Source organism: Longirhabdus pacifica, assembly GCF_004115085.1.
GTDB lineage: Bacteria > Bacillota > Bacilli > Paenibacillales > DSM-105158 > Longirhabdus > Longirhabdus pacifica.
In genome coordinates, this window is record NZ_QXJP01000026.1 from 1 (window position 1) to 54888 (window position 54888).

Sequence of the window (54888 nt, forward strand, 5' to 3'; positions counted from 1 at the left end):
AGTTTCGAGCAATACATGAGGGATATTGGAAAGAATACACAAACCGACTTATTGAAAGAGTGGATGATACGCTGTATCGTGACTTTAAGATTAATTTCATCATCGAGGACTTTGTAGAGTGGCAAAGTGACGATCAGTCTTCAAGGGAAATTCTACAGGAACTTCGACGAGAGTGGAGTGATGGTACTTATGATCTTGTGATTGGATTTACGAATGATCCAAACTTTGAAATTCCTTCTGGGAGAGCTATTCCATGGTCGGTTGAAAGCATAGTGAAGCATAGACAAAGCACTTACCAATTATGGCGTCTCATTCTTCATGAAGTGGGTCACAATTATGGGTTACGTCATTGTGATGTTAATGTTCAAGGATATTGTATTTTAAATGGCTATTCCGATAAAGTAGATACTTTCTGTGATTATCATAAAGATATATTGAAGGAAAATATTCATCTTCACGGCACTCCGCAATAGTGGAACGGATCTTTATCTACAATAGTTGACAATATGGATGCATTTTTATATACTTCAATTAATTATGTATACAGTGCAGCGCTGATAAGGAGTAGTAGCTGAGGATGCTTTGCAGAGAGTCGGTGGTAGGTGTGAGCCGATAAGCAAGAATACAGTGAACTCGCCTTGGAGCTTTTACGATGTAAATCAAATTTGTTTTTACTATTTGAAAAATCGTAACGTATAACCAACGATACTGGTTCTAAAGTGGATGGTTCATTTTCTCTGTTTTTCAATATAACAGATGTAGATGTTATTGGAGAAATGATCTATTCAGTAGGGTGGTACCACGGGATCATAATCTAAGCTCTCGTCCCTAGCCATTGGCTGCGGATGAGGGCTTTTGTTGTGTCATGGGAAGTGATAATGATGCAACATGAAAATAAAGCAGTTTCTTTACAAATACATCATAGGATCATTTCCACATGTAACAAAGAGCAGTACATTATAAAAACATATTAGGAGGGGTAAAGTTATGTCACAAGCTTATAACCCAAGCAAGATTGAAAAAAAGTGGCAGCAATATTGGGAAGATCATGCCACATTCAAAGTGAAAGACGATGCAGCATCACCTAAATTTTATGCGCTAAGTATGTTTCCATACCCATCTGGATCTGGTCTGCATGTTGGTCATGCAGAAGGATACGCAGCAACGGATATTGTCTCTCGTTATAAGCGAATGAAAGGGTATGATGTGCTTCATCCAATGGGATGGGATGCATTCGGTCTTCCAGCAGAGCAGCATGCGCTGAATACAGGAGAACATCCAAAACATATTTCGAAACGCAACATCGATAATTACCGTCGTCAACTTAAATCACTCGGTCTTTCTTATGATTGGGACAAAGAGATTAACACGACGGATCCAAATTACTATAAATGGACACAATGGATTTTCTTGCAACTTTACAAAAGAGGGCTAGCGTATGTGGACGAAGTCCCTGTGAACTGGTGTCCAGAACTTGGTACAGTTCTTGCGAATGAAGAAGTGATTGACGGAAAAAGTGAACGTGGAGGATTTCCAGTTATCCGTAAACCGATGCGTCAATGGATGCTTAAAATTACGGCTTATGCAGAACGATTGTTAGAAGATTTGGACGATCTAGACTGGCCAGAAAGTTTAAAAGAAATGCAGCGTAATTGGATTGGTAAATCCGTTGGAGCGGAAGTGACGTTTTCTATAGAAGGTCACGGATCTTTTGATGTGTTTACGACAAGACCAGATACACTTTTCGGCGTCACTTACTGTGTACTAGCGCCTGAACATCCTTTAGTAGCGGAAATTACAACGGCGGAACAAGCCGATGCAGTAAAAGCATATCAAGAAAATGCTGCATTGAAGTCGGATCTAGAGCGCACGGATTTAGCAAAAGATAAAACAGGTGTATTCACTGGAGCATATGCTATCCATCCTGTAAGCGGCGCAAAAATACCGATTTGGATATCTGATTATGTGTTGATTAGTTATGGTACAGGGGCAATTATGGCGGTTCCAGGTCATGATCAACGTGATTTTGAGTTTGCGACAAAGTTTGAGATTCCTATCGTAGAAGTCATCAAAGGCGGAGACATTAGTCAAGAAGCGTATACAGGCAGCGGTGAACATGTGAACTCTGACTTTATGAATGGAATGGACAATGAGCAAGCGATCGACAGTATGAATCAATGGTTAGAAAGTAACGGTAAAGGCAAGAAGAAAGTCACTTATCGTCTTCGTGATTGGTTGTTCAGTCGTCAACGTTATTGGGGAGAGCCAATTCCGATCATTCATTTAGAAGACGGCACGATGAAACCTATTCCAGAAGATCAATTGCCGCTTTTGTTACCAGAAATGAAAGAAATTAAACCTTCTGGTACGGGAGAATCTCCGCTTGCCAATGAAACAGATTGGGTGAACACGGTAGATCCTGAAACAGGACAAAAGGCGCGTAGAGAAACGAATACAATGCCACAGTGGGCAGGAAGCAGCTGGTATTACTTACGTTATATTGATCCGCATAACAATGAAGAGATTTGCGATAAAGAAAAGCAAGAGCGCTGGCTTCCTATTGATCTCTACATTGGTGGTGTAGAGCACGCTGTACTTCACTTGTTATATGCACGCTTCTGGCATAAAGTGTTGTACGATATCGGTGTAGTGTCCACCAAAGAGCCGTTCCAAAAGTTATTTAACCAAGGGATGATTCTAGGTGACAACAATGAAAAAATGAGTAAATCTAGAGGCAACGTCGTCAATCCAGATGATATTGTAGCGCAATATGGAGCAGACACGCTTCGCGTGTATGAGATGTTTATGGGGCCACTTGATGCCGCTAAGCCTTGGAGTACAACGGGTGTGGATGGAACGTATCGTTTCTTGAATCGGGTATGGCGTTTGTTCATGAATGAAGATGGAAACGTACAGGACAAAATTCAACCTATAGAAGGTAGCGATGAGTTCAAACGTGTGTGGCATAAAACGATTAAAAAAGTAAGTGCAGATATGGAATTGCTACAGTTTAACACGGCAATTAGTCAGATGATGGTATTTGTCAATGAGGCCAATAAAGCAGAACAATTACCGAAAAAAGCGATGGAAGATTTCGTTCAGCTTCTTTCTCCATTTGCGCCTCATTTAGCAGAAGAGTTATGGGAGAAATTAGGGCATACAGATACGATTACGTACGCTGCGTGGCCGCAATTTGAAGAACAATGGACAGTAGATAATGAAATTGAGATTGTGGTGCAGATCAAAGGTAAGATCATTGATCGCATTCATATTCCGAGTGATATGGAACAAGAAGAAATGCAGGAAATGGCTTTGTCTTTAGATAAAGTGAAAGCAGCCATTGAAGGAAAAACGATTCGCAAGATCATTGCAGTAAAAGGCAAATTAGTCAACATTGTAGCTACGTAAATGAAAATAGATGCCTTTTCCTTGTAAGTAAATAGGGAAAGGCATCTTCCATATGAGCTAAGATGTCAACATAAACTGCCGATTTAAGGCCATTGTTTATCTAATTTAGATAAGTCATCTCTGTACTTGGCATGTGTGACTTTAATTAAGTCATGAAATACACCATCAAGCCTACTCTCTAACAATTTTAATCCTTCAGCAGTAATGCCACCAGGAACCGACACCTTTGCTTGTAAAGATTGTGGCGTGAAACTCGCTTCCGTCAATAACTTTCCAGTGCCTAACGTCATTTCACTTGCCAATGTTGTAGCTATTTCTTCAGGGATTTCTGTTTCTTCCACTGCCGCTTCAATAAATTTCTGAATGAAAAAAGAAAGGAAGGCAGGGCCGCAGCTAGAGATGTCTGAAATAATGCGTGTAAATTGCTCATCAATTCTTATTGGTGTACTAATATGGCTAAGTAATTTTTCTAGCATATCTTTTTCATTGTCATTTAATCGTTCGCTAAACATACATAGGGAAGCACCACTGCATATGGAATTCGTAACGCTAGGAATGACTTTCGCAATTTTACATGGAATTTGCTGTTCTAAATGACGAATCAACACAGGGCTTGTTATACTAACTACAAGCTGTGAATCTACGAGAAAAGGTTTGATTTCCGTTAATACTTCATGATACTCATGAGGTTTGACACATATAAACAAAATATCACTATGGACTGCGGCTTCGGCATTGTTGTCTGCAAGTTTGACACCATAATGAGTAGCTTGAATGTTTTCTAATTTTGATTTTGTGCGATTACTCGCAATGATTTGATTCGGCAGTATGGCACCTGAACGAATAAAAGCATCGATCAGTGTACTTCCCATACTTCCTGTTCCGATAAATCCAACAATCATGTAAGTTCCTCCTTCAATCCAGTGTAGGCAACCTGATCCAATGCGGTGCTATCATATCGATATGCTTGAGAATACCATTTCATGCTTGAAGAGAGATCATTACATGCAAAAGATTGAAGGGGAAGAGAGAAATGAATAGAAACAGATCTAAAATATTTTTTATATTTATTTTTTCGATGATGCTTGTTTTTATGATGGCAATGTATAGTATAGTGCTGTTCATGGAGGATAGCGGAAGTAGTGAAGACTGGGAACCGGTAAATGAACAAATGGAACAAACATTAGAACAATATGAACAGCAAGAAGAAAATGCTGATTCCGGTACTCAGGAGCAAGAGGACGACAAGTCTAACGCTTCCACATCACAAGAGCAAGAATCAACCTCAGGAGATGCTGCATCTACTGCAAGTAACAGTAATGAAGGTTCAAATGGAACCAGTAGTGGGAGCAGTGATAGCGATGAATCGGATACCTCTGACGGTTCTACTGATGAGGAAGAAGGACTCATTTCAATTAATACAGCAAGTGAAACGCAGTTGCAAACTCTACCTGGTATAGGACCTTCCAAAGCAACAGCCATTATACAATATAGAGAAGAGCATGGCTCATTTCAGAGTAAAGAAGACCTAAAAAAAGTGAAGGGCATTGGGGATAAAACATTCGATAAGTTGAAGGCACTCATTCAATTATAGTGTAGGAATGTGTTTCCTAGTTGGCTTTGAAGTGTTGCGTTTTTCATGAGGAGTTTATGATGAAAGTCATAATAATATTTTCAAACTCTTTTCAATATTCTTTAAATATGAGAAAATATGAGTTGACACGAAATGTGACAATTGGGAGGAGAACAAAATGTCTAAAAAAAATGATTTTGCTTTTGAAACATTAGCTGTTCATGGTGGGCAAGAGTTTGATCCAACAACGATGGCGAGAGCGGTACCTATTTATCAAACGACTTCTTATGGATTTAAAGATAGTGAACATGCAGCAGATTTGTTTGCTTTAAGGGAATCAGGAAATATTTATTCTCGTTTGATGAATCCGACTTCTGATGTGTTTGAAAAACGCGTTGCAGCGCTCGAAGGTGGTAAAGCTGCTTTAGCTACTTCTTCTGGTCAAGCGGCCATTACATGTGCCATTTTAAATATTGCTGGTGCAGGAGATGAAATTGTTTCCTCATCTACGCTGTACGGAGGTACATATAACTTATTTTCTACAACACTTTCAAGATTAGGAATTAAAGTTCGCTTTGTCGATGCGAGTAAGCCAGAGCAGTTCAGAGAAGCGATAACAGATAAAACAAAAGCTATTTATGCAGAGGCGATTGGTAATCCGAAATGTGATGTGCTAGATATCGAAACAGTAGCGGGCATTGCTCATGAACATCACATTCCTCTCATCGTGGACAACACATTCCCAAGTCCATATTTATTAAGACCGATTGAACATGGGGCGGATATCGTTGTACATTCTGCTACTAAATTTATAGGTGGACACGGTACGACCATTGGTGGCATTATTGTAGATAGTGGTAATTTTGATTGGGCGGGCAGCGGCAAGTTTTCCGTACTTACAGAGCCAGATGTAGGATATAACAATCTTGTGTATACGGAGGCTTTTGGTCCGTTAGCTTATATCGTAAAAGCGAGAACACAGGTGATGCGTGATACAGGTGGTTGTCTTTCCCCTTTCAATGCTTTCTTATTGCTGCAAGGGTTAGAAACGTTACATTTACGTATGGAACGAAATAGTGAAAATGCACTTCACGTTGCTAAATATTTAGAAGAGAGTGAGCATGTGGACTGGGTAAGTTATCCTGGATTAGCTTCACATAGCTCGTACAAACTTGCACAGAAGTATTTGCCAAATGGGCAAGGTGCGATTTTAAGTTTTGGCATTAAAGGCGGCGTGGAAGCAGGGAAAAAAGTCATTGAATCTGCTAAACTGTTTTCACACTTAGCGAACATTGGTGACTCTAAGTCACTTATTATTCATCCTGCAAGTACAACACATTCTCAGTTGCACGGAAAAGAACTAGAGGCAGCTGGTGTTACAGAAGGAATGATTCGATTATCCATTGGTACAGAAAATATACAGGATATTATAGCAGATTTAGATCAAGCTATCGCAGCTAGTCAATCGTCATCATAGAAAGGATAGTAGCACAAAATGAAAAATACAGGTCGAAGAAAAGATTGGGACACTTATTTTATGGATATTGCCTATATGGCATCGACGCGTTCAAGATGTCATCGCCGTAAAGTAGGAGCTGTTCTAGTACAAGGGAAAAAGCTGCTCGGCAGTGCATATAATGGGGCTCCGATGGGAATGCCTGATTGTTCAGAAGCTGGGTGTATGATAGTAGAACAATATGAAATGGAAACCTTCGAAGATCGGCAAGAAATGGTGAAGAAACAACGATGTGTTAGAACCATTCATGCAGAGCAAAATTTGTTGCTTTTTACAGATCGCAGAGACAGAGAAGGCTCATCCGTTTATGTTACCGATCAACCTTGTTGGACCTGTGCCAATATGTTAGCGAATAGTGGTATTAAAGAAGTGGTATATCATCGTGAGTACAACAAAGACAGGGAAAAAGTAGAGCACATCATGCATGAATGTAACATTGTGATGCGGCACTTATCTAACTATGTCATACCTGTTGGCATCGAAGCCGATGTGATGCATTAAATAAGGTATATTTAAATAGCATAAGTAGAAAATTTAAAGTATGGAGGAAGCACCTCTATCGTTTAACGACGATAGGGGTGCTTTTGCGTTTAAAGGAGAGATATGGTGAACAATACGGTATTCGTTATTAGTATCATGTGGGTTTTAGGTATCGTTTGCTCGTGGAGTAATGAAGTTCAGCAATGGATTTTAATTGTATTGATTGTGACAGGTTTATGGGTAGCTACTCGGTTTTATTCCCTATCATGGAAGCAGGGTATAGTATTTTTACTACTATTCATCATTTCTAGTCTTTTTCATACATATATTGAACAGGAGAACGATACGCAAATTCCATTGGAGTGGAACGAACAGCAAGTAGAACTCAACGGTGAATTAGCATCTGAAGTGGAAGTGGATGGTGATCGTGCACGATTCACGCTTCAACTACATCGTATTGCTAATGGAACAGAGGAGAAAGAGACGAAGGAGAACGTTACCCTGTCCATAAAGTTATTACAACAAGAAGAACAGAGTATTGCGAAAACATGGCAGCGAGGAGACGTAGTAGAAATACAAGGAACACTATTAATACCACAGGAAGCTGGTAACTTTGATAGTTTTGATTATCGAGATTATTTAGAGGAACAGTCTATGTTTTGGCTAGTCATTGGAGCAGGAAGTGATGCTGTGGTAGTAAAAGACAAAGCATCATGGTCTTGGAATGCACTAAGGGCCAACATAGATACATGGCGGTTTTTTTTGTTACGCAAAGTGGATGAAGTGTTTTCTCCTACATACAACGGTTTAATGAAAGGGATGCTTTTAGGTTATAGGGAAGAGTTAGACCCTGTACAATTTGATCTTTTTGCTAAACAAGGGCTAACGCATCTTTTAGCTATTTCTGGTCTACATGTTGGGGTCTTTATTACCATCTGTTTATATGTGTGTAAATGGTGCAGGTTAACAAAAGAAACGAGTATGTTGATAACGATGGGTATTATTCCGTTTTTTATTTTTTTAACTGGTTGTTCTCCTTCTGTGATTCGTGCCGGTATCATGGCTATTATCGGTTTGTTTACCGCATACAAAGGATGGCTTAAAAATGGTTTGACGGTGTATAGTTTAACCGCACTCTGCATGTTGATCGTAGAGCCGCAATTGCTCTTAAATATTAGTTTCCAACTTTCTTTTATCGTGACACTAGGTTTAATCGTTGCGGTTCCAAAATTGTATGGGCTTTTTCCTAGCAGCATACCTTCTTTTTTAAAAGGCCTGCTTGCTGTCACGATAACGGCACAGTGGTTTTCGTTTCCATTGTCCATTTACTATTTTAATCAATTTTCATTATTATCTATTGTTGCTAATTTCTTTGTCGTACCATTTTTTAGTCTCATTCTTCTACCGCTGGCTATCGCTACGCTGCTGACTAGTTTATTTTCCGTGACATTGGCAAAATTACTGGCTTTCATCGTGGAGCATTTAATGCAAGCGATGTTTTGGTGTATCGAGATCATGAACAACATGACTTCAATGCAGCTAATTATGGCGTCTCCTTCTGTGGTATGGATTTTACTGTATTTTGTCTTGACGTTTTGGTTGCTGTCATTGCTGCATGTGATGACGGCTAGCGAGATGCGGGAGCTTACACGTAAACGATTAGTATTACCGTTTACTTTACTGAGTGTTTGTTTTCTCCTTCTTATTACGCAGAGTGTACTGAACGGGAAAGTTTTAGACGGAGGAAGGGTGTCATTTTTAGATGTAGGTCAAGGGGATAGTATATTCATTCAGACTCCACAAGGTAAAACAATTCTTATTGATGGCGGTGGTACGAGTAGATTTTATATCAAGCCATGGATGATACGAAATGATCCATATGAAGTTGGAAAAGATACCCTTGTACCTTTGCTGAAAAAAAGAGGGATAAAGTCTATTGATTATGTTATTGCTACACACCATGATTTGGATCATATCGGTGGTTTGAAAGCCGTGTTGGAACACATTCCTGTGGAGCATCTCATATTCAATAGCACGATTAAAAATAATACGTTGACACGGTCTTTATATGAGACAGCACTGGAAAAAGGTGTAGATTTACACGTGGTGACAGAAGGGCTAAGCCTACAAATAGATAAATATACTGTATTTTCCTTTTTATTTCCTATGCAAACGAAAGACCAGCAATACGATCAGGTTGAAGCAAAAATTGTGGAAGTTGAAGAGCAGAATGCATCTTCGATCGTTTTCTTGATGCAAATGTACGATAAACAATTTTTATTTACAGGGGATATGGAAGATACGAACGAAAAGCAATGGTTAGAACAACGGGCGATGCAGTATGAAAGTGGAGTAGAGGATGGCATTGAAGTATTGAAAGTAGCACATCATGGCAGTAAATATGCAACGACAAGCGAGTGGTTGTCATATTGGAAACCAAAGCAAGCGGTTATTTCAGTTGGTGGTAACAATCGATATGGTCACCCAAATGATAACGTGCTGGATCGTTTAGAAGCAAATCATGTGGAAGTCTATCGAACAGATATGCATGGAGAAGTGCAATTTTTTGTTTCGGAAAATGAAATGAAAATGCGATGTAAAAAAGAATGTTAAGGAGAGGTGTTAGTGGATGAGTAGCATACCAAAAGTAGCATATTTTTGTATGGAGTATGGTTTACAATCCGACTTTCATACGTATGCTGGAGGACTAGGCATTTTAGCAGGGGATTTTTTGAAAGAAGCTAAAGATCAGCAAGTTCCGATGGTGGCAATTGGACTAAAATGGAAACAAGGTTATGTCAATCAACGATTAGATGAGCATAACTATCCATACGACTGCTATAAAACGTACGATTATGATCATCTCGAAGAGACATCGATACAAGTAGATGTAACGATTAAAGATCAACAAGTAACTTGTAAAGTATGGAAAGCAACTGATTTTGGCAACGTTCCATTGTATTTACTAGATACAGATGTGGAAGGTAATCAGGATAAATGGATTACAGCACAGTTATATGGAGGGTATACGGAACAAAGAATTGCCCAGGAAATAGTGCTTGGCATAGGGGGCATACGTGTACTTAGACAATTAGGTTTGGAAATAGATGCGTATCATTTTAATGAAGGTCATGCAGTCTTTGCAGGATTAGAATTAATTAGAGAAAAAATGTGCTGCGGTGATTCATTTGAGGAAAGCTGGCGTACTACGAAGGAAGAGATTGTATTTACCACGCATACTCCCATTGAAGCGGGTAATGAGTCACATGCTATAGATGCTTTATGTTATATGGGAATGACATCATACTTATCACAGGAACAATTAATTCGTATCGGAGGCAGTCCATTTAACATGACAGTGGCTGCACTGAAGTTATCAAGAAAGTCCAATGCGGTATCAGAGCTGCATGCGGAAACAGCAAATACGATGTGGAAAGGCGTAGCTGGTTCCTCGTCCATTATACCTATCACGAATGGTGTTCATCCTAAGACGTGGGTAGATGACAGGATGAGTGCTGCTTATGAAGCCAAGCAAGGGATATGGAATCAACATCAGGAATTAAAACAAGAACTCATTGATTATATTGCAGATAAAACCGGCGCTTCACTTTCTCTGGACACGTTATTACTTGGATGCTGTAGAAGAATGGTTCCTTATAAAAGAAATGCTTTAATTTTTCATGACCTTGAAGTGATTGATCCTTTGTTGAAAGCCGGAAAATTTCAAATTGTTTTCTCTGGCAAAGCACATCCGCTTGATGAAACAGGAAAAAAGGTGATCCAACATCTTGTTACCATAGCTGATAAATATCCAAATCAAGTTGTTTTCTTAGAAAATTATAATATGGAAATTGGTCATTACATGACAAGAGGCGTAGATGTATGGTTGAATTCCCCACGCATACCACTTGAAGCATGTGGAACCTCTGGGATGAAAGCGGCAATGAATGGCATACTTAACTTCTCTACGTTAGATGGGTGGTGGCCAGAAGCTTGTGAGCACGGTAAAAATGGTTGGCAGTTTGGAGATGGCTATAGTACGGAAAAAATCAAAATAGTCGATCAACGTGATGCGGACAGTCTCTATGCTGTTTTCAATGACGAAGTCATCCCTACTTATTATGATAAACGAGATCAGTGGGTAGAGATGATGTATGCATCAATTGAATCAACGAGAGAACGATTTTCAACCAAGGTGATGATGGAGAAGTATATAGAGGAATTGTATCAAAAGTAATAGAAAGATGTGAAAGACGCAGAGGTGATATCACTTCTGCGTCTTTTCTATGCACTGCTAGTCAATCTATTTATTCCAATACCACGATGAGGCCAAAACATGCGGCGTTCAATAAAAAAGTAACAATAGCGCCGAGTATAATTCCTTGCATAAAAGTTTTATTCACGATGCTAAAAATCAGTATCATGGGGGCTATATAGACGATTTGGTAAATTCCAACTAAAAATATGAAGGCCATATGTATGTAGACTGTAGTTAAGTAATAATAACCAAAAGTGAACAACAATGCTATAGATAGATGGATATAGTATGTGCGGAACATGCCACTAACGTAGTTTTTTGTTTTAACTTGTTTTTGTTTTTGAATCATGACATATATTAACGCTACCCACATCGCCAGCATTATCATCCACAAAAATAACGTTATAGTCATACTAAGGGCGGTTATTGTGGCAATAAAATGTAGAGGGAAAACAATAATAGCTCCTAACGGTAGTAGAAACGATGTTTCATCTGTACGTTTTGGCATTTCATACCTCCTCTTTTGTATATAATATAGCATAAAAAAGAATCATCTTTTAAGATGATTCTTTCTCCAACTTATTTATATAACATGAAGAAATAATGAGAACCAAGTTTACGCCTCAGAAGCCAGGCGTAAAGGTTGAGGTGGAAATTTCTCCATCTTATGATTAGCGGTAATAAGTTAATGAACAAAGTTCATTCAACTTATTTATATAACATGAAGAAATAATGAGAACCAAGTTTACGCCTCAGAAGCCAGGCGTAAAGGTTGAGGTGGAAATTTCTCCATCTTATGATTAGCGGTAATAAGTTAATGAACAAAGTTCATTCAACTTATTTATATAACATGAAGAAATAATGAGAACCAAGTTTACGCCTCAGAAGCCAGGCGTAAAGGTTGAAGAAATTTCTTCATCTTATGTTTAGCGGTAATAAGTTAATGAACAAAGTTCATTCAACTTATTTATTAGGATTTAATTTTTCAAGTAAAAGAATAAGGCCTCCTCCAATGAAGAAAAACAGAGGGTGAAACGTACCCCATGACATTTGATCTTGTGGTACTTCCAACGTCGTAGGTCCCATCACAACAGCGTATAATGAACCGATCATTAAGCCCATGATGCAATACATTGTTTGTGATCGATAATGATCCAACGCATATTTTACCCATCTAATCGTAGCAAAAATCCCCGTCAAAATTCCTAGTCCAAACAGTAACACAACGAAAAAATAGTCAAAGTTAAATGTCATTACTTCTTTTATTGCCGCAAGGATAGGGGCGTATAAACCAAAAATTAATAAGAGGGTGGAGCCAGATATACCAGGTAAAACCATTGCTGAAATAGCGATCATTGCTGCTATAAACACATATAATGCAAGGCCTACATGTAATTGATCCAATGACATTGATGTTCCCTCGCTAGAAACAGGATTAAAAAATGTAATAGCAAATACGATGGTAACACCTAATATGAGAAAGATAACATTGTTGTATTTCCCAACAAACTCATGTTTTTCTTCTTTAAATACATAGTAAATAGCAACGATGATAAAACCGAGAAATAAGGAACTTACTTCATATATATTACTTTCTAATAATGAAGTAATAAAAACAATGGATAGCATCAGACCCAAAATCCAACCTATACCTAATTTAAGTAGAAAGTGTAACGACGCTACTCTTTTTTCTTTCGGTCCAGCAATGACACCATGCAATGATTGAATAAATTTATCATAAAAACCTAAAATAAACGCAATCGTTCCCCCAGAAACTCCTGGAACACTATCAGCAACAGCCATACAAAATCCTCTAAACATGTTAATCATAAGCATACAATATCTCTCCGTTATTATTTTATTTTATTCTCTTTATATTTCTTCTTCTCCCAAAAGGAAGTGTAAGTGATGTGTATACACTTTTCCCCATTTCGTTTCACTCATGTCATGTTTGTACTCTTTTCTATTTTATTATGTATATAAGTCCAGTCAACGTCAAATGCAGTTTTGTATTCTATTTTTTCGTTCAACCAAAATATCAAAGGAAAAAATATTAAAATATAAACTAACATTGTGAAAAAAATCACAGACTATATTTTGGTTATGGCGTATAGTAAAAGCATAAATAGAGAAAAGGGAGAGAACACCAATGAAAACAAAAAACCGTTGGCTGATTGCTTTATCTGCTATTGCAATCCATATGTCCATTGGTTCTGTATATGCATACAGCGTATATAAAAAGCCTCTAGAAGCACAACTTGGATGGAGCAGTACAGAATTTGCATTAGCATTTACTATCGCTATTTTTTGCTTAGGAATGTCAGCTGCATTTTTTGGGAAAGTTGTGGAGAAGAAAGGACCTCGTTTTTCTGCAACCGTTGCAGCGTGTTTATTTTCAGCAGGTTTGTTAGGAGCAGGTTTAGCTGTTCAAATAGAATCTTTATTTTTATTCTATGTTACTTATGGATTTATAGGTGGTATGGGGTTAGGTATAGGGTATATTTCACCGGTATCGACACTTGTGAAATGGTTCCCAGATCGCAGAGGATTAGCAACAGGAATGGCCGTTATGGGCTTTGGAGCGGGAGCGCTTGTTTGCGGACCTATTGCAGCTAGATTAATAGAAGGCGTTGGTATTCCGCAGACGTTTATGATATTAGGAGTTTGTTATTTTATCCTTATGTTCGCTGGAGCAAGTTACATTGCAAGACCTCCACAAGGATGGATGCCACAAGGTATGAAGAAGAACATGGAGAAAGGCAAAGTCGTGAAAATGGACCTTTCTCAACTAACAGCTAATGAAGCAGTAAAGACAAAACGTTTTTGGATGCTATGGGTCATGATGTTTATTAACATTTCAGCAGGAATTATGCTTATCTCCGTCGCTTCGGATATGGCACAAGACAAAGTAGGCATGACAGCAGCAGCAGCAGCTACAATGGTAGGATTGATGGGATTGTTTAACGGAGGCGGACGTATAGGTTGGGCAAGTTTTTCTGACTACTTAGGGCGCTCCAATGTGTATGTTGTATTTTTTATCATACAGATTATCGCATTTCTGATTCTTCCTTTTGTAGGCAGCCCATTTGTTTTTCAGTTACTTATTTTTACTATCTTAACGATTTACGGTGGAGGATTCGCTTGTTTACCAGCATTCATCGGAGATTTATTTGGTACAAAACAGCTTGGAGCCATTCACGGTTATTTATTAACTTCATGGTCCATGGCTGGTGTATTAGGTCCAATGATTGTAGCAACGATAGAAGATGCTACAGGCTCATATGATTCTTCCTTTTATGTCATCAGTATATTCTTACTCGTTGCACTTGTCACTTCCATCGCAATGCGTTTGAGTATCAGATCTGAAAGTGGAGCAGACCAAAATCAAGCTCATGCACACTAAAATGTTTTAGCACATTTTGTTTTGCAACATGAAAATCCCTAACATTGTTTAGGGATTTTTTTCATTTGTTTCACTTTTCTCGTCTAATATATTAATTATTTAACACATTAGATGATGAATTTGGTAATATAATTACATCGCTTTTTTATAAATGATAGATTTGTTGAAAGGAAGATGTTATTTTCATGGAAGGAAAAAAGTTAGAAGACGAAATACCCATTGCCACACCATGTTACAAGAATGAAGGAGATCATGCATTAATAAGAGCGATTGAAGAAAATAATGTACAGAAAGTAAAGGCGCTAATGGAAGTGGGGGTCAATCTAAATACAGTGTATAAAGATGAATATACAGCGCTGATGTACGCTGCAAAAAAAGGAAACGTAGAAATGGTCAATCTCCTTCTTAAAGCAGGCGCTGATCCTCATATTCATACATTGTTAGGATATAATGCACTAGTAAATGCATCTTATTACAATAGACTAGAAATCGTCCAGATACTAATAGAGTCAGGTGTGGAAGTGGATGCGCATCGAAGAGATGGCTACACAGCACTTACAGCAGCCGTTTCTACAGAAAATATTCAAATGGTACACATGCTGTTGGAAGCAGGAGCAGATCCTAACATACACACGGTAGATGGATATAGTCTGCTCATGAAAGCATGTCAAAATATACATCTTGTTAAGATGTTATTGGATGCTGGGGCTGATCCATACGTACAAACAGAATATGATGATACATCGCTCATTATTGCTGCTAGAAATGGAAATATGGAGACAGTACAATATTTAGTGGAAGTAGGCGTGGATCCTACCATAAAAAATACATTTGGAAACACGGCATTCGATTGTGCCGAGAAGTGTGGCTATGAAGAAATAGCACATTATTTAATGCAAAAACAGAAGTAGCGATAATATGATATGCATTTATACATAAGTTTGAAGTGAATGATAGCTAAAACATATATATGATGAAGAAATGATGGAATACAAGTTTACGCCTCAAAAGCCAGGCGTAAAGGTTATCATGTTGAGATTTCTCCATCTTATGCATAGCGGTAATAAGTTGTTTGAACAAGTTCATTCAACTTATATATAAGATGAAGAAATGATGGAATACAAGTTTACGCCTCAAAAGCCAGGCGTAAAGGTTATCATGTTGAGATTTCTCCATCTTATGCATAGCGGTAATAAGTTGTTTGAACAAGTTCATTCAACTTATATATAAGATGAAGAAATGATGGAATACAAGTTTACGCCTCAAAAGCCAGGCGTAAAGGTTATCATGTTGAGATTTCTCCATCTTATGCATAGCGGTAATAAGTTGTTTGAACAAGTTCATTCAACTTATATATATGATGAAGAAATGATAGAATACAAGTTTACACCTCAGTAGGCTCTCCCATTTTCATATCATGCAATGAGGTGCAGACTAAATAAGATAGTTGTCAATAATCATGGAATTCTTATATAATGAATAAATCATCATACATACTATAGGTGTCCTAATGTGGAAAACATTAGGGTGAAAAGGGAAGTTGGTGTAAATCCGACACGGTCCCGCCACTGTAATCACGGAGAGAATAATCATGTCACTGCATCATGGATGTGGGAAGGCATGTTTGGAGTCATCCTCAATGATGTGAAAGTCAGGAGACCTGCCTGTAGTTATACTATGGAACGTCCTTCGAGGAAAGGGAGCTGCTTCTGTGTGAGCATATATTTTACATAGCCATGTTGGTATGGATATATTGTCTCTATGCCGTTTAGCCCCGCCTTTCCGTAAGGATAAGGCGTTTTTTGCGCAAAAAAAGAGGAGTTGAACGTAAGATGAATTGGAAAAAGGTATCATTATTTGTATTCATGTTGATGCTACTGTTTAGTTTAGTGGTAGGTTGTGGAACAACGGAAGATAATGGAGAGCAAGACACGACAGAAAGTGCTACGGATGCTTTTCCTTTAACGATTGTGGATGGAGTAGGAGAAGAGGTCACGATTGACAAGGCGCCAGAGCGAATCGTTACAGGAATTGCAAGTAACACGGAAATCGCCTTTGCTTTAGGACTAGACGAGCACATTGTTGGTGTGGATAATTTCAGCAACTATCCAGAACAAGCATTGAACAAAGAAAAAATTGGAGATATGTATTTAAGCGCAGAGCTCATACTAGCTCAGGAACCAGACTTGATTCTACTAGATGAATCACATCAAAATAACAGCGGGGAAATAGTACAACTACTAAAAGACGCGGACCTAGACGTTATGTTTATTCAATCTGCTTCGACATTTGATGAAGTATATGAAAATATTTCTCTAATTGCTAAAGCGACCGATACGGTGGAGACAGGAGAGAACATCATTCAAGATATGAAAGACCGCCATGATGTATTAAAAGAAAAAGCTAAGGAAATGACACAAGCTAAAAAAGTATGGGTAGAAGTTTCTCCGGCACCCGACATTTATACAACAGGCAAGGGCACATTTATGGATGAGATGCTGACTTCTATTGGTGCTACGAACGTAGCTGGTGATCAAGAAGGGTGGGTGATGTTGAACGAAGAAGAGATCGTGACACTGCAGCCCGAAGTGATCATTACTACTTACGGTTATTATGTGGAAAATGCGAAAGAGCAAATATTGGCTAGAGAAGGTTGGTCCGAAGTTCCGGCGATACAAAATGAACAAGTTTTTGACGTGCATGGTGATATCGTAACGAGACCAGGCCCACGTTTAATAGATGGGGTGGAGGAGCTTGCAAAAGTCATTTATCCAGAAATATTTGCTGAATAAAAAAGGATGGATATATGCCATAAGTGGAGGGTTTGTACTTGGTGCAAGCCTTCTTGGTTTATTTATAAGCAGTGTATCGTACCCAGTCCTAGACATTATCCGTGTGGTGTTCCATCATCTTTTTTCCATTGGATATGTGGAAGATGTACCACGAAATATGCAACTCATAATATGGGAGATTCGTTTGCCGAGAATTGTTTTAGCTTTTTTAGTAGGGGCAGCGCTTTCTATTGCCGGTGCAGTATTTCAAGCACTGTTGCGCAATCCATTAGCTGATCCATATACGATAGGCATCTCTTCTGGCGCTTCATTAGGTGCTGTTATCGTCATTTTTTTTCAATTACAGTGGGTACTATTTGGTGGGTTGACGCTTCCTATCGTGGCGATAGGTTTTGGTATGCTGACGCTAATTATCGTACTTGCAATGGCCTCATTATCAGGAAGAAACTTGCAAACGGAAACGATTATCCTCGCAGGTATCATGATGAGTTCTTTCATTGGCGCTGTCATTTCTCTTCTTATTGCGTTAAGTGACGCCAATGGACTTAGTCAAATTGTATATTGGTTGATGGGAAGTTTTCGCATGCGAGGGTGGGAACACGTACAAATCTTTCTCCCTTTTTTCGTGGTTGGATGTTTATTGTTACTTCCTTTTACACGCGATATGAATGCGATGGCACTAGGAGATGACGGTGCACATCATGTAGGGATGAATGTGAAACGAAAAAAAATATTACTTTTAAGTGGTGCGGCAATACTAACAGGAGCATCGGTATCCGTTTCAGGAGCAATTGGTTTTGTGGGACTCGTTATTCCTCACTTTGTTCGCTTGCTTATCGGCTCTAATTATAAACATATCATTCCGTTATCTATGTGGATTGGTGGAGGATACCTTGTATTATGTGATTTATTATCTAGAACCGTCATTGTACCACAAGAGTTGCCTATTGGTGTCATTACAGCGATAGTAGGAGCTCCTATATTTTCTATTTTCTTAATTAAAAAAAGGAGGGCAGAATGATGATCTCTGTCCAAAATTTATGTGGCGGATATGCCAGTACAAAAAATGTGCTTCATGACATTAATCTAGATATACAGGAAGGGGAATTTGTTGCCTTACTTGGACCAAACGGAAGTGGAAAATCGACTTTATTGAAAATGTTAAGCGGTGTATTACAACCAACTAGTGGATCTGTTCATCTGGCAGGGAAAGATGTGAATCAGTATCGTCCGAAGGAACGAGCGGCATTGGTGGCCATGTTGGAGCAAGATCCACCTTTTCAACCTACACTCACAGTAGAAGAAATAGTACAGCTAGGCCGTTATCCTCATCAAGGGGGATGGTTTGCTGGATTGTCTGGTAGGAAGCAAACAGAAATAGATATGGTGGACAAAGCGATGCAGTGGGCAAATGTTAGTCAGTACAAACATCATCTTATGCATCATTTAAGTGGTGGTGAAAAACAAAGGGTATGGCTTGCTAAAGCATTTGCACAGCAACCTCGTATATTACTGTTGGATGAACCAACAAATCATATGGATATGTATCATACGCTAGATATGCTCAATGTACTGAAGCGTTGGCAGAAAGAAGAAAACATAACGATTGTTGCTATTTTACATCATTTAAACATAGCAGCGCTATATGCTGATTCTGTAGCATTGCTCCAAGATGGAAGGCTACAAGACGTGGGTGATGTATGTATACTAAGAGATGAAAGCAAAATTTCTGAAGTATATGATGTACGTGTACATACAACGTTCCATCCGTTACAACCGAAGCCGCAGATGTTTTTATCACCAGAGGTTCAGGGTATGCTGCCTGAGTCCACCACAACGTTTACGCTTCAAGATCAATTATCTATCATGCAGACTGATACAGCGTGTCATATTCGTACATCTGTACCATTTCGTACGTATTCCGTCGCATTGCACGGGTCAGGGTTGCAATGGGCTACAGATTACTGTAACTTCTATGTTCCAAAAACCTCAAAACTCTATCCTAGACATGATGCTAAACATGCTATAGAAGAATGGATGAAAGAACTTCAAATTCCAAGTCATCAGGCCATTGGCATGTGGACAGAAAAACATCCTTGTCATACTGTAGTCTTACATCAAGCAGATGGAAAGGTGCAAGTATCTGTCGTAGTCAGTACTGGAGAAAACCATGCGGAGGGTGGGTCATTCTCTTCGTTTAAAAAAAGTGAAACATTACATACTGGTAAGATAAACATAATGGTGTTTATTGATGGTTATTTTAACGATGCTGATTTTGCTCAAGCTATGATTTCCATCGCGGAAGCAAAAGAAAAAGCAAGGTTTGATTTGCAAATGACGAGATCCAACGGACCAAATTTTAATGAAGAGACGAGTGCAGATAATATGGTCGTTGCTTGCACACAACGAGCAGCCATGGCACCATCTGAAGGATGTGAATGGTTATTAAGAAAAACAGTTGGAGAGGCAGTTTACGAAGCAGTTACACGTGCAATACAAAAGACCACTTCGAATATCGTGAATTAATACCTATGCATCTCTGATACTATAATTCATATCATAATGAAGTGATAAAATAAAAATAGCATATTGAAGTCATGTAAATTAAAAAATATAATGATCAATATACATAGATTTGTTCGACCATTTTATTTCCGCTAATCATAAGATGGAGAAATCTCGAAAAATGCTATAATAGAAAAATGTTACATTGATTTCATACATAATGAGGTGCATGCATGTGCGAGATATGCGAGAACACTTGAAACGCATTCCTTTGTTTCACAATTTAAGTGAGGGCGAATGTGCTGAAATAGAGAGAATTACTTACTACAAAACGTTTAATAAAAAATCCGTTGTATTTATGCAAGATGAGGAACGGACATCTGTTTTTTTTATTGTAAAAGGTGTGATTCGCATATATAAAATTGACGATGAAGGCAACGAACAAGTCATTGCTTTTTTAACAGACGGAGAAATGTTCCCCCATACTGGATTTTTTGATCAAAGTCCTTATCCTGCTACAGCGGAAGTAATGGATGAAACTACACTGCTTTCTATTCCTATTACTGCATTTGAATCGGTACTGGAGAAGTTTCCCCAAATTGCTATTAAAGTGATGAGAGTGATGGGGAAAAAGATTAGGGATTTACAACAGCAAATGAAGCATCTGATCTCCAATGACACGACAGCGATGATTTGTGCTGCCATTTTAAGATTAGCAAAGGACCATGGGAAGGAAGTAGAAAATACGATTGTGGTCGAGCTTCCTATTACACATCAACATCTCGCTAATATGATAGGTGTTGCAAGGGAATCTGTAACTCGCACCATGAATCAATTAAAGCAAGACAACGTGCTGACTACAGATCGAAAAAAGATAGTCATTTTAAATGTGGAAGGGTTAAAAGCAAAACTGAATGCATCTATGATTGGCTGACGAAGACCGTTATAATAGATTTTAGCTACCTTATGTTAGAATAAAAGAGGTAGTTTATTTATGTTGTAAGTAACGCGTGCTATTTTTTTGATTATAAATTGATTGCAACCTATTACATAGAACTTACGTTAGTGTAAGTAGAGAGGGGAGGAATCGGCGGTGGTGGAACCACAGCTGATCAAAGCTGCTCAGGCTGGGGACAATGAAGCATTAGTTCAAGTGCTTCGGGATATTGAATCACATGTCTATCGAACAGCCTATTATTTACTTGGAAATGAACAAGATGCACTAGATATCTCACAAGAGGCGCTCATAAGAATATATAAAAAAATTACAAGTTATGAGGAAAAGGCACAATTTAAAACATGGGTTCAGCGAATTGTTACGAATATATGTATCGATCATTTTCGTAAGAAAAAAACAACCGTATCCATGGATGAGCACGATATTGTTATTCCAACTGAAAATAACGTGGAAAAGGAATTGATGCAGGATATTGTAACAAATGATGTACAGGAAGCCATCTCAAGATTACCTGATACGTATCGAACCGTCATTGTACTTCGGTACATACAGGATTTCAGTTATGATGAGATTGCCAATGCTTTAGATATGCCATTAAATACAGTGAAGTCATATCTATTTCGAGCCCGAACTAAATTACAAACGTTACTTCATGACTATGAGAAGGGTGGTGTTCACGGGTGAAATGTCAAGAGGTGGTAGAGCTTATGCAGCGCAATGTGGATAACGATTTAACAACACAAGAATATAGTGAGATGATGAAGCATATACAGCAGTGTTCACAGTGTGCGGATATGTTACAGCGTTTGAATCGCCTTTCTAATGATTTGGAAACTCTCCCCAAAGTGGAGCCTCCTGGAAGCATCGTAGATATGATATTACCACAATTACAGGATATGGCAGGTGAAGAGAAGCCTGAAGAAGTCAATTTGACTTCTACTACTTCTACTCATCACAAGCATAACAAAAAAGCAAAAAACAAAAAGAAATTTTCTGCAAGAAAATGGATGGCAGTTGCAGGAGGTATGGCGGCAACGATCTGGATTAGCATAATTGCATTGGATTGGAATGAATTAGATCACAGTATCAATGATCAGGTGCAGGAAGAGTATCAAAGTGAAATATCTGAATCTAGCTCTGCAGACAAGATGCATCAATCAAACAGTGTTAATGATACTCAAGATGAGGTAGAGACTGGTAAAGAGGAACAAACGCAGCCAGTAGAGAAATCAGAGATGCCAGAAGATAATGCTCGTTCTATGCAACAATCAGAAGTGATAAATAAGGATGAAGTATCGATGGAATTTGCGGAGTCTACCACTTCAGATGAACAAGTAGAGGGAGAAATCGAAGCTGAAGTAGAACGTAATCCTGAAACGCAAAATGAAAATAGTCCAGCTGAAGATGAAAATAGCAGACAATTATCTCAGCCTATAGATAAAGAGAATAGCGGTAGTGAACAGCCAGAAGTAGAATCTTTTATATTTGAAAATGACGTTTCGGAACAAGAAGAAAGTTTTGCACCGTCTGAACCTGAAGTGCTGCCAGCTCCCGAAGATAAGAGTGAGGTAGAAGCATCGGATGATGTATATGGTAATGAGCAGTACGTTGTAACCATAGAACAACAAAATGAACAGCAGAGGCTTGTCATATCTATGGTACAGAATGAATATAATGAAGCGGACACACTATCATGGAAAGACGGTGTCATTACCACTGTGCAGTGGTTAGATGAAGCTAGAGTTTCTTATCATGTCTTATATAACGAACAGCTTACCATTTATGAGTACAATGTAATAGAAAAGACAGAAGTAGAGGGGCCTAGCTAGGGCTTAGCTAGAATGCACAGGATCATGATGAATCGCGTATAGTATAGAAGCTAGCAGTCAACGATGGACTCTTGTCCTCGTTTGACCACTTTTAGGGAAGAACCTAGGCCTTCTCTAAAGTGTTTATATAGATATGCTGCAGTGTGGGATTGCGTAGTGTTGTATACACTTTGACGCAATCCCTTGCTGTTGTTATGATAAGTTAAATATCATACATGAAATCATAACAGATAAAATGTCAAAGAACGGAGCTCACGCCTATGAATGTGGATATAGCATTAAAGGAAGCTAAGAAGGGAAAGTTGAAGCCGATATATGTGTGCTATGGCTCTGAAAGCTATTTAATGGAGCATTTCTTTCAACAAATGAAACAGCTCATCGTACCTCCAGAAGTAAGCGATTTTTGTCTCAGCCAATATGATCTTCATGAGACCGCACTTGCCGATGTTTTAGTCGATGCAGGCACCATGTCATTTGCTGCGGATAAAAAATTGATCATTGCGAAGCAAGCTTCTTTTTTTACTGGGATGAAAAAAAGTGGGAAAGTGGAACACAATCTAGAACTTTTAAAAAAGTACATTGCTGAGCCTGATCCTTTGACCGTATTAATATTTTCAGTGGAACAAGATAAATTAGATGAACGAAAAAAAATAGTAAAAATGCTCAAAGAACAAGGTGCACTAGTGGAATGTAGACCACTCACAGAACAGCAAAATACAGAGTGGGTTACATCTCGCTTTGCAGACAAAAAATGCTCCATCGATAGAGAGGGCTTGCAAACGTTATTACTTTATACTGGAGCAGATCTGCAAACGTTGGAAATCGAAATACATAAGCTAACTACGTACGTCGGTGAAAATGGAGAAGTGACAAAACAGACAGTAGAACAACTGGTCCATCGCAACTTAGAACAAAACGTGTTTACGCTCGTGGAAGCGATAGTAAACAAACAGCTAAACAAAGCGTTGGCATATTTGCATCATCTATTACTTCATAAAGAAGAACCGATCAAAATTTGTGCTCTGGTCGCAAGGCAGTTTAGAATTATTACCCAAGTCAAGCATTTGCAACAAATTGGTTATTCTGATCAGCAAATGGCATCCGCTTTAAGTATTCACCCTTATGCAGCTAAACTAGCGAGAAATCAGACCCGTCAATACGATGAAGATGAATTAAAACATATCATCATTCAACTTGCGGATTTAGATTTTGAGATGAAGACGGGTAAAGTGGATAAAGTCAAAGGACTGGAGATGTTTTTGTTTCGAACGGTTCTTGCTACACATCAGTAAAATAACATAATGAAACATAAAAAAACCCTGCCGATTGGCGGGGTTTTTGTGTATAGCGTTTAAGTATTCTCAATTAGGATTGAGATGCTACAAGAGCGTTTACTTTTTTAGCTAATCTTGATTTAGTACGATTAGCAGCATTCTTGTGAATCAAACCTTTTGAAGCAGCTTTGTCCAATTTCTTAGTAGCTACTAGCAATGCTTCTTGTGCATTAGCTGTTTCATTAGCATCTACTGCAGTTTCCACTGCTTTTAAAGCCGTACGCAATGCAGACTTTTGCGGCATGTTGCGCATACGACGTTTGTCACTAGTTTTCACTCTTTTAATTGCTGATTTAATGTTAGGCATTCTTCACTCACCTCCTACAAAACTTACGTTCCCTATTGTTTCATTATTTTTATAAGTAAAAATAAATGTTCACAACTTTAAGTATTCTACCATGCGCCTATATAAAAAGCAACACATTCCAATAAAAGCGTATAGAATACATTTCCTTGTTGCAATATAAGGAAACAAGCAGCCAACTGCAAATGGAGGTAAAAACAATGGATTTACAACCGTATTCGGTTCGAACTGATTTAGCATTAGAAGCAAGAGAATTAGTAGCCGATCAATATAAAAATAATATTCCCGGTGTAGAGATGGACGTAGATGAAGAAGGCGGAGAAATTAAAGTGACCACGATACACGTTCAAAATGAAGAAGGTTCTAGAGCACTAGGGAAACTCCCTGGTCGTTACATTACATTCGAAGCACCTGGGCTAAGAAGGAAAGATACAGATCTGCAAAATGCATTGGCAACAAGATTTGCACAATATTTTGCGGACTTTTTAGCCAAATTAAACATTAAGCAAGATGCGAAAGTATTAATGATTGGGTTAGGCAATTGGAACGTCACTCCTGACGCATTAGGCCCAATCGTCATTGAAAATGTACTCGTAACGAGACATTATTTCGAATTAGTTCCGGAACAAGTAGAGCCAGGTTATCGAGAAGTGAGTGCTGTTTCCCCTGGTGTGCTTGGTATTACTGGCATTGAAACAAGTGAAATTGTGCATGGGGTCATCGAAAAAACGAAACCTGATTTTGTGATTGCGGTGGATGCATTGGCATCAAAAGCAGTGGAGAGAGTAAATACCACGATACAAATAGCGGATACGGGTATACATCCTGGCTCAGGCATTGGAAACAAAAGAAAAGGGGTGACCAAGCAAGAACTAGGCATACCTGTCATAGCTATTGGTGTTCCCACAGTGGTTTTTGCATCAACCATTGTCAATAACAGTATCGAAATGGTCATTGATCATTTCAAAAACGAGACGAATAATACGAGGTTTTTGTTTGGTCAGATGGAAAATATGAAGGAACACGAAAGATTATCGATGGTAAAAGAAGTGCTGGAACCAGTAGGACAAGACTTGTTGGTTACACCTAAAGATATAGATGAATTTATTGAAGATATTGCAAATGTCATTGCCAGTGGATTGAACGCAGCCCTTCATCAAGCCATCGATAAGAAAAATGTTGCCGCCTATACACACTAGAACCATTTTTCGTGACATTGCAGAAGGAAGAAGAGAAATTATCTTATCTCATCTTTCTTCTTTTTTAGTTCTATTATAAAGTGCTTGGACATAATTTTTAATAGATAAGTTGAATGACAACTTATTACCGCTGTTCATAAGATGGAGAAATTTCATATCATAACCTTTACGCCTGGCAACTGAGGCGTAAACATATATCTCATTATTTCTTCATTTTATATAGATAAGTTGAATGAATGAGGATACTTTTTAATAGAGTTGAAGGAAGGGATAAAGAATGAAAGTAGGACACAACCGTAATAGCATGCATCATGTTACGAAAACAGAAATGTACAGCGCAGTGGTGAAACCTTTTGCAATCATGGCAATGGGAACATTGCTTTTATTCTTCATACTAAGTAGTGCTAGTTTACTGCAAGGTGATAAAAATGTGAGTTTGAAAGGATTTAACGCAAGTGCTATATCTAGCGAATTTTTCTTTGACATGCTCAGCATGGAAATGCATGGTATGAGAGATGGAGAAAAAGAATATTTCACGTTTTCAGCAGAAAATATGATGGATTATGTGGTTCATCGAGTGACTAACATTAGTTTTGAGCAACCTGAAACTTTTTTAAGTAAAGAAATGTCTGGGTTTTATCAATATGTTACTAACAGTGATACTTCACTTCAATTAGCACACTCACCACCGCCTTCCAATCAAGAGGGCGGAATGATAAATGACGTCATACCAGAAGAAGAGGTAGTGCAAGATAACATTATAGAAGAGGAAAATCTCGTGTTTAAGGAAGAAGAGCAAGAACAGCTTGGAACGACAACAGCATTGATGGATACGACGAGAGTATTCATTTATCACTCTCACAACCGAGAATCTTGGTTACCAGAGCTTCCTGATGAAGAAGATGCAAATAATGCGTTTCATGATACGATCAACATTACGCTACTTGGAGATAGGCTTGCAGAACAATTAAAAGCATTCCAAGTTGGTGCTGTAAGTTCAGCCAAAGATTATAAAACTACAGTACAAGGCTACAACTGGAATTATTCTTATAAATATTCATTACAGACGGTAAAAGAAGCATCTGCGGTTTACCCAGATTTGCAGTACTACATCGACATTCATCGAGACGCGCAAAATAGAGAAAAAACGACCGTAAACATGAACGGTTTAGACTATGCTCAAGTGTACTTTGTTATAGGGCATCGGAATCCGGATTGGAAGCTTAATATGGCCTTTGCTCAAGAAATACACGACAAATTGGAAAGTGCTTATCCTGGACTATCAAGAGGTATTTTGAGTAAAGACGTCAATCAAGGACACGCAGAGTACAATCAGTCCTTTTCACCCAACAGTATACTAGTAGAAATTGGCGGAGTGGAAAATACACTTCAAGAATCGAATCGTACCGTTGACGTATTGGCTTCTGTCCTAGCAGATATAATTTACAAAGATATGAAAGTAAATAAACCTATGATGTCTCCTGAAGGCGAAATATAGGTGGGAGGTGTAGGATGATGAGTGGTCTTAGTAAAAAAATACTTTGGATATTATTTTTTATTTGTGTCGGTATTTTCATTGGTATGGATATATCCTCAGATGGAAGCGCACCTGTTTTGCAGCAACAACCAGCATCGTATGAACAACTTTATGGTCAACCTGATGAACAACAAGTGATACAGCAACCAGTCAATACGGGGCAGATCATAGAAGAGATCCCGCTAGTGACACTGGACTCTATCACACAACCTACGTTAGACCCAGTGGAGACGCCTTTATATTATGAACAGTTGCAAGCGGAGCAAATGGAAGGTGGCCCATTAGTGGACGAAATAGCAGACCATACTGGTGATATATTACAAAAAACGGTGCAAAAAGGTGTGGAAGCGTTCATTTATGTTTTTGAACAGATTGCAGACTAACCTTACACTTGCTATAATAAAAGGGTTTTAATTATGTTATAGCTCAGTGGAGGTCAGTATGTCCAATTCGATAAAAAAAGATAGACAACAAAAAATACGAAATTTTTCTATAATAGCCCATATCGATCATGGAAAATCAACGTTAGCAGATCGAATTTTAGAATATACAGGAGCATTAACGTCTCGCGAAATGCAAGATCAAGTGCTTGATCAAATGGATTTAGAACGTGAACGTGGCATTACGATTAAACTACAAGCCGTGCGCCTCACGTATAAAGCAGATGACGGTGAAGAATATTTATTAAACTTAATCGATACACCAGGACATGTAGACTTTACATATGAAGTCTCTCGTAGTTTGGCTGCATGTGAAGGTGCGCTTCTCGTTGTCGATGCAGCGCAAGGGATAGAGGCTCAAACGTTAGCAAACGTGTACTTAGCATTAGATAATAATCTAGAAATATTGCCTGTTATCAACAAAATTGACTTGCCTAGTGCTGAGCCAGATCGAGTGAAGCAAGAAGTAGAAGATGTGATCGGACTCGACACGAGTGAAGCGGTACATGCCTCAGGAAAAACAGGCATCGGTATTAAAGAAATTTTGGAGCAAGTCGTGCAACAAGTTCCAGCTCCTTCAGGTGATCCAGAAGCACCTTTGAAAGCACTCATATTTGACTCTCACTATGATCCTTATAAAGGGGTAATTGTTTACGTTCGTGTCATAGACGGAACGATTAAAGCGGGTAGTAAAATTAAAATGATGGCAACAGGGACATCATTCGAAGTCATCGAGGTTGGTGTATTTGCACCGAGTATGAAAATCATTGATGAACTAACGATCGGCGATGTTGGTTTCATTGTTGCTGGAATTAAAAATGTTGGAGATACGCGTGTCGGGGATACGGTTACGGATGCAAGTCGCCCTACGCCAGAAGCATTGCCTGGTTACCGTACGATTAATCCCATGGTATATTGCGGACTTTACCCGATTGATACAGCAGATTACAACGACTTACGTGAATCACTGGAAAAATTACAACTCAATGACGCTTCTCTTAGTTTTGAACCAGAGACATCCCAAGCACTCGGTTTCGGATTTCGCTGTGGTTTCTTAGGTTTGTTGCACATGGAAATTATTCAAGAGCGTATTGAGCGTGAGTTCAATATTCCGCTCATTACAACAGCTCCAAGTGTTATTTTCAAAGTAACAACAACAGCTGGAGAGCAAATAAATATCGAGAACCCATCCAAAATGCCAGAAACAGGTTTAATTGATTACATCGAGGAACCGTATGTCAAAGCATCGATCATGGTACCTAACGACTATGTTGGTGCCATTATGGATCTGTGTCAGAAGAAGCGCGGCGACTTTATCAATATGGATTACATGGATGCCAATCGTGTCAATATTTTTTACGAAATGCCGTTGTCAGAAATCGTGTATGACTTCTTTGATCAGCTCAAATCCAGTACAAAAGGATATGCTTCATTTGACTACGAAATTTCAGGTTATAAAAAATCGAACCTAGTTAAAATGAACATCTTGCTTAATGGTGATGTGGTCGATGCACTTTCTGTCATTGTTCATCGTGACCAAGCCTTTTACCGTGGTCGCGCCATTTGTGAAAAATTAAAGCAAATGATTCCAAGACAAATGTTTGAAGTTCCTGTACAGGCATCTATCGGACAAAAAATCATTGCGAGATCCACGATTAAAGCGATGCGTAAAAATGTACTCTCCAAATGTTATGGAGGAGACATCTCCCGTAAAAGAAAATTGCTAGATAAGCAAAAAGAAGGTAAGAAAAGAATGAAGCAAGTAGGAAGTGTAGAAATACCTCAAGAAGCGTTTATGGCTGTACTTAAAATTGATGAGGAGTAGACGTTGTAGGTAGGGGGAGAGAGAATGGGGGAAGAGCTGCTACATTTATTGCAGTATTTATTTTTGGGTGCTCTGCAAGGTTTTACAGAGCCCATCCCGATTTCATCTAGTGGACATGTTGTGATAGCTGGAGAAATCATGAATGTGAAAAGCGAAGGGCTTGGCTTTGAGACGTTAGTGAACTTTGCTTCATTAATTGCGGTGCTCATTATTTATAGGCGAGACTTGATCGATTTAACGACACATTCTATTGGTTACGTGTTTAAAGGGAACAAAGCATACAAGAAAGATTTTATGTTTGTCGTTTATTTGTTACTAGCTACCATTCCTGCAGGTGCGATTGGTCTTTTATTAGAAGATTTTATTACGAATACGTTAAGTGAAGAAATGAAAGTAATCGGTACGACTTTAATCATTACGGCGATTGCTTTGTATATCATTCGCAACTTAAAAGGGCATAAAGGAGATCATCAAATTTCTTGGAAAGATGCCCTTATCGTAGGTTTAGCACAATCCGTTGCACTCATCCCTGGCATTAGTCGATCAGGAGCTACGATTGTAGCTGCGATGGCACTAGGGATGAAACAACAGACGGCATTAAAATTTTCATTCTTTTTGTACATTCCCATTAGTGTCGGAAGTATGATTTTAGAAGGATCTGAAATCGTAACGAACGAAAATTTATCTGCCATTTGGATACCTTACGCTATTGCATTTATTGCTTCCTTGATTGCATCTTACTTTTCACTACGTTGGTTTATGGGCATTATGGCTAAAGGGAATTTGATTATATTTTCCATCTATTGCTTTATCGTAGGGACTGCGGTCATCCTATTTTTATAACGTTTAACCTTATTTACTATACAAAAGAAGGAGTGTGCCATGCATGTACAAGCAACATACACCAGAGGCTGTTTACGTGCATATTCCTTTTTGTAAGCAAAAGTGTTTTTACTGTGATTTTAATACTTACGCGCTCAAAGGACAGCCTGTGGACGATTATTTACAAGCGCTAGAAAAAGAAATGCAGCAGATCGTTACGGTTAACCCACCAGAAAAGATAAAGACGATTTTTGTAGGTGGAGGTACGCCTACGGCATTATTACCGAAGCAGATGGAGCAATTAATGCAAATGATTCATCGCTACTTCCCACTAGATAGGGATGCATATGAATTTACGGTGGAGGCCAACCCTGGTTCTACTGACGATGAAAAGCTAGATGTGATGCATGAGTATGGGGTGAATCGATTAAGTTTTGGTGTACAAGCATTTCAAAACGATCTGTTAACATCTATCGGCAGATTTCATGATGTGGATGATGTGTATCGAAGTATTGCAACGGCTAAAAAAGTAGGTTTTCAGAACATCTCCATCGACCTTATATTCGGTTTGCCACAGCAAACGTTAGCTCAAGTGAAGGAAAGTGTACAGGCAGCATTACAACTCGATTTGCAGCACTATTCTCTCTACGGATTAAAAGTTGAAGAAAATACGCTTTTTTATAAACAACTGCAAAATGATATGCTGAAATTACCGGATGAAGATGATGAATTGCAAATGTATATGTATATTATAGATACGTTGCAGCAAGCCGGATATCATCAGTATGAGATTAGCAACTTTGCACTTCCTTCCTATGAAAGCAAGCATAACAACATGTACTGGCGAAATCAAAGCTATTATGGGCTTGGTGCAGGTGCGCACGGTTATGTAAAAGGGATTCGCCATGCTAATGTGAAGCGCATTGCGGACTATATAGAAGCTGTACAGCACGGAATTCCTGTCGCTGATCAACATGAAGTATCTAGAAGAGAGGCAATGGAAGACTTTATGATGGTTGGATTTCGCCTCATAGACGGAGTGAAACAAGAAGATTTCGTGCAGCAGTTTGATCAAAAGATGGAGGAAGTTTTCGCTTCTCAACTACATCACTTGTTAGAAAAAAAATTAATTCAAAAAAATAAATCCGGTTATTCCTTAACTAAACAAGGGATAAAATTTGGTAACGAAGTATTTTCTGCGTTTATTTAATATACAGACTGACTTGACAACACACTTGCGGTCTGTTATTTTTGTATTAGGTTTTAGCACTCGACTTTAATGAGTGCTAACGAAAATGAAAGTGGTATACCTTGCAGATAGGAGGAAGCGTTATGCTTACAGATCGACAGCGGCTCATTTTGAGTGCTATCATTAATGACTATATAGATTCCAATGAACCTGTTGGATCACGTAGTATATCAAAACATGAGAAAATAGGACTTAGTGCTGCGACAATTCGTAATGAAATGTCGGATCTTGAAGCAATGGGCTTTCTTGAACAGCCCCATACTTCAGCTGGTCGTATTCCGTCCCAAAAAGGATATCGCTATTTTGTAGATCATTTAATTGAACGTGGGAGGCTGTCCTCGCACGAATTAAATGTGCTTCATTCTTTATTCTCACAAAAAATAGATGAAACGGAAAAAGTGATGCAGCAAGTTGCTTTTATGATGTCTCACTTAACCAACTATACGACGATTGCATTGGGTGGAGAGATAAAGAATACGACCATTAAGCACATTCAGTTTGTTCCGATTCAAGATAATAAAGCTGTTGCCATTATCGTCACGAATACGGGACATGTAGAAAATAAAATCGTCACTATTCCTCCGCAATTGCCGATTGGCGAATTGGAGAAGATGGTGAATGTGCTCAATCATAAATTGAAAGACACACCACTTACACAACTTAAAGAAAAGTTGATGCAAGAAGTGCGAATGGAAATGGCCAAACATGTGGCAAGATATGAAGAACTATTTATCGTACTGCAGCAACTGTTTACGCCAGATCAAGATCATAAAGTGTATCTTAGTGGTACGACCAATATGCTCGATCAACCTGAATTTACAAAAGATTTAACGCAAGTGAAGAAGATTATGAATATTTTCGAAGATAACCAAGCTGTCACACGGCTTTTCTCTTCTGTAAATCACGGTATACAAGTGCATATTGGAGAAGAAAATAAATTAACCGAAATAAATAATTGTAGCTTAATTACAGCAACGTATGCGATCGATGATGAAACAATGGGTGTTATCGGTATTTTGGGACCAACGAGAATGAATTATGGTAAAGTGCTTAATTTATTAGATTATATATCGAATGATTTTCAAAAGGTCATCAAAGGCCATTAACGAGTGGACATAGAGGGAATAGAGAAGGAATTCATGCTCGCTGCGTGATCAAAGTATTGCTTCTCTCCTCTATCTTCAGCATGCGTACAACATGTATCTCAACATACGTCATAGCTTAGCTTTCTTTAAGGAGGTGAAGAAGTAGTGAACGATGCAAAACATACACATAACGAGGGTGATCTTCTTGAGCAAGAGGTGCAAAAAGAAGAAAGTAACCCTGAGGCAATGGAACAAACAACAGATGAAGTAACAAATGAAGAAACTCCTGAGGAAGTGGAAGCTCCTACGGAACAAGAACAATCTATAGGAGATCATGGTGAGTTGCTAAAGATGGAAAAGAAAATACAAGAGCAAGAAGATCGTTTTTTAAGACTTCAAGCAGAATTTGAAAATTTCAAGCGCCGTACGCGTAAAGAAAAAGAAGACTTACGTAAATATGCCGCTATAGATGTGATTACAGGTTTATTGCCTGTTTTAGATAACTTTGAAAGAGCACTTGCAGCTAGTGAAACGACGAAGGATTTTGATTCCCTTGTCAAAGGTTTGGATATGGTATTCAAGCAAATGCAGCCTGTGTTGGAACAAGAAGGTTTAACACAGATTGATGCAGTCAACCAACCTTTTAATCCGGAGTTTCATCAAGCGATCATGCAGGTGGAATCTGATGAACATGAAGAAGGTATTGTTGTAGAAGAAGTGCAAAAAGGATACATGTTAAAAGAAAAAGTACTTCGACCATCCATGGTTAAAGTAAGTTCATAAAATATATACGAATAAATAGGAAACACCAGTTTAGGGAGGTAAATATTAATGAGTAAAGTAATCGGAATTGATTTAGGAACAACGAACTCTTGCGTAGCAGTAATGGAAGGTGGAGAAGCAGTCGTTATTCCTAACGCGGAAGGAAATCGTACGACTCCATCGGTTGTTGGTTTTAAAAAGGATGGAGAAAGAGTTGTAGGGGAAACAGCAAAGCGTCAAGCCATCACAAATCCAGATGGTACGATCATGTCCATCAAAAGACATATGGGTTCAGATTATAAAGTAGACGTTAATGATAAATCATACACACCGCAAGAAGTGTCTGCCATGATTTTGCAAAAACTAAAAGCAGATGCAGAAGCTTATTTAGGGGAAACAGTAACACAAGCGGTGATTACGGTTCCTGCATATTTCAACGACAGCCAACGTCAAGCAACGAAAGATGCTGGGAAAATTGCTGGACTTGAAGTACAACGTATCGTCAATGAGCCTACAGCTGCTGCATTGGCTTATGGATTAGAGAAAAATGAAGATCAAACGATTCTTGTTTTCGACCTTGGTGGAGGAACATTTGACGTTTCCGTACTTGAACTTGGTGATGGATTGTTTGAAGTTAAAGCGACAAGCGGAGACAACAACTTAGGTGGAGATGACTTTGACCAAGTTGTTATCGATTATATGGTTGCTGAATTTAAAAAAGAACAAGGTATTGACTTGAGCAAGGATAAAGCAGCGGTTCAACGTTTGAAAGATGCTGCAGAGAAAGCGAAAAAAGAACTTTCCAGCGTATTAACAACGAACATTTCCCTTCCGTTTATTACGGTTGTAGATGGAGTTCCTCAGCATTTAGACATCAATTTAACACGTGCGAAATTTGATGAAATTTCTAATGCTTTAGTAGAGAGAACATTGGGACCAACTCGTCAGGCATTGAAAGATTCTGGACTCGATGCTTCAGAAATCGATAAAATTGTTTTAGTTGGTGGATCTACACGTATTCCAGCAGTACAAGATGCGGTAAAGAAATTAACAAGCAAAGAGCCACATAAAGGTGTTAACCCAGACGAAGTTGTAGCATTAGGTGCTGCAATCCAAGCTGGAGTTATTGCTGGTGATGTACAGGATGTCGTGCTTGTTGACGTTACTCCATTAACGCTAGGTATTGAAACAGCTGGTGGCGTATCGACACAAATGATCGAGCGTAATACGGCTATCCCAACAACTAAATCACAAATCTTTACAACGTATGCAGATAACCAAACAAGCGTTGAAATTCACGTATTGCAAGGTGAGCGTTCTATGGCTGCAGATAACAAAACGTTAGGAAGATTTATTTTATCAGACATTCCACCTGCACCGCGTGGTGTTCCACAAATTGAAGTATCATTTGACATCGACCGTAACGGTATCGTGAACGTTTCTGCAAAAGATACGGGCACAGGTAAGAGTCAAAAAATTACGATCACAGCATCTGGTGGCTTATCCGATGAGGACATCGAAAAAATGATGGCAGACGCAGAAGCACATGCCGATGAAGATAAAAACCGTAAAGAAGCGGTAGAAGTTCGCAATCAAGCAGATCAATTAGTTTACACTGTAGATAAAACAATTGCTGATTTGGGCGATAAAGTGGATCAAGCTGAAATCGACAAAGCGAACGAAGGAAAAGAAAAATTGAAAAAAGCTTTAGAAGGCGAAGACATCGAGCCAATTAAAGCAGAGATGGAAGAGTTGACACAAATCGTACAACAGCTTTCTACGAAGTTATATGAGCAAGCTGCACAGCAAGCAGAAGGTGCACAAGGTGATGCAGCAGCTGGTGATGCGACGCAAGAAGCCAAAAAAGATAATGTAGTAGACGCTGACTACGAAGTAGTTGACGAGGAAGAGAAAAAACAGTAACATACACAGGGAATATACCTGTAATAAGTCAAAGCTTGTAAATATCAAGCTTTGACTTTCGCTATGTAGCTTTAGATGGGAGTGGAACGATGAGTAAGCGCGATTATTATGAAGTGCTGGGCATTAGTAATAGTGCATCGGCAGATGAAATAAAGAAGGCTTATCGTAAATTAGCCAGAACATATCATCCAGACGTGAATAAAGCCGATGATGCAGAAGTTAAATTTAAAGAAGTTCAAGAAGCTTATGAAGTGCTGAGTGATACGCAAAAACGCAGCCAGTATGACCAGTTTGGCCATATTGACCCTAACCAAGGCATGGGTGGCGGTGGCGGCGGATTTGGTCAAGACATGGGCGGGTTCGGTGATATTTTCGATATGTTTTTCGGTGGCGGCGGTCGTCAGCAAAACCCGAACGCACCGAAGCGAGGTGCTGATTTACAATATTCGATGACAATCGAGTTCAAAGAAGCTGTCTTCGGTAAGGAAATGGACATTACGATACCAAGAACAGAAACATGTGATGATTGTCATGGTTCTGGAGCGAAAAAAGGAACATCTGCTGAAACGTGTTCCCATTGCCAAGGTACAGGACAAGAAGAAGTAGTGCAAAATACCGCATTTGGTCGAATTGTCAATCGCAGAGTATGTAGACATTGTCAAGGTAAAGGGAAAATTATTAAAAGTAAATGTGGATCTTGTCATGGTGCAGGAAGTGTACAAAAGCAGCGCAAAATTCATATTAAAATTCCAGCAGGCGTAGATGATGGAGCACAATTGCGTGTATCTGGAGAAGGCGAAGCAGGACAACGAGGAGGACCTTCTGGAGATCTTTACGTTGTTATTCGCGTGAAGTCACATGAGTTTTTCGAACGTGACGGGGATGATATTTACTGTGAAGTACCTTTAACTTTTGCACAGGCTGCATTAGGAGATGAGATCGAGGTTCCTACACTCACTGGTAAAGTCAAGTTGAAGATCCCATCCGGTACGCAAACCGATACGTATTTTCGTTTGAAAGGCAAAGGTGTAGCTAAGCTAAGAGGCTATGGACAAGGCGATCAACATGTCAAAGTCGTCGTAGTCACACCTTCTCATCTGAGTGACAAAGAGAAAGAGTTGCTTGAAGAATTTGCTAATTTAAACGGGGAACAAACGCACAAAAAGAATCAATCTTTTTTTGATAAAATGAAGAAGGCATTTTTAGGTTAATATTAGTAAGTAAGCGAACTCCTATACATTAGGGGTTCTTTTTTTCGCTGTTTTTATGCAAAATAAATGCTGCATATGAGACAAGCAACTATAATTTGTACATTTGGCGCATTTCTAATACCCATACATAAATGAATGATTGGAATAAAATAAATCAAACCCAGTACATGAAAACATGAAAGCATGGTAATACAACATGTCACCATGATGGAAAGGAGTGAAATCATGACCATAAGAACGTTGAAATATAAACCAGTAAAGAAAGAAGCTAAAAAAGTTATATGTTTGCAAAATAAAACGGGCTTAAATTTATTACTGCCAGATAATATGGAAGTGCCTGTGACCATATTTGAGTCGCTAAATGGATTAGGTAGAAGAGGAATGATTACGGTTAATAATCTCAATTCCGAAGGAGAAGATATAGAGCTCACTTTCCAAAAAGTAGACGGTACGGTCCCCCCTCCCATCTTATTAAAAACTGGTGCGAATACGGTCAGTTTTGAAAATATAAAAAGAATTAAATTGAGAAATACTTCAGAAGTCCTAACGAATGTTTTGTTAGATATTTGTGTGCTAGTAGAACAGGGGTTGTTGTGTACCTTATCTGATACGGAGTTATCGACAACATCACTTCCATTTGATAGCGAAAGAATGTTATTTGAATCTATCGTCAAGCGAGGTGAAGAAGGAAATATATCTATTGAGTTAGAGGATGAAGATGTACATTTGTTATGTTCCTTTGAGACGGCATTGGGAACGAGAATAGAAAGAGAAATTACTGCAACCAGTACATTTTATTTCGAACACGTCAAAAAGATTAGTGTGACGTTATTAGAAGATCAAGATAGAAGTGTTGGCTATGCTATTTGTACCGTATTATCTTATCCACATCGATATCATGATCAAAACTAGAGGGGAGGTTGAGACATGTCACTGAGAAAAAAGAAAAAAGCCGTTTGCTTGCAAGATAGGCTAGAGCTTTCGTTTGAAGTTCCAACAGTGGAGAGGGTTTTGTATGAGGCTATACCATCACAAGGGAAAAACGGAATAATCACCTTAAAAAACCCTATTAGCAGTAATTTAGAACTACGATTTACACACCCAGACGGAACCACGACAATGATCGATTTAAAACCAACTTCCACTACATTTAGTTATGAAGATGTACAGCGTATTGCTATTCGTAAATCAATTGGTACAGAGAGCGTTGCAGTAGATTATGCAATTTGTTTAGAAATAGAGAAGGGAAAACTGTGTAATTTCGATAGTGTTAATTTAGAAAAAGAAGAAATACCTCCTTTAAATACTTCGATATTATTCCAGTCTATATTTGGTGGAAGTAAAACAGGTGGATTCGTCGTCAAAGCTTTCGATGAAGTGGTGGAGCTAACATTCATCACGAGTTCGGAAACGTTTACGAGGAATGTTTTAATTGGTGAAGCAAAAGCATTTAGCATAGAAGATGTGAAGCAAATAAATATAAAAAATACGAATCAATCCAATATTGCCAATGTGGAATACGTATTCTGTACTGTTATTTCAAATCAAAAATAAAAAAGGAGGCGAGATGAAGATGGCCATAAAAGTAAAGAAAAAAGTAGTTTGCAATACAAATGAAACAAATTTACTTTCTAGCGTAGATGCTAATAAGGAGATTACATTATACGAATCTATTTTAGGTGTTGGAAGATCTGGTATGATCTCTATTGATAACATGACAGGTAACAGTTTATCTGTTGTGTTTGTAAAAGAAGGAGAGGAAGAGGCTGGTGGTGATGAAATCACAGCAGGAGTTACTACCTTTGCGTTTGAGCATGTACATTCTATAAAAGTCATCAATAACAGTGACCAACAAGCGATGATTAGCTATGAAATATCCATATTATTAGATTATAAAGTGAAATGTATGATATCCAATGCAAGGATAGAAAAAAACTTGAACGGAAGTGAGCAGAGTATTGTTTATGAATCACTAGAAGGTAGTCAGCGTCAAGGAATATTGAGTATATCTCAACTTCGTTTCCCTCCGATCGAGGTCATATTTATGACATCCGAAGGTGCGGTAAAGAAAACAGTAGAGGGAACAGGAAAAACATTTAGTTTTGAACAAACAGACACGATTTTACTTGGTAATAATGGCTCAACAAATAATGTATTACATTATGCGATATGTCTTACATGTTAAGTTGATATTAACAATGAAAGAAAGGAGTGATCAAGATGAGCATACCAAAGTGCAGCGGGCATGTATGTACACATAATACGTTACAACTTGATATTGATGTTCCTATGAATGAAGAAGTTTGTATTTACGAATCTATATTCGATGTCAATAGATCTGGTATGTTATCGATTAGATTGTTTAATCCTGACTCAGAACCGGGAGATGAATCTGAAACTACATTTATACCAAATAGGATATCAGAGTCTACCGTAGAATCAGCTTCTCAACCAGCATCACAGTCGGAAGAAGTATCGTTAAAAAATAAAGACAATGTGTCTTCATCAGATGTAACGATCAGATTCATAAAAGCAGATGGAACTTCTACACAAAGTATCCCATTACAGAGAGGAAGCGCTACGTTTACTTTTTCAAATGTCAGTAAGATACTGGTGAAAAATAATACGAATGAAATGATAGATACACTATGTGAAATTTGTTTGGAACTGCAACCAGGTTTAATCTGCCAGCACACAGAGCCTGAATTGGAAGAAAACTTTTTACAACCTGGCGATAAGGTTACGTTGTATCGTTCTTTTCCAGAGCAATTAAGCAGGGGAATGATTTCTTTTGAAAATTTAAGTGACGGTCCTGAATTGCGAATCACATTCGTAACGAACAAAGGGAATAAAACGAGAAAGATCCTGTTTGGGTCAGGTGGAATATATAGTTTTGAGCATACTAAGGAAATTATGCTAGAGAATATAGGCAGTAGTGATTTGACCAATGGCGAATATCAATTATGTATCGTATTTTCATATGATCAAGACTAAAGGGCTTGAACATTGGCGTAAAGGTTGACGTGGAGTTTCTCTATCTTATGCATAGTAGTAAAAAGTTGATTGAACAAGTTCATTCAACTTATAAAGTGAGGTGATATATATGATAAGAAAAAAGAAAAAGGCAATATTATGTGATCATATTGAAACAGAGTTAAGTGCAACGATTCCGGAAGATACAACGTCAGCAATCTATGAAAGTTTATCTAAAATAGGAAAAACAGGAATGATAAGTATTTTTAATGATGAGGCTTTTACGTTACACATTACACTCGTTTTTGCTGATGATACCGTATCCAAACCTATTATTCTTAATCCTTTCTTAACACGAACGTTAAGGTTTAATAATGTAAAAGAAGTTAGAGTGACAAATCCTGCTACGAATGTAACAGCAACGGTAACGTACGAAATATGTATCTTTTTTCACCGTTATGCGCTCTGTGATATTAATGAACTGAAATTAGTGAAACCTGCTGTATCTTCGGAAACAACGCTTTTTAAATCTACTTTGCCAGAGGGGAGTCATGGCCTAGTCAGTTTAATGCCTACAAGTGGTAATGTGGAAGTGACATTCATATTGTTTTCAGGTGAAGTAAACCGAACGGTATTGGATGAACTTACGAAAACGTTTAGCTTTAAAGATGTTCAAGAGATTAGAATTGCTTCTACAAGCGGGACTGAAATCACTGTTGAATATAGCATGTGCGTGTTATTAACTGAAGAATACGCTAAAACTTGATTTCCTGTGGAAACTATATTATAGTACAATAGCTTTAACTGAGATAGGGGGATGCATATGGTTTGGCATGAAATCACGATCGTTACGAAAGAAGATGCGCAAGAAATGATATCTCATTTTCTTCATGAGATGGGTGCTGGTGGTGTATCCATCGAAGAATCAAGTCATGCAAGTAAAATGAGACACACTTCACTTGGAGTTTGGTACGGGGAGGAGCCGTTAAATCATATTGCAGAAGGGGATGCGGAAATTAAAGGTTATTTTGCAGATCATCGCAACCCTTCTGCGCTTGTCAAAGAGCTAGAACAGCACATCATGGCTTTAAAGGACTTAGATATCGATGTAGGGGAAGCGAAATTGAGTTGCAAAGAAGTGCTGGAATCCGACTGGGCTGACGGTTGGAAACAGTATTTTAAACCTACACATATTACGGATGATATTGTGATAAAACCACGTTGGGAAACGTATGAAAAGCAGCATAACGAGATCATTATAGAGCTGGATCCAGGTATGGCTTTTGGAACTGGCACACATGCCACGACTGCATTAAGTATGAAATGTTTGCAGCAAATCATCACAACAGGGGATCATATTATTGATGTAGGAACAGGATCAGGTATTTTGGCCATTGGTGCAGCGAAAATGGGTGCCGGACAAGTGCTTGCGGTGGATCTAGATCCTGTAGCAGTAAAAAGTGCAAAAGAAAATGTAGCCATGAATGAATTAGAAAAACAAATACACGTACAGGAAAGTGATTTACTGAACGTACTTCAACTTCATGATGAAGGTGCGATTCCTGTTTCATTACCTGTGCCTATTGTCGTGGCTAACATTCTTGCCGAAGTCATCCTTCAATTTGTAGATGATGTATATAAAGTGCTGAAACCTGGTGGGAAATATGTCGTTTCAGGTATTATTGAGCCAAAAGAACAAGAAGTGGTTAAGGCATTAGAGAAAGCTGGATTTACAGTGATGACAAGGTTACAAGAGGAAGATTGGATCGCATTGATTGCAGAGAAACAATAATGTTAGACTCTTCAATTATTGTTATTACATATATAGATAGATGGTGGTAGATTGGATCGAATATTTGCTTATAATTTTGAACAGTTACCGTTTGTATTATTAGTACTATTGATTGCTTTTGCTGTGCACGAATGTTCTCATGCTTATTTTGCTTATAAATTTGGGGATGATACAGCATATAAACAAGGAAGAGTGACGTTGAATCCACGTGCTCATCTAGATGTATTAGGTACTTTACTTATATTGCTTGTCGGTTTTGGATGGGCTAAGCCAGTCCCAGTAAATCGCAATGCATTTAAGAAGCCTAGATTAATGAGTGTTATCGTTTCGATTGCTGGCCCACTTAGTAACTTGCTATTAGCATTTTTGTTTTTTATTTTATGGTATGTAGTGTTAGTCAATCAATGGTTGACTTTACTACCGGGTCGTTGGCCAGGTGCGGTAGAGGAGTTTTTGACGATAGGTTACAAATTAAATACTGTCTTATTTTTATTTAATTTAATCCCTTTACCACCGTTGGACGGATATCGCATTGCTCATGATCTAGCCCCTCGGAGCACAAGAGCCAAAATGACGCAAAACGAGCACTGGGGAACACTTATATTTTTACTTATTGTATTTATTCCGTTTTTACGGAGCATCACGATTGCACCATTATTTAATCTTGCAGATTATATCAATATGATGATGTTCGAGATCATTAGATTTGTACTTTAATTGGTTATTTAGATGTTTTGTCTATGGTAATATGATTATTTTTATGTTGTATTTGTTTTAAAAATAGTTGTTGTGCGTTGTACTTCAGTTGAATAACATAGTCGTTTTCATTTGTATACAGTTTTAGTTTTACTTTTTGGTTGTTCATATTTTCATTTTCATCCTCAAAGTGTTGTTGCACTATGACGATTCTGACAATATCAGATATAGGAATTTTTGTCATAAAGATGAAATTTCGAATGAAAACATAATCGCCTTTGATTTTGGTTAAACTTAAAAAGTTTGCGAGCATGTTTAACTCCTCCTCGTATACATTTAATATCGGAAAAATCTAAATCAAGTTGTATATGTAAACAACAAAAATGCCTATCTGCTTCGATAGGCATTTTTGTTGATAAATGAACCATGTACCCCTCAATACTATAATAAATAATGCGCAATATATTAAAACGTTGTTGCTAGCTCTTTTGCTTTTGCAATCGCTTCTTCTTTAATTTCTTGTGCTTTTTCTGGGAAGAAATTAACCCCTTCAATCGCCAATGTTTCTACATCATGAATACCGATGAAAGACATAATAGCTCTAATATGTCGATCTCCCATTTCAAAATCTTTTACTGGTCCTTCTGAATATATCCCACCACGAGCTTGGATATGTAGCACTTTTTTGTCGTTTAATAAGCCTACAGGTCCATTTTCAGTATATTTGAAGGTTTTACCTGCTATACAAATGCTATCAATATACGCTTTCATTAAAGGAGGGAAACTAAAGTTCCAAAGTGGTGTGACAAATACAATTTTATCTGCACTAACAAATTGATCGGAAATTTCATTTAAACGACCTACTTTTGATTTTTCCTCGTCCGTAAGTTTGTCAAATGATTCTCCTTGCTGTAATTTTCCCCATCCAGATAGGATGTGTCCATCTATATAAGGGATTTCAGTTTCGTATAGATCTAATATTTCTACTTCATCTTGTGCATGCTCTGCTTTATAAGCTTCTAAAAAAGTTTGACCAACAGATAAGCTATATGAAGTGTCTGGTGATTTTGGATTAGCTGTTACATACAATAATTTACTCACTGTATAACCTACTTTCATCATTTATTTTTCTAACTACATTTAACTTATGAACTCTATGCATAAGATAAAAAAATTGATAACACATCATTTATTCATCTTATGTATTTGCTGCACTTTTATTATTATATATATGTTAACGGTTAACAAGTACGCACTTTTTTGTATTGTAGGTACTCAGATGTGTTAAAGTATACTTATGTATACTATAGAGAAGTGGGGGAAGATGATATTGGAAGAACGATGTCCGACACATATTGCACTTGGTGTTATAAGTGGAAAATGGAAAGCTCTTATTTTATATCAACTTTTAAATCATGGAACGACACGGTTTGGTGAACTAAAAAAAGCAATTCCAGATATTACATCGAGAGTATTAACGAAACAATTGAGAGAGTTAGAAGCTGCAAAATTAATACATCGCAAAATATATCCAGAGGTGCCCCCTAGAGTAGAATACACTTTGTCTGAGTTGGGTTATAGTTTAAAACCTATATTTGATGAACTTAATCAATGGGGATCGGAATATTTGGAAAGCATCAGTCAAACTCCAAGTCTACAAGATATACCATAAGTATTTAAAATCCCTACATGAACCTTTACGCCTGGCAACTGAGGCGTAAACTTGTATTATATTATTTCTTTATCTTATATAGATGAATACACAAGCACAGGGCCATCATCTTCATATACTATCTTCAAATGACGAATGGAGAGTGAAGATAGTGATTTGTAACCGGAATGCTAATGGGTTTTGTTCTGATGCATTAGGACAAAACACAACTGCAAACGCACAAGCTTCATTAGCGGAAGGCTTAGGAACAGTCGCAAATGGGATAGGATCACACAGTGAAGGATGTAGCACCGTCGCTACAGGTGTATGCTCACATGCAGAAGGTAATGTAACCGTAACAAATGGTGCCAATGCGCATGCAGAGGGAATTTTAACGGTAGCAGGTGGGGATGATGCACATAGTGAAGGTTGCAGTACGATAGCTCAAGGAGTATGTTCACATGCAGAAGGAAATATCACATTTGCAGAAGGTGCCAATGCCCATGCGGAAGGTATCTTAACGAGTGCAATAGGATCTAATTCACATGCAGAAGGATTTAGAACGTCTGCAGTTGCTGTAAATTCACATGCGGAAGGCGATGGCTGTACCGCGAGGGGGGACTGTTCTCATGTTGAGGGGCAAGATACGGTCTCTTTTCCTGGCGCAACTGCTGCTCACGCAGAAGGAATTATGACATCAGCAAGAAGAGAAAGTACGCATGCGGAAGGAAGATTTTCTATTGCAGAAGGAGCTGTAGCTCATGCAGAAGGTTTAATGACGGTTTCTTCTGGTGACAATGCTCATGCAGAAAATGCATTTACTGTTGCAACTGGGGTAAGATCGCATGCCGAAGGAGATGGAAGCACCTCTCAGGGAGAAGCGTCCCATGCCGAAGGCGTGAATACAACAGCCATGGCAGTTGGAACGCACACAGAGGGCATCTCAACCATCGCTAGTGGATTTTATGCTCATGCAGAGGGAGTGGAAAGCATAGCAACAGCAACTGCTTCTCATGCAGAGGGAAGTGCAACGACGGCAAGGGGAGAAGGTTCCCACACGGAAGGTTCGCTTACTCTAGCACAGGCATTTGCATCACATGCAGAAGGATGTATGACAAGAGCATTTGGTAATGGATCCCATGCTGAAGGTATGCATACAGTTGCTGGCGGTTCAGCAGATTCTTTAGCTGCACATGCGGAAGGAATTCTGACTTTTGCATCGGCACCTTCATCGCATGCGGAAGGATGTGAAACAGTTGCTGAAGGTACTTCATCGCATGCAGAAGGATTTAAAACAGTTGCTGAAGCGACAGCTTCGCATGCGGAAGGATATGGGTGTATTACTGATAATACAGCTATAGCTGCCCATGTGGAGGGAGATACTACTTTTGCTTGTGCTCGTGCTGCGCATGCGGAAGGATCTGGAACCATAGCTACTGGACTTTTCAGTCACGTAGAAGGGTTGATGAGTATTGCTACTGGCACTGCTGCGCATACGGAAGGAAGAAATACATTGGCATGTGAACCGTACTCTCATGCTGAAGGAGATTGTACGATTGCGAATGGAGATTCAAGTCATGCCGAAGGATTTTTCTCCATTGCAATGGGGGATTCAAGTCATGCCGAAGGAATTGAAACAGTAGCTGGAACAACTGCTGCACATGCCGAAGGAACCCTAACAACAGCAAATGGAATTGCTAGCCATGCGGAAGGAATTGTAACCATAGCAATGGGCGATTCAAGCCATGCGGAAGGCATGAATACGTTTGCTGGTGCTACAGCAGATTCTACCGCAGCCCACGCCGAAGGTATGAATACGTTTGCTGGTGCTATGGCATGTCATGCAGAAGGTATAGATACGGTCATTGGTGCTACGTTAACTAGTGCTCATATTATGGGAAATAGTGGTGCAGCTAAATTTGAGAATTCATGGCACTTAGCAGCTGGAGCACACGGTATTGGTGGAAACGGTATTGCCGCATTTATTCGTGGTGATGGTGTAAACGCTGGGTTTGCTTGTTTTAACGGCGTGACAATGGGCGGTAATTGTAACAATTGTGACTTTGCCGAGATGTTTGAAACCGAGCATGGTGATCCTATCGAAGTAGGTTATTTTATCGCATTACAAGGAGATAAAATTCGTATCGCTAACGATCGTGATGACTATATATTAGGGGTATCAAGTGCTACACCAGCCATCATCAGTGGATCATCAGAGTTGCATTGGCAAGGGCAGTACGAAACAAATGAGTGGGGCCAATTTATAATGGAAACGAAGGTTATTCCCGAAAAAAGGAATAAACGTGGAGAAATTATATCTCCTCAAAAAAAGGTGCAGTCCAAAATGGTTAATCCTGCTTATGATCCTAATCAATATTATCTTTCTCGAACAGATCGTGATGAATGGGTAGCTGTCGGGTTAGTGGGGCAAGTTAGAGTCAGGGATGATGGTACGTGTAAAGTAGATGGTTATTGTATGCCGAATGCAGATGGTATTGCTACACATGCAAAGCAAGGATATCGAGTGATGAAACGGAGTGGTGAACGTCAAGTGCTCGTGCTGCTTAACGGGGAACAACATGCACAGCAAAGAAAATGGAAAGATGAGAATAAGCAATTGAAACAACGTTTGCAAGAAATGGATGAACAAGTAGCGGCTTGGAAAGAAAGTCATCATCAGCACATGGAACAATTGTTAGAGAGAATAAAAAAATTAGAAGATTAAAGAAATGCAGAATATGGATAACATGTAACATGTGCCTTCATCTATGGAAAATTTATAGAAAAGAAGGCACATGTTTTTTCTGTTTAAACTTTACATACTATGACGAAGTTGATTTTAAAAGGTCTTTATCAGTTGCAATTGGGGGTAGAGATGATGGCACATGTTTTACTATCGTTTGTACATCCTGAAGTAACTTCATATCGTCCCATCTTTTCCCTACACATTGCACTGCAATAGGAAGTTTCTCATTTGAAAGTGCAAAAGGCATCGTGACTACAGGACTCTCTAGTACGTTGAACAAGCTGACATATGCGGTAACGGCATGCCAGTAGTTCATTTCTGTGTCGTTAACTTTAATGGTCTTGTTGTATATTGGCTCAAAATCCAACACATCATCTGCCTCCATGTGCGAGATCGCCGTTGTCGAACTTACAGGTAAAATAAGCATGTCGTATTCAGATACAAAAGCATCAAATGCTGCAACGAGTTTTTCTCTAGTTGTTAATAGTTCCATATAAGCTTCAAACGTCAGTGGGAATTTTATCGATGCAGTAATGTGCTCTTCATACAGTGCATTGGTTTTGTTTTCGTCTTGTACTGGCATCGTAGATTTTAATTCTGCATAAATCAATTTACTCCATGTCTCCCATACGAGCTGAGGATCAACAGGGAATTGTTCTATTTGTGTAACTTCTGCTCCAGATGCTTTCAATTTATCTATAAGCTGAGAAGTTTCGCGCTTCATATTATCATCTACTGGTATCCCAGGTATTTCTTCCAGCCATGCAACTTTCATTTTGGCTATGTCTTGTTCTTGATCTAAACTATTGCTATCAAAAGATAAGTGAGGCACAGCGGTGTCTTTACCATCATAGCCAGCTATGATCGGATAGCTGACAATGAGATCTTCCATCGATCTAGCCATGGGTCCGTAAGTAAACATGTGTCTAGATACTTTGAAAGGAGCATAATCATGTACACCTGACATGTGACCATATGAGGAAACGCTGTTTTCTGTAGGTTTTAAGCTGTAAACGCCGCAAAAATGAGCCGGAATACGTAATGAGCCTCCCACATCACTACCGATTTCCATAAAACTTAAACCAGCTGCTAGCGCTGCTGCACTTCCACCGCTACTTCCCCCACTTGTTTTCGTGTCATCCCATGGGTTGTTCGTAGTACCATAAATAGGATTTTTCGTCTGTACATCCATGAGTAAAGTAGGTACATTTGTTTTCCCAATGACAATGGCACCTGCTTCTTTCAAACGAGCGACAACGGTCGCATCATATTCTGGTATGTAATCACGTAAAGGCTCAAATCCTGCTGAAGCGGAATGACCTTTTACTGCGAAGGAATCTTTAATACTAATGGGCACACCGTGCAGTGGACCTGTAATTTGACCTTTTGCTAAAAGTTGGTCTGCCTCGATAGCTTGTTGTATTATATCTTGTTCATTTATGGAAACAATAGCATTAACGGAGGGATTGTATTGTTGTATTCTTTGTAGTAGTTGTCTAACTAATTGCTCAGATGTTACTTTTCTGCTTAATATGATTTTACTTAATTCTACCGCAGAATAAGAAAAATAAGCGTCTAATTCTTTATTCAATGTTTTCACTTCCTTTTTTCTTTTATCATAAACTACTAAATTGAAATAGATATTAAAATTTTAATAATTTTGATAATTTAATTATATATTTCAAAAGTTAACATTCAAAAGTTAATATTTAATTGCATAGTAATGTTTCTTTTGGAATGTTTTTTTGAAAAAGTCATGCATCATCCGTTTTGAAGTACAACTTTATATCCCTATGTACTATATATCGGCGTGTTGAGGGTAGAAATTAAACTGTAAAAGGTGTAAGATATAGGTTGATGTTTTTAAGAAAGCAGGGATAAAGCGTGCAAAGATATTTTGTTCCAGCTGAACAATTTGCTGCTAATACAGTAACGATTAAAGATGATGATGCACATCACATAGTAAAAGTGATGCGGCAAAAAATAGATGATGAAATCATTGTAAGTAATGGAAATGGACATACCGTGCTCGCAAAGATCAGTCATATTGAAGGAAAAGAAGTGACAGCAACCATTCAATACGAGCTAGAGGACAAAACCGAAGCGAATGTAGAGGTTTGGGTGGCACAAAGCTTACCAAAGGGTGATAAATGTGAGACCATCGTGCAGAAGTGTACGGAACTTGGAGCTGACAAAATCATCCCTTTTCAATCTGTTCGAACGATTGTACAATATGACCAGAAAAAGATGCATAAGCGTCTAGAACGTTGGAGAAAGATTGCGAAGGAAGCAGCTGAACAAGCGCATCGTGATGTTATTCCAGAGGTTACGGAGATATATTCTTGGAAACAAATATTAAGTATAGCTAGTGAAGCGGATTTGGCTATGATTTGTTATGAGAAAGAAGATGCAGTAGGCATTAAAGATGCACTGCAACGTATCTCGCTATCTGCAGCAGTAGGTGAGAGTGAGAAGAAAAAAATATTGATTATCATCGGTCCAGAAGGCGGCTTTACAGAAGAAGAAGCGTCGCAAGCGGAAATGGAAGGTTGTACATCTATCCATTTAGGCAAACGAATTTTGCGTACGGAAACAGCTGGTATGGTCGCATTAAGTTGTATATATTATGAGACTGGTGAGATGGGAGGAAAATAAAATGCCAACAGTTGCATTTCATACATTAGGTTGTAAAGTTAACTTTTATGATACAGAAGCGATTTGGCAAATGTTTAAACAGGCAGGTTATGAGCAAGTGGATTTTGAATCCCCTGCAGATGTATATATTGTAAATACGTGTACAGTAACAAACACGGGTGATAAAAAGAGTAGACAAGTATTGCGCAGAGCAATTAGAAGAAACCCAGATGCGGTTGTTGGTGCAACAGGATGCTATGCACAGACAGCTCCTGCTGAAATATTGGATATTGCAGGCGTGGACTTAGTTATCGGTACACAAGATCGAGATAAAATTGTTCCCTACGTGGAACAAATACAGCGAGAGCGTCAGCCGATTAACGCCGTGCACAATATTATGAAGCGAAGAGATTTTGAAGAATTAGACGTTCCGGACTTTTCTGATCGCACAAGAGCGTTTTTGAAAATACAAGACGGTTGTAATAATTTCTGTACGTTTTGCATCATTCCGTGGGTGAGAGGATTGAGCCGCAGTCGTCCGCCAGAAAATGTGATTAAGCAAGCGAAGCAGTTGGTTCGTAATGGGTTCAAAGAAATTGTACTCACAGGAATTCATACGGGTGGATATGGTGACGATCTAGAAAATTATTCGTTAGCTAACTTACTACAAGACTTAACGGAAGTAGACGGGTTAGAGCGTATTCGTATCAGCTCCATTGAAGCGAGTCAAATTACTGATGATGTGATAGAAGTACTCAAAAACTCGGACAAAATGTGTCGTCACTTACACGTACCGTTGCAAGCGGGACAAGATGACGTATTAAAAAGAATGAAGCGTAAATATAACGTGGCAGAGTTTATGGAGAAAATAAAAAAACTGCATGACATCATGCCAGATGTTGCGATTACGACAGATATTATCGTTGGTTTCCCAGGGGAAACGAAAGAAATGTACGAGGAAGGGTACCGTCATATCAAAGAAATGCAATTTGCTGAAATGCATGTATTCCCATACTCCAAACGTTCTGGTACACCAGCAGCAAAAATGGATGATCAGGTAGAGGATACAGAGAAACAGGAGCGCGTACAGCAGTTGATTCAATTGTCTAACGACATGAGATTAGAGTACGCACAAAAGTTTGTCGGTGAAGTATTAGAAGTTATTCCAGAGAAAAGTTACAAAGATGGTAATGGATTGATCATGGGAAATACAGATAACTACTTACAAGTGGTATTCGAAGGAACTCCAGATATGATCGGTCAATTGTGCAAAGTGAAAGTTACAGAAGCAGGAGCAGACACTTGTAAAGGTGTGTTTGTTAGAACGTTGCAACCGTCCAAGCAAGCTGTGATATAAATATAAAATGATACGTTTGCTGGTGAGGCAAATACAGCATGATACAAAGTATGCTCAATAGAGGTTCCATATAGGAGCCTCTTTTACTGTATAATAGTAATGACATGAAGAAATAATGCTATACAGGTTTACTGCTAAGTAACCTGGAATAAAGGTTGATGTAGAGATTTCTTCATCTTATGTTAGCGGTAATAAGTTGGTTGAACAAGTTCATTCAATTTAAATATAAGATGAAGAAATAAGGAGATACAGGTTTACGCCTCAGTTGCCAGGCGTAAAGGTTATCTTATTGTAATTTCTCCATCTTATGTTAGCGGTAATAAGTTGATTGAACAAGTTCATTCAACTTATATTAATGTGTTTTTGGAAATGTATAAAATAATCATGATGATGAGAATATCGGAGGTTTAACATGGAAGAAATATCAGCAGGTGGAGTCGTTTACCGCATCGAACAAGGACAAGTCAAAGTGATGATCATTAAAGATCGTTTTGGCAGCATGACATTGCCAAAGGGAAAAATGGAAGCTGGAGAGACGATAGAACAAACAGCACTTAGAGAAATTAAAGAAGAAACAGGCATCGATGGTGAAATAAAACATACGTTAGAAACGATTCATTATACATACGAGCATGAACAATTAGGAACAGTGAAAAAGACCGTTCATTATTATTTAGTATTGGCAAACTCTACAAATATTACGGTGCAAGAAGAAGAGATTGATGATGTATATTGGGTTTCGATTAACGAAGCTTTAACATTACAACGAAATGAAGGATACGATAACAACGACAGCGTGGTAGAAAAGGCATGTTCTTTACTTGAAATGTTGGGATAGTATTGTGGGATGTAAAAGTGCAGTGGATCGTTCTATTGATCTATCTGCTTCCAAGCCTTATATACCAATGGATCTCTTTCATATTTTTCATATGATGGAAAACACAACTGGAGGTTTACTGCAAATCACGGTGTTATGATAGTATCAACATTCTTTGAAAATGCTTATCTATCAAGGGGTTTAGCAACTTTCATTTTAGGGGTTTTATTTGAACGTAGTGGAATTGAAAGAAGTTTAAACAATATGCAGCTTATGTAAAGCGCTATTTCCCTTATATCGTACATGCATGCATAGCTTACGGTTGTAATGGAAGTAGTGTTTTTATTTATTTTACAAAAAAATATACCCTATAGAGGTATTTTTGTTGACATTATACCCTATGGGGGTATAAAATAAATGTAGAGGTGATGGAAATGAATCAAGATTGTCATGAACAAGACGGTAAAAAAGTAAAAGATCCAAGAACGGAACAAGAAAAACAGCAAATGATCAATAGATTAAAGCGAATAGAAGGACAGGTAAGAGGAATACAAAAGATGATCGAAGATGATCGCTACTGTGTCGATGTGCTCATTCAAGTGTCCGCTATTAACTCCGCTTTGAAAAATGTAGGCTTTCAACTATTAGAAAGGCATACAAATCATTGCGTTGCAGATGCTATACAAGACGGAACAGGTGATGAAGCGGTAGAAGAGTTAATTAAAGTCATGAAGCAATTTGCTAAATCTTAAGAGAAGAAAAGAAAGGGAGTGAAGATTATGAGTCATGCAGATGCAAAAGGCATTGCTGGCGAAGGTCAACATGATATCAATCAACTTAAGTTGAATATAACAGGTATGACGTGTGCTGCCTGCTCTAGTAGAATAGAAAAAGTATTAAATAAAATGGACGGTGTGGATGCTAACGTTAACTTAGCGATGGAATCCGCTTCCGTGCAATACGATGCTTCAGTCATGTCATCCACAGAAGTGATTGAGAGAATAAATAAATTGGGTTACGGAGTGCAGTCAGAGAAAGTAGAATTAGACGTTCACGGTATGACGTGTGCCGCTTGCTCCAGTAGAATAGAAAAAGTGCTGAATAAAATGAACGGTGTACAGACTGCGACGGTAAATTTAACGACAGAATCCGCATCTGTAGCTTTTCATACTGGTGTGGTAACTACCGAAGATATCATCGGGAAAATACAACATTTAGGCTATGATGCGAAGGTAAAGCAAAGTAGAGAGCAAAAATCATCTCATAAAGAAGCCGAAATGAAGAAGCAAAAATTTATGTTGTATCTTTCTATATTGTTATCCTTACCATTGCTCTATACGATGGTTGGTCATACACCTTGGGATTTAGGTATTTCTGTTCCTAAACTTTTCATGAATCCATGGTTCCAATTAGCACTAGCTACACCTGTGCAGTTTTATATAGGTAGACATTTTTATATCGGTGCTTACAAAGCGCTCAAAAACAAAAGTGCAAATATGGACGTGCTCGTTGTACTTGGTACATCCGCAGCTTACTTCTATAGTTTGTTTGAAAGTTTCAGAACGATAGGCAATTCCGCTTACATGCCGCATCTATATTTTGAAACGAGTGCTGTACTTATCACCCTTATTCTCCTTGGTAAATGGTTTGAAACATTAGCAAAAGGAAGAACGACAGATGCCATCTCTACGTTACTAAACTTACAAGCAAAAGAAGCGAGCGTTATTAGAGATGGGAAAGAAATGAAAATTCCATTGGAACAAGTCATTGCAGGGGATGACATTATTGTTCGTCCGGGGGAAAAAATACCCGTAGATGGTATGGTTATCTCTGGTCAATCTGCTGTAGATGAATCGATGATCACAGGTGAATCTATTCCTGTAAACAAACAAGCAGAAGATATGGTGACAGGAGCTACGATCAATAAAAATGGAACATTACAAATCAAAGCGACAAAAGTAGGTTCAGATTCCGTACTTGCTAACATTATTAAAATCGTAGAAGAAGCGCAAGGATCGAAAGCACCTATACAACGAATGGCAGACATCATCTCCGGTGTATTCGTCCCTATCGTTGTCGGTATTGCTCTCCTTACTTTTGCCATATGGTTTTTCTTCGTAGACTTTGGCAATTTTCCGCAAGCGATTGAAGTTGCCATTGCCGTCTTAGTGATCGCTTGTCCATGTGCATTAGGATTAGCAACTCCAACTTCGATTATGGTTGGTACGGGAAAAGGTGCTGAGCAAGGTATCTTGTTTAAAGGCGGGGAGCACTTAGAAAATACACATAAAATCGATACGATCATATTGGACAAGACAGGAACCATCACAAAAGGAAAGCCTGTTGTTACTAATTTTGAATCAAACGAAGAAGATATCTTATCTTACTTGTACACAGCGGAAAGATCATCTGAACATCCGCTTGCGGAAGCGATTGTTACGTATGCTCAAGAACAAGGAGCACAGGAGAAAGTTTTAGAACATTTTTCAGCAATACCCGGTCATGGTATTGAAGCCACAATGGATGGAATGAAAGTACTCGTAGGTACAAGAAAATTGATGAAAAAACATCAGTTGGATATTCAAAATTATGAAGCTCAAATGCAAGCTTATGAAGCACAAGGGAAGACTTCTATGCTCATTGCGCGCAATAGCAAAGTAGTTGGTATAGTCGCCGTTGCAGATACGGTAAAAGAAACAGCCAAATCTGCTATAACCCAAATGAAAGAACAAGGCTTAGATGTGTATATGATCACAGGCGATAATACGAAAACTGCACAAGCAATAGCAGAGCAAGTTGGTATTGACCATGTGTTCGCGGAAGTGCTGCCAGAAGAAAAAGCAAATCATGTGAAATCGTTACAGGCTAAGGGTAAAAAAGTAGCAATGGTGGGAGATGGAATTAATGATGCTCCAGCACTAGCAACAGCGAACATTGGAATCGCTATTGGTACGGGGACAGATGTAGCCATTGAAGCCGCAGATATCACCCTCATGGGTGGCGACTTGGCCCTCATTCCAAAAGCCATTAAGCTAAGCAAGAAGACGATGCGCAATATTAGACAAAATTTATTTTGGGCATTGGCTTATAATTCAGCGGGGATTCCCATAGCAGCGATAGGATTGTTAGCGCCGTGGGTTGCTGGTGCGGCAATGGCATTTAGTTCTGTTTCGGTTGTTACCAATGCACTTCGACTGAAGCGCGTTAAGATTTAAAAGGTGCTCAATGCGAGACTCATTGGGCATCGTACTTATCATTACATTCAAAATTTAGGAGTGATTTATATGACAAAAACAACATTAAACGTATCTGGTATGACTTGCGGTCATTGTGAAAAAGCAGTGAAAGACGCTTTAACGCAGTTGAACGGGATTGGTAGTGTAGAAGTTCATTTAGATAGTGGTAAAGTAGATATCGCTTACGATGAAGCTAACATTGCTGTTGATAAATTAAAAGAAGCCATAGAAGAACAAGGCTACGATGTAGCATAATAGAATCATTGTGTAAAAGCCGCCACATGCATGTGTGACGGTTTTTTTTATCTTTTTCCGACAGAAGACTCCCACTTCAACGAGTGAGAAGTGCGTAGCCCAATGAGTAAGTCGGAGATGAATGTCGGTAGGCGTAGCCTAAGATTGTTTGGTATAATTTAGATATTGCTAGAAAGTGAGGTGAAAACAATGTTAGTCAATAAAGCCTATAAGTTTCGTATCTATCCAAATCAAGAACAACAAATATTAATTGCCAAAACAATCGGCTGTTCTCGTTTTGTGTTCAATAGGTTTTTAGCACTTTGGATTGATACTTAC

General features: G+C 38.5%; 50 protein-coding genes, 1 riboswitch and 1 other annotated feature. Of the genes, 43 read left to right on the forward strand and 7 right to left on the reverse strand.

The genetic code is table 11. The features are described 5' to 3' along the window. Both D1Z92_RS14920 and leuS read left to right on the forward strand, forming a co-directional pair. Nucleotides 1-473 (forward strand): M12 family metallo-peptidase (locus D1Z92_RS14920; protein WP_240666766.1); only part of this gene is annotated, 473 nt, incomplete at its 5' end. 72 nt (nt 474-545) lie between these two features. Beyond that, nucleotides 546-833, forward strand: a binding site (T-box leader). A gap of 154 nt (nt 834-987) precedes the next feature. After that, nucleotides 988-3408 carry a leucine--tRNA ligase gene (gene leuS, locus D1Z92_RS14925; protein WP_128896477.1) on the forward strand — a complete coding sequence of 807 codons (2421 nt, stop codon included), beginning with the start codon at nt 988-990 and terminating at the stop codon, nt 3406-3408. Nucleotides 3409-3491: 83 nt separating this feature from the next. Here leuS and comER read toward each other — a convergent pair whose 3' ends face one another. Next, nucleotides 3492-4310 (reverse strand): late competence protein ComER, encoded by an 819-nt coding sequence (comER, locus tag D1Z92_RS14930; protein ID WP_128896478.1) that lies wholly within the window; start codon nt 4308-4310, stop codon nt 3492-3494. Nucleotides 4311-4441: 131 nt separating this feature from the next. On the opposite strand from comER, the gene D1Z92_RS14935 reads away from it, so the two are divergent. The 5 genes from D1Z92_RS14935 (at nt 4442) to glgP (ending at nt 11214) form a co-directional block, all read left to right on the forward strand. Then, nucleotides 4442-5002, forward strand: coding sequence for a ComEA family DNA-binding protein (locus D1Z92_RS14935; protein WP_128896479.1), 561 nt, complete (start codon nt 4442-4444; stop codon nt 5000-5002). A 157-nt stretch (nt 5003-5159) separates the two neighbouring features. Further along, a complete protein-coding gene (locus D1Z92_RS14940) occupies nt 5160-6458 on the forward strand; it encodes a homocysteine synthase (protein ID WP_128896480.1) in 1299 nt (432 codons plus the stop codon). A gap of 18 nt (nt 6459-6476) precedes the next feature. Beyond that, nucleotides 6477-6998, forward strand: a complete 522-nt coding sequence (locus D1Z92_RS14945; RefSeq protein ID WP_128896481.1) for a deoxycytidylate deaminase — start codon at nt 6477-6479, stop codon at nt 6996-6998. A gap of 105 nt (nt 6999-7103) precedes the next feature. Continuing rightward, nucleotides 7104-9590, forward strand: a complete 2487-nt coding sequence (locus tag D1Z92_RS14950) for a DNA internalization-related competence protein ComEC/Rec2 (RefSeq protein ID WP_164931645.1) — start codon at nt 7104-7106, stop codon at nt 9588-9590. Between the two features lie 16 nt (nt 9591-9606). Next, the gene (gene glgP, locus D1Z92_RS14955; protein WP_128896483.1) at nt 9607-11214 is read left to right on the forward strand and encodes an alpha-glucan family phosphorylase; all 1608 of its coding nucleotides are present in this window, start codon (nt 9607-9609) and stop codon (nt 11212-11214) included. Between the two features lie 70 nt (nt 11215-11284). Here glgP and D1Z92_RS14960 read toward each other — a convergent pair whose 3' ends face one another. Together D1Z92_RS14960 and D1Z92_RS14965 are read right to left on the reverse strand one after the other, a co-directional pair. Beyond that, entirely contained in the window at nt 11285-11743 is a 459-nt protein-coding gene (locus D1Z92_RS14960) for a hypothetical protein (protein ID WP_128896484.1), read from the reverse strand. 455 nt (nt 11744-12198) lie between these two features. Beyond that, nucleotides 12199-13038 carry a DUF368 domain-containing protein gene (locus D1Z92_RS14965; RefSeq protein ID WP_206099766.1) on the reverse strand — a complete coding sequence of 280 codons (840 nt, stop codon included), beginning with the start codon at nt 13036-13038 and terminating at the stop codon, nt 12199-12201. A gap of 346 nt (nt 13039-13384) precedes the next feature. Here D1Z92_RS14965 and D1Z92_RS14970 point away from each other — a divergent pair, with 346 nt between their 5' ends. From D1Z92_RS14970 to holA, 9 genes are all read left to right on the forward strand, one after another. Next, nucleotides 13385-14638, forward strand: coding sequence for an L-lactate MFS transporter (locus D1Z92_RS14970; protein WP_128896486.1), 1254 nt, complete (start codon nt 13385-13387; stop codon nt 14636-14638). Between the two features lie 185 nt (nt 14639-14823). Beyond that, entirely contained in the window at nt 14824-15549 is a 726-nt protein-coding gene (locus D1Z92_RS14975; protein ID WP_128896487.1) for an ankyrin repeat domain-containing protein, read from the forward strand. A 572-nt stretch (nt 15550-16121) separates the two neighbouring features. Continuing rightward, nucleotides 16122-16320, forward strand: a riboswitch (cobalamin riboswitch). 150 nt (nt 16321-16470) lie between these two features. After that, nucleotides 16471-17430, forward strand: a complete 960-nt coding sequence (locus D1Z92_RS14980) for an ABC transporter substrate-binding protein (RefSeq protein WP_128896488.1) — start codon at nt 16471-16473, stop codon at nt 17428-17430. Then, nucleotides 17393-18451: a FecCD family ABC transporter permease gene (locus D1Z92_RS14985; RefSeq protein ID WP_128896489.1), complete on the forward strand. Its 1059-nt coding sequence runs from the start codon at nt 17393-17395 to the stop codon at nt 18449-18451. The genes D1Z92_RS14980 and D1Z92_RS14985 overlap by 38 nt, the downstream gene beginning before the upstream one ends. Continuing rightward, nucleotides 18448-19956: an ABC transporter ATP-binding protein gene (locus D1Z92_RS14990; protein ID WP_128896490.1), complete on the forward strand. Its 1509-nt coding sequence runs from the start codon at nt 18448-18450 to the stop codon at nt 19954-19956. Before D1Z92_RS14985 ends, D1Z92_RS14990 begins: the two co-directional genes overlap by 4 nt. Before the next feature lie 223 nt (nt 19957-20179). Continuing rightward, nucleotides 20180-20869, forward strand: coding sequence for a Crp/Fnr family transcriptional regulator (locus D1Z92_RS14995; RefSeq protein ID WP_240666768.1), 690 nt, complete (start codon nt 20180-20182; stop codon nt 20867-20869). Nucleotides 20870-21028: 159 nt separating this feature from the next. After that, a complete protein-coding gene (locus tag D1Z92_RS15000) occupies nt 21029-21577 on the forward strand; it encodes an RNA polymerase sigma factor (RefSeq protein WP_128896492.1) in 549 nt (182 codons plus the stop codon). Continuing rightward, complete coding sequence (locus D1Z92_RS15005; protein WP_128896493.1) at nt 21574-22722, forward strand: zf-HC2 domain-containing protein; 1149 nt, start codon at nt 21574-21576, stop codon at nt 22720-22722. The genes D1Z92_RS15000 and D1Z92_RS15005 overlap by 4 nt, the downstream gene beginning before the upstream one ends. A gap of 260 nt (nt 22723-22982) precedes the next feature. Beyond that, on the forward strand, nt 22983-24014 hold the full coding sequence (gene holA / locus D1Z92_RS15010) for a DNA polymerase III subunit delta (protein ID WP_128896494.1): 1032 nt from the start codon (nt 22983-22985) through the stop codon (nt 24012-24014). A 73-nt stretch (nt 24015-24087) separates the two neighbouring features. Here holA and rpsT read toward each other — a convergent pair whose 3' ends face one another. Further along, the gene (gene rpsT / locus D1Z92_RS15015) at nt 24088-24363 is read right to left on the reverse strand and encodes a 30S ribosomal protein S20 (protein ID WP_128896495.1); all 276 of its coding nucleotides are present in this window, start codon (nt 24361-24363) and stop codon (nt 24088-24090) included. A gap of 197 nt (nt 24364-24560) precedes the next feature. On the opposite strand from rpsT, the gene gpr reads away from it, so the two are divergent. From gpr to D1Z92_RS15100, 17 genes are all read left to right on the forward strand, one after another. Next, nucleotides 24561-25559, forward strand: coding sequence for a GPR endopeptidase (gpr, locus tag D1Z92_RS15020; RefSeq protein WP_128896496.1), 999 nt, complete (start codon nt 24561-24563; stop codon nt 25557-25559). A 277-nt stretch (nt 25560-25836) separates the two neighbouring features. Then, nucleotides 25837-27057 (forward strand): stage II sporulation protein P, encoded by a 1221-nt coding sequence (locus D1Z92_RS15025; protein ID WP_128896497.1) that lies wholly within the window; start codon nt 25837-25839, stop codon nt 27055-27057. A 14-nt stretch (nt 27058-27071) separates the two neighbouring features. After that, on the forward strand, nt 27072-27479 hold the full coding sequence (locus D1Z92_RS15030; RefSeq protein WP_128896498.1) for a hypothetical protein: 408 nt from the start codon (nt 27072-27074) through the stop codon (nt 27477-27479). Between the two features lie 58 nt (nt 27480-27537). Continuing rightward, nucleotides 27538-29361, forward strand: a complete 1824-nt coding sequence (gene lepA / locus D1Z92_RS15035) for a translation elongation factor 4 (RefSeq protein ID WP_128896499.1) — start codon at nt 27538-27540, stop codon at nt 29359-29361. A 24-nt stretch (nt 29362-29385) separates the two neighbouring features. Next, entirely contained in the window at nt 29386-30204 is an 819-nt protein-coding gene (locus D1Z92_RS15040; RefSeq protein WP_128896500.1) for an undecaprenyl-diphosphate phosphatase, read from the forward strand. A 43-nt stretch (nt 30205-30247) separates the two neighbouring features. Then, nucleotides 30248-31393, forward strand: coding sequence for a radical SAM family heme chaperone HemW (hemW, locus tag D1Z92_RS15045; RefSeq protein ID WP_128896501.1), 1146 nt, complete (start codon nt 30248-30250; stop codon nt 31391-31393). 122 nt (nt 31394-31515) lie between these two features. Continuing rightward, a complete protein-coding gene (gene hrcA, locus D1Z92_RS15050) occupies nt 31516-32538 on the forward strand; it encodes a heat-inducible transcriptional repressor HrcA (RefSeq protein WP_128896502.1) in 1023 nt (340 codons plus the stop codon). A 144-nt stretch (nt 32539-32682) separates the two neighbouring features. Then, the gene (grpE, locus tag D1Z92_RS15055) at nt 32683-33300 is read left to right on the forward strand and encodes a nucleotide exchange factor GrpE (RefSeq protein ID WP_240666767.1); all 618 of its coding nucleotides are present in this window, start codon (nt 32683-32685) and stop codon (nt 33298-33300) included. Between the two features lie 48 nt (nt 33301-33348). Then, complete coding sequence (gene dnaK, locus D1Z92_RS15060) at nt 33349-35202, forward strand: molecular chaperone DnaK (protein ID WP_128896503.1); 1854 nt, start codon at nt 33349-33351, stop codon at nt 35200-35202. Between the two features lie 89 nt (nt 35203-35291). Further along, the gene (dnaJ, locus tag D1Z92_RS15065) at nt 35292-36413 is read left to right on the forward strand and encodes a molecular chaperone DnaJ (RefSeq protein ID WP_128896504.1); all 1122 of its coding nucleotides are present in this window, start codon (nt 35292-35294) and stop codon (nt 36411-36413) included. A gap of 225 nt (nt 36414-36638) precedes the next feature. Further along, the gene (locus D1Z92_RS15070) at nt 36639-37325 is read left to right on the forward strand and encodes a hypothetical protein (RefSeq protein ID WP_128896505.1); all 687 of its coding nucleotides are present in this window, start codon (nt 36639-36641) and stop codon (nt 37323-37325) included. 15 nt (nt 37326-37340) lie between these two features. After that, nucleotides 37341-37967 carry an S-Ena type endospore appendage gene (locus tag D1Z92_RS15075; RefSeq protein WP_128896506.1) on the forward strand — a complete coding sequence of 209 codons (627 nt, stop codon included), beginning with the start codon at nt 37341-37343 and terminating at the stop codon, nt 37965-37967. A gap of 19 nt (nt 37968-37986) precedes the next feature. Next, the gene (locus D1Z92_RS15080; protein WP_128896507.1) at nt 37987-38598 is read left to right on the forward strand and encodes a hypothetical protein; all 612 of its coding nucleotides are present in this window, start codon (nt 37987-37989) and stop codon (nt 38596-38598) included. A gap of 35 nt (nt 38599-38633) precedes the next feature. Next, nucleotides 38634-39407 carry a hypothetical protein gene (locus D1Z92_RS15085; protein WP_128896508.1) on the forward strand — a complete coding sequence of 258 codons (774 nt, stop codon included), beginning with the start codon at nt 38634-38636 and terminating at the stop codon, nt 39405-39407. 109 nt (nt 39408-39516) lie between these two features. Continuing rightward, a complete protein-coding gene (locus D1Z92_RS15090; RefSeq protein WP_128896509.1) occupies nt 39517-40152 on the forward strand; it encodes an S-Ena type endospore appendage in 636 nt (211 codons plus the stop codon). Between the two features lie 57 nt (nt 40153-40209). Beyond that, nucleotides 40210-41178 carry a 50S ribosomal protein L11 methyltransferase gene (gene prmA / locus D1Z92_RS15095; protein ID WP_128896510.1) on the forward strand — a complete coding sequence of 323 codons (969 nt, stop codon included), beginning with the start codon at nt 40210-40212 and terminating at the stop codon, nt 41176-41178. 51 nt (nt 41179-41229) lie between these two features. Further along, nucleotides 41230-41895, forward strand: coding sequence for a site-2 protease family protein (locus D1Z92_RS15100; RefSeq protein WP_128896511.1), 666 nt, complete (start codon nt 41230-41232; stop codon nt 41893-41895). Between the two features lie 4 nt (nt 41896-41899). Here D1Z92_RS15100 and D1Z92_RS15105 read toward each other — a convergent pair whose 3' ends face one another. Together D1Z92_RS15105 and D1Z92_RS15110 are read right to left on the reverse strand one after the other, a co-directional pair. After that, nucleotides 41900-42187 carry a hypothetical protein gene (locus D1Z92_RS15105; protein ID WP_128896512.1) on the reverse strand — a complete coding sequence of 96 codons (288 nt, stop codon included), beginning with the start codon at nt 42185-42187 and terminating at the stop codon, nt 41900-41902. A 152-nt stretch (nt 42188-42339) separates the two neighbouring features. Next, complete coding sequence (locus D1Z92_RS15110; RefSeq protein WP_128896513.1) at nt 42340-42975, reverse strand: FMN-dependent NADH-azoreductase; 636 nt, start codon at nt 42973-42975, stop codon at nt 42340-42342. A gap of 223 nt (nt 42976-43198) precedes the next feature. Here D1Z92_RS15110 and D1Z92_RS15115 point away from each other — a divergent pair, with 223 nt between their 5' ends. Further along, complete coding sequence (locus D1Z92_RS15115) at nt 43199-43546, forward strand: winged helix-turn-helix transcriptional regulator (protein ID WP_164931647.1); 348 nt, start codon at nt 43199-43201, stop codon at nt 43544-43546. Between the two features lie 151 nt (nt 43547-43697). After that, complete coding sequence (locus D1Z92_RS15120) at nt 43698-46250, forward strand: peptidase G2 autoproteolytic cleavage domain-containing protein (protein WP_164931648.1); 2553 nt, start codon at nt 43698-43700, stop codon at nt 46248-46250. A 97-nt stretch (nt 46251-46347) separates the two neighbouring features. On the opposite strand, the gene D1Z92_RS15125 is transcribed toward D1Z92_RS15120, so the two are convergent. Next, nucleotides 46348-47862, reverse strand: a complete 1515-nt coding sequence (locus D1Z92_RS15125) for an amidase (protein ID WP_164931649.1) — start codon at nt 47860-47862, stop codon at nt 46348-46350. A 293-nt stretch (nt 47863-48155) separates the two neighbouring features. Here D1Z92_RS15125 and D1Z92_RS15130 point away from each other — a divergent pair, with 293 nt between their 5' ends. The 8 genes from D1Z92_RS15130 to D1Z92_RS15160 all read left to right on the forward strand — a co-directional run. Beyond that, nucleotides 48156-48926 carry a 16S rRNA (uracil(1498)-N(3))-methyltransferase gene (locus D1Z92_RS15130; RefSeq protein ID WP_128896517.1) on the forward strand — a complete coding sequence of 257 codons (771 nt, stop codon included), beginning with the start codon at nt 48156-48158 and terminating at the stop codon, nt 48924-48926. Between the two features lies 1 nt (nt 48927). Then, a complete protein-coding gene (mtaB, locus tag D1Z92_RS15135; protein ID WP_128896518.1) occupies nt 48928-50262 on the forward strand; it encodes a tRNA (N(6)-L-threonylcarbamoyladenosine(37)-C(2))-methylthiotransferase MtaB in 1335 nt (444 codons plus the stop codon). A 412-nt stretch (nt 50263-50674) separates the two neighbouring features. Next, nucleotides 50675-51100: an NUDIX hydrolase gene (locus tag D1Z92_RS15140; protein WP_128896519.1), complete on the forward strand. Its 426-nt coding sequence runs from the start codon at nt 50675-50677 to the stop codon at nt 51098-51100. Nucleotides 51101-51104: 4 nt separating this feature from the next. Then, nucleotides 51105-51239, forward strand: a complete 135-nt coding sequence (locus D1Z92_RS17735; RefSeq protein WP_276318882.1) for a hypothetical protein — start codon at nt 51105-51107, stop codon at nt 51237-51239. Between the two features lie 274 nt (nt 51240-51513). Further along, nucleotides 51514-51831: a metal-sensing transcriptional repressor gene (locus tag D1Z92_RS15145; protein ID WP_128896520.1), complete on the forward strand. Its 318-nt coding sequence runs from the start codon at nt 51514-51516 to the stop codon at nt 51829-51831. Nucleotides 51832-51858: 27 nt separating this feature from the next. Then, nucleotides 51859-54294 (forward strand): heavy metal translocating P-type ATPase, encoded by a 2436-nt coding sequence (locus D1Z92_RS15150; RefSeq protein WP_128896521.1) that lies wholly within the window; start codon nt 51859-51861, stop codon nt 54292-54294. A 69-nt stretch (nt 54295-54363) separates the two neighbouring features. Next, nucleotides 54364-54570, forward strand: a complete 207-nt coding sequence (gene copZ / locus D1Z92_RS15155) for a copper chaperone CopZ (protein WP_128896522.1) — start codon at nt 54364-54366, stop codon at nt 54568-54570. A 189-nt stretch (nt 54571-54759) separates the two neighbouring features. Then, nucleotides 54760-54888 (forward strand): helix-turn-helix domain-containing protein (locus D1Z92_RS15160; protein WP_164931650.1); only part of this gene is annotated, 129 nt, incomplete at its 3' end.

What these genes read in the sequence shown, in the direction of transcription:
- leuS (WP_128896477.1), top strand. Translation starts at nt 988, where the DNA reads ATGTCACAAGCTTATAACCCAAGCAAGATTGAAAAAAAGTGGCAGCAA.
- hrcA (WP_128896502.1), top strand. Translation starts at nt 31,516, where the DNA reads ATGCTTACAGATCGACAGCGGCTCATTTTGAGTGCTATCATTAATGAC.
- D1Z92_RS15115 (WP_164931647.1), top strand. Translation starts at nt 43,199, where the DNA reads ATGATATTGGAAGAACGATGTCCGACACATATTGCACTTGGTGTTATA.
- D1Z92_RS14965 (WP_206099766.1), bottom strand. Translation starts at nt 13,038, where the DNA reads ATGGCTGTTGCTGATAGTGTTCCAGGAGTTTCTGGGGGAACGATTGCG.
- holA (WP_128896494.1), top strand. Translation starts at nt 22,983, where the DNA reads ATGAATGTGGATATAGCATTAAAGGAAGCTAAGAAGGGAAAGTTGAAG.
- hemW (WP_128896501.1), top strand. Translation starts at nt 30,248, where the DNA reads ATGTACAAGCAACATACACCAGAGGCTGTTTACGTGCATATTCCTTTT.
- D1Z92_RS14990 (WP_128896490.1), top strand. Translation starts at nt 18,448, where the DNA reads ATGATGATCTCTGTCCAAAATTTATGTGGCGGATATGCCAGTACAAAA.
- dnaK (WP_128896503.1), top strand. Translation starts at nt 33,349, where the DNA reads ATGAGTAAAGTAATCGGAATTGATTTAGGAACAACGAACTCTTGCGTA.
- comER (WP_128896478.1), bottom strand. Translation starts at nt 4,310, where the DNA reads ATGATTGTTGGATTTATCGGAACAGGAAGTATGGGAAGTACACTGATC.
- dnaJ (WP_128896504.1), top strand. Translation starts at nt 35,292, where the DNA reads ATGAGTAAGCGCGATTATTATGAAGTGCTGGGCATTAGTAATAGTGCA.
- D1Z92_RS15075 (WP_128896506.1), top strand. Translation starts at nt 37,341, where the DNA reads ATGTCACTGAGAAAAAAGAAAAAAGCCGTTTGCTTGCAAGATAGGCTA.
- D1Z92_RS15080 (WP_128896507.1), top strand. Translation starts at nt 37,987, where the DNA reads ATGGCCATAAAAGTAAAGAAAAAAGTAGTTTGCAATACAAATGAAACA.
- D1Z92_RS14980 (WP_128896488.1), top strand. Translation starts at nt 16,471, where the DNA reads ATGAATTGGAAAAAGGTATCATTATTTGTATTCATGTTGATGCTACTG.
- mtaB (WP_128896518.1), top strand. Translation starts at nt 48,928, where the DNA reads ATGCCAACAGTTGCATTTCATACATTAGGTTGTAAAGTTAACTTTTAT.
- D1Z92_RS14970 (WP_128896486.1), top strand. Translation starts at nt 13,385, where the DNA reads ATGAAAACAAAAAACCGTTGGCTGATTGCTTTATCTGCTATTGCAATC.
- D1Z92_RS14975 (WP_128896487.1), top strand. Translation starts at nt 14,824, where the DNA reads ATGGAAGGAAAAAAGTTAGAAGACGAAATACCCATTGCCACACCATGT.
- lepA (WP_128896499.1), top strand. Translation starts at nt 27,538, where the DNA reads ATGTCCAATTCGATAAAAAAAGATAGACAACAAAAAATACGAAATTTT.
- D1Z92_RS14935 (WP_128896479.1), top strand. Translation starts at nt 4,442, where the DNA reads ATGAATAGAAACAGATCTAAAATATTTTTTATATTTATTTTTTCGATG.
- D1Z92_RS15085 (WP_128896508.1), top strand. Translation starts at nt 38,634, where the DNA reads ATGAGCATACCAAAGTGCAGCGGGCATGTATGTACACATAATACGTTA.
- D1Z92_RS15030 (WP_128896498.1), top strand. Translation starts at nt 27,072, where the DNA reads ATGATGAGTGGTCTTAGTAAAAAAATACTTTGGATATTATTTTTTATT.
- prmA (WP_128896510.1), top strand. Translation starts at nt 40,210, where the DNA reads ATGGTTTGGCATGAAATCACGATCGTTACGAAAGAAGATGCGCAAGAA.
- D1Z92_RS15140 (WP_128896519.1), top strand. Translation starts at nt 50,675, where the DNA reads ATGGAAGAAATATCAGCAGGTGGAGTCGTTTACCGCATCGAACAAGGA.
- glgP (WP_128896483.1), top strand. Translation starts at nt 9,607, where the DNA reads ATGAGTAGCATACCAAAAGTAGCATATTTTTGTATGGAGTATGGTTTA.
- D1Z92_RS15040 (WP_128896500.1), top strand. Translation starts at nt 29,386, where the DNA reads ATGGGGGAAGAGCTGCTACATTTATTGCAGTATTTATTTTTGGGTGCT.
- D1Z92_RS14945 (WP_128896481.1), top strand. Translation starts at nt 6,477, where the DNA reads ATGAAAAATACAGGTCGAAGAAAAGATTGGGACACTTATTTTATGGAT.
- D1Z92_RS14960 (WP_128896484.1), bottom strand. Translation starts at nt 11,743, where the DNA reads ATGCCAAAACGTACAGATGAAACATCGTTTCTACTACCGTTAGGAGCT.
- D1Z92_RS15105 (WP_128896512.1), bottom strand. Translation starts at nt 42,187, where the DNA reads ATGCTCGCAAACTTTTTAAGTTTAACCAAAATCAAAGGCGATTATGTT.
- D1Z92_RS15150 (WP_128896521.1), top strand. Translation starts at nt 51,859, where the DNA reads ATGAGTCATGCAGATGCAAAAGGCATTGCTGGCGAAGGTCAACATGAT.
- D1Z92_RS15145 (WP_128896520.1), top strand. Translation starts at nt 51,514, where the DNA reads ATGAATCAAGATTGTCATGAACAAGACGGTAAAAAAGTAAAAGATCCA.
- D1Z92_RS15025 (WP_128896497.1), top strand. Translation starts at nt 25,837, where the DNA reads ATGAAAGTAGGACACAACCGTAATAGCATGCATCATGTTACGAAAACA.
- copZ (WP_128896522.1), top strand. Translation starts at nt 54,364, where the DNA reads ATGACAAAAACAACATTAAACGTATCTGGTATGACTTGCGGTCATTGT.
- gpr (WP_128896496.1), top strand. Translation starts at nt 24,561, where the DNA reads ATGGATTTACAACCGTATTCGGTTCGAACTGATTTAGCATTAGAAGCA.
- D1Z92_RS14940 (WP_128896480.1), top strand. Translation starts at nt 5,160, where the DNA reads ATGTCTAAAAAAAATGATTTTGCTTTTGAAACATTAGCTGTTCATGGT.
- D1Z92_RS14995 (WP_240666768.1), top strand. Translation starts at nt 20,180, where the DNA reads ATGCGAGAACACTTGAAACGCATTCCTTTGTTTCACAATTTAAGTGAG.
- rpsT (WP_128896495.1), bottom strand. Translation starts at nt 24,363, where the DNA reads ATGCCTAACATTAAATCAGCAATTAAAAGAGTGAAAACTAGTGACAAA.
- D1Z92_RS15070 (WP_128896505.1), top strand. Translation starts at nt 36,639, where the DNA reads ATGACCATAAGAACGTTGAAATATAAACCAGTAAAGAAAGAAGCTAAA.
- D1Z92_RS15090 (WP_128896509.1), top strand. Translation starts at nt 39,517, where the DNA reads ATGATAAGAAAAAAGAAAAAGGCAATATTATGTGATCATATTGAAACA.